This is a genomic window from Luteimicrobium subarcticum, assembly GCF_002798015.1.
In the GTDB taxonomy this organism is placed as follows: Bacteria; Actinomycetota; Actinomycetes; order Actinomycetales; family Cellulomonadaceae; genus Luteimicrobium; species Luteimicrobium subarcticum.
In genome coordinates, this window is record NZ_PGTZ01000007.1 from 731,019 (window position 1) to 788,689 (window position 57,671).

Sequence of the window (57,671 nt, forward strand, 5' to 3'; positions counted from 1 at the left end):
GTCGGGTCCGTCATCCCAGCTCCTTCGTTCGGTCGGTGGCGGGCACGGGGGCGACGAGCTCGCCGTCCCGCAGCACCGCCCGTCCCCGCACCAGCACGTCGTCGATGCCGTCGGCGAGGGTGCGCGGCGCCTCGTACGTCGCCCGGTCGCGCACCCGCGACGGGTCGACGAGCACCAGGTCGGCGCGTGCCCCCACGGACACGGTCCCACGTCCGGCGAGCGAGAACCGCCTCGCGGCCCGCGCCGACAGGTGGTCGACCGCGTCCGCCCACGTCCAGTCACCCGCCGCGACGACGTGCTCGGCGGCGAACCGGGCGAACGCGCCCCAGCCCCGCGGGTGGGGTCGGCCGCCCGCGTAGATCGCGTCCGACCCGGCGAGGTGCGCGCGGTGGTTCGCGAGCGTGCGCACCGACTCGGGGGAGTTCGTCGGCGGCTGCGCGAACACGCACCCCGCCTGCAGCCGGGTCGCGACGAGCAGCTCGACGGCCGTGTCCTGTGGTGCCAGCCCGAGCCGCGCCGCGACGTCGACGAGCGCCATGCCCTCCGTCCAGCGCAGGTCTCCCGGCACGTTCGCCATCGTGACGCGGCCCCACAGGTCCGCCAGCGACGGGAAGTGCTCGGTGCGCAGGCGCTCGCGGACGGCGGCGTCGCGCAGCAGCGCGACCGTGCGGTCGGGGTCGGCGATCGGCAGCCAGGTCGGCAGCGCGACCATCGACAGGATCGAGCTGCCGCGCAGGTACGGGTACGAGTCGAACGTCACGTCGACGCCCTCGGCGGCGGCGCCGTCGACCAGCCCGGTCAGGACGTCCGCCGGGCCGTGGAAGTGCGACACGTGCGTCGCGACGCCGGACGCCCGCGCGATCCGCACGAGCTCGCCGAACGCGCGCGGCGCCCTCTCCTCGTACCCGCGCATGTGGCTGACGTGCGGCACGTGTCGGGACGCGCACACGCGGGCGAGCGCCACGAGCTCGTCCTCGGTCGCGTAGGCCGCGGGCACGTACTCGAGGCCCGTCGACAGGCCGACCGCGCCGTCGTCGAGCGCCGTCTCGAGCAGCGCGACCATGCGGGCGGTCTCGTCGGGCGACGCGGGACGGTCCGCGGTGCCGAGGACGGCGTGGCGCAGCGTCCCGTGGGGCACCAGCGTCTCGACGGTGACCGGGAGCCCCGCCCACGTGGCCCGCAGCGCCGCGACGGAGCCGCCGCGGAACGTGGGGTGCTCGCCGTTGATCGCCCGGAAGTACTCGGTCGAGTACGCGAACGCGTCGTCGTGCGGCGTCGGGGCGAACCCGATGCCGTCCTGCCCGACGACGATCGTCGTGACGCCCTGGCGCAGCATCGCGCGCTGCACGTCCGGGTCGAACACCGCCGCCTCACCGTGCACGTGGGCGTCGACGAACCCGGGCAGCAGGAGTCGGCCGTCCCCCTCGAGCACGTCGTCGGCCCCGCCGGGCGCGGCGAGCGTGCCCGCCTGCTCGACCGCCGCGATCCGTCCGCCGCTCACGAGGACGTCGAGCAGCGCGCCGCCGTCCGGCTCGAGCGGCGTCGGGACGCGGACGCCGCGGACCAGGTGGCCGCTCATCCGGCCGCCGGGCTGTTCTCGTGGTCCTCGACCCAGCCGCCGACGCCGGCGAGCCCGCCCGCGGCGAGCTCGGCCGCCAGGTCGCGGGGCCAGCCGACGACGCCGGGCAGCGTCTGCCACGCGTGCGGGCCGTCGAGCGGCCGGTACTCGACGCCGTACGCGTCGAGGCGGGGCAGGTGGTGCCGGGCGAGCCGGTCGACGAACGCGGCGGTCTGCTCGGGGGTGGCCGTGGCCTCGGGGCGCCACACGGCCTCCGCGAACGCGGCGAGCCGCGGGAACGTCGCGTAGTCGACGCGGCGCGCGGAGTCGAGCTGCTCCGACCAGACCTCCGCCTGGGCACCGAGCAGACGTCCGGGAGCCGCGGCCGCTCCTGGCGTCCCCTCCGAGAGTCCCGCCGGCAGCGGGTCGAACGCGTGCACGTCCGCGACGGTGCGGAGGAACCCGACAGGGGCGGGCTCGTCGGGGCCGTCCCCGGCGCGGTGGTCCAGGTAGACGACCTGCTCGGGCGCCATGACGACGTCGTGCCCCGCTGCCATCGCCTGCGCGCCGACCGCCCAGCCGCGCCAGGACGTCACGACGGTCTCGCGCGGCAGCACGGAGCGGCCGTCCGGGCCGAGCCGGAACGCCTCGTCCCACACGACGGGTCGCCGGCCTGCGGCGATCACGTGCTCGCACAGCCGGGCGAGGAACCACGGGTGCAGGTCGGCGACGTCGTCGAGCCCGAGCTCCGCGGCGCGGGCCACGATCGTCGGCGACTGCTTCCAGAGCGTGGTGGGCACCTCGTCGCCGCCGAGCGCGACGAACGGGCTGTCGAAAACGTCCATGACCTCGTCGAGCACGTCGCGGAAGAACGCGAGCGACGCGTCGGACGGGTCGAGCACCTCGGTCGACACGCCCCACGTCGTGCGCACGGCGTGCGGCTGCTTGCGCGTGCCGAGCTCCGGGTAGGCGGCGACGGCCGCCTCGACGTGCCCGGGAGCGTCGACCTCGGGGACGACGGTGACGCCGCGGGCCCGCGCGTACGCGACGACCTCGCGCAGGTCGTCCTGCGTGTAGAAGCCGCCGTGGGGACGGCCGTCGAGGACGCCCGCGCGCCACGTGCCGACGCCCGACTCGGCGCGCCACGCGCCGACCTCGGTGAGCCGCGGGTACCGGTGGGACTCGAAGCGCCAGCCCTGGTCGTCCGTGAGGTGCAGCTGCACGACGTCGAGCCGGTGCGCCGCCGCGAGGTCGACGAACCGGAGCACGTCGTGCTTCGGCAGGAAGTGGCGTGCCACGTCGAGCAGGACGCCGCGCCACCCGAGCCGCGGACGGTCCTCGACCGTCACGTGGGGGAGCGCGAGCGGCTCCGCGCCGACGGGCGCGGCGCGGAACGCCGCGGGGCCGGCGAGCTGGCGCAGCACCTGTGCCGCCGAGTGCGCCCCGGCGAGGCCGCCGGCGCGAGCGACGACGCCCGTGTCGTCGACGCGCAGCGCGTAGGCGTCGTCGGCGAGGTCCGGGTCGAGGGCGAACCGCACGCCAGGGTCGTCGTCGTCGGCGGAGGAGCCCACGGCGACCTCGACGTCCCACGCGGCGCGCGTGACGCCCGCCCACCAGCGCGCGGCGGGTGCGAGGGCAGCCGGGGTGGCGACGCGGAACGCGGCTCCGGGACGGTACGTGCCGTCGGTCTGCCGGGCCCGGGCGGGCGCGGGGACCAGCCCGAGCGCGTCGCCCGGTGCGCCGTCCGGCACCTCGCGCGAGAGCTGGGGCGGGGGTGGTGTGGGCACGCCTCGAGCCTAACGGGGTCGACCGGACGGGGTCGGTGGCGCCCGCGGTCCGGGACGCACCCGCGACGGGCCGGGGCCGGCCGGACCACAGCAAGCGGGACGTCAGGGAGCGACGCGCGCTTGCAGCCTCACGAGGCGTGTCGCGGGCGATGGACGACGATCCGGCGCCCACGATGCTGCAAGCGCCTTGCGTCGTTGCGTACACTTCCGGACATGGCGAAGAGGCTCTCGGACGTGGCGAAGAAGGTCGGCGTGAGCGAGGCGACGGTGTCGCGCGTGCTCAACGACAAGCCGGGGGTGTCGCAGGCGACCCGGGACGCGGTGCTCACGGCGCTCGACGTGCTCGGGTACGAGCGCCCGACCAAGCTGCGCGGCGAGCGCGGCCGGCTGGTCGGGCTCGTGCTCCCCGAGCTCGTGAACCCGATCTTCCCGGCGCTCGCGGAGGTCATCGGCGGCGCGCTCGCGCAGCAGGGGTTCACGCCGATCCTCTGCACGCGCACCGCGGGCGGCGTGACCGAGGGCGAGTACGTCGACCTGCTGCTGGGGCAGCACGTGTCGGGGGTGATCTTCGCCGGCGGCCTGTACGCGGAGCGCGACGCGGACCACTCGCACTACGAGCGCCTCGAGGCCGTGAACCTGCCGGTGGTCGTGCTCAACGGCGCGATCGAGGCCCTCGCGGTGCCGAAGGTGTCGTGCGACGAGCTCGTCGCGATGCAGCAGGCCCTGAGTCACGTCTTCTCGCTGGGGCACCGCCGGATCGGCCTGCTGCTGGGCCCGTGGGACCACATCCCGTCCGAGCGCAAGCTCGCCGCGGCGCAGCAGATCGCGGCGCGGCACGGGGTGACCCTCGACCCCGACCTCGTCGTCCACTCGCAGTACTCGCTCGAGGCCGGCCAGGCGTCCGCGAACCGCCTGCTCGACGCGGGCGCGACGGCGATCGTGTGCGCGTCCGACCCGCTGGCGCTCGGCGCGGTGCGCGCGGTGCGCCGCGCCGGCCTGGACGTCCCGGGCGACGTGTCGGTCGTCGGGTACGACGACTCGGCGCTCATGAACTCGACCGACCCGGCGCTCACGACCGTCCGGCAGCCCATCGAGCCCATGGGGCGTGCGGCCGTCGACCTGCTGACCCGCATGATCGCGGGCCAGGACGTGCCCCCGGACGAGCTGCTGTTCGAGCCCGAGCTCGTGGTGCGGCGCTCGACGGCGTCCGCGCACGACCGGGTGGCTCCGGTCGCCCGCTGACGCTTTCTCGCAAGACCCCGTGGCCGTGTTCGGCCGCGGGGTCTCGTCGTTCCTGCAACAGGTTCGGGTCGCATTTGGATAACGACGATGTCAGGTTCTTGCGCGGCGGCTGTCGAGTAGTTACGGTCTGATGCATCGCCAAACCTGGCGAGCGAAGCGTCCGCACCGTCGCGGACGACGAAGGAGCCCGTCGTGAGCATGAGCCCGAGCACCGTGCCGGGACACCCCGCAGCCACCGCCGTCGCACCCCGCGCCCCTGAGGCGCAGGCGACGCAGGCATGGTGGCGCGGAGCAGTGATCTACCAGGTCTACCCGCGCAGCTTCGCGGACGGGAACGGCGACGGGACGGGCGACCTGGCCGGCGTCCGGGCGCACCTGCCCTACCTGCACGAGCTCGGTGTCGACGCGATCTGGTTCACCCCCTGGTACGTCTCGCCGCTCGCAGACGGCGGCTACGACGTCGCCGACTACCGGGCCATCGACCCGGCGTTCGGCACGCTCGAGGAGGCCGAGGCGCTCATCGCCGAGGCGGCCTCGCTCGGCATCCGCACGATCGTCGACGTGGTGCCCAACCACGTCTCCGACCAGCACGTCTGGTTCCAGGAGGCCCTCGCCGCCGGCCCGGGGTCGCCCGAGCGCGAGCGGTTCTGGTTCCACCCCGGCAAGGGCGCGGACGGCGCCGAGATCCCGACGCGCTGGGTCTCGAGCTTCCAGGGCTCGACCTGGACGCGCACGACGGACGCCGACGGCACGCCGGAGGAGTGGTACCTCCACCTGTTCACCCCCGAGCAGCCCGACGTGAACTGGACCCACCCGGACGTCCGCCGCGAGCACGAGGACATCCTGCGGTTCTGGTTCGACCGGGGCGTCGCGGGCATCCGCATCGACTCCGCGGCCCTGCTGGTCAAGGACGCCGAGCTGCCCGAGGTCCCCGCCGACCCGGCGGACATCGCGCCCGGAGAGCACCCGTTCATGGACCGTGACGAGCTGCACGAGGTGTACCGGTCGTGGCGCCGGGTCGCCGACTCGTACGACGAGCCGCGCGTGCTCGTGGGCGAGATCTGGCTCCCGGACGCCAAGCGGTTCGCCGACTACCTGCGCCCCGACGAGATGCACACGGCGTTCAACTTCCTGTTCATGTCGTGCCCCTGGGACGGCCCGGCGATGCGCGCGTCGATCGACACGACGCTCGAGGCGCACGCGCTGGTCGGCGCGCCGGCCACCTGGGTGCTGTCGAACCACGACGTCACGCGGCCGGTCACGCGCTACGGGCGCGACGACACGTCCTTCGCGTTCGAGGCCAAGCGCTTCGGGACGCCGACGGACCTCGCGCTCGGCACCCGCCGCGCCCGCGCAGCGGCCCTGCTCACGGCCGCCCTGCCCGGCTGCCTCTACCTGTACCAGGGCGACGAGCTCGGCCTGCCCGAGGTCGAGGACCTGCCGCGGCACGCGATCCAGGACCCCATGCACTTCCGGTCCGAGGGCGTCGACCCCGGCCGCGACGGCTGTCGCGTGCCGCTGCCGTGGACCGCGGACGCGGCCACGTCCTACGGCTTCTCCCTCGCGGGGCAGCCGGGCGCCGACTCGTCCGAGGACGGCGGGGCGCCCGCGGCGTCGTGGCTCCCGCAGCCGGCGTGGTGGGGCAGCTACGCCGCCGACGTCGAGGCGCAGGACCCGGCCTCGATGCTTCACCTGTACCGCCGGGCCATCGCGCTGCGCCGGGCCGAGGACGGCCTGCGCGAGGGCGGCTTCACGTGGCTCGGCCGGTCCGAGGTCCCCGGGCTCGACACGACGTCGGGCTCGGTGCTCGCCTTCGCACGCGGCGACGTCGCGTGCGTCGTGAACCTGGGTCGCGACGCCGTCGCGCTCCCCGAGGACGCCGAGGTGCTGCTCTCCAGTGGGGACGACCCCGCGGGCGCGCTCGCCCCGGACACCGCCGTCTGGCTCCGGCTGGCCCGCACCGACCAGCCCTGAGCCCGACCACCCGATCGCCCGTCGGCCGCGCCGGCTCGACGGAGAGAACCGCAGGAACCGGATGCCTGCACAACAAGGAGCGACGATGAAGTCACCACGGATCACCGCAGCGGTCACCCTCGTGGGTGCGCTGGCCCTGGGCGGCGCCCTCACGGGTTGCTCGTCCGACTCGAACGACGGCAGCGGCGACCAGCCGACCGCCACCTCGATCACCCTCGGCAAGGACACCAAGGTCACGCTGAACGTCGTGGGCCTGCTGCCGGGCTCGACGAAGGAGGCGCAGGCCGCCCTCGCCGACGAGGTCAAGGAGTTCCAGGCGAAGAACCCGAACATCACGGTCACGACGCACGACTACGAGTGGAAGGCCACGACGTTCGCGGCCGACCTCGCGGGCGGCACCCTGCCGACGGTCTTCGAGATCCCGTTCACGGACGCGAAGACCCTCATCGCGAACGAGCAGATCTCCGACATGCAGCAGTACCTCGCGGCGATGCCGTACGCGGGCGACTTCAACAAGAACCTGCTGCAGTACGGCCAGGGCTCGAACGGGGACGTCTACGCGATCCCGGCGAAGAGCGTCTACGGCGTCGGCCTGCACTACAACCGTGAGCTGTTCACGGCGGCCGGCCTCGACCCCGACAAGCCGCCGACGACGTGGGACGAGGTCCGCACCGACGCCAAGGCGATCTCGGACAAGACCGGGACCCCCGGGTTCGCGCAGATGGCCCAGTCCAACACGGGTGGCTGGCAGCTCACGGTCGACACGTACGCGCGCGGCGGCCGCATGGAGTCCGCGGACGGCAAGACGGCCACGCTGACCAACGACGCCACGAAGGCCTCGCTGCAGTTCCTGCACGACCTGCGGTGGACCGACAACTCGATGGGCACCTCCGCGAACTACGACTGGGGCACCATCAACCAGGCGTTCGCGGCCGGCAAGGTCGGCATGTACACGTCGGGTCAGGACGTCTACACCGCGATGGTGCAGGCCAACCACATCGACCCGAAGACGTACGGTCTGACGATGATCCCGCTCGAGGGTGACGGGTCGGGCGTCCTCGGTGGCGGCACCATGGCCGCGGTGTCGGCCAAGGCGTCGAACGACGAGAAGGCCGCGGCCATCCAGTGGATCAACTTCCACTACCTCAACAAGTACACGAGCGAGGACGCGGCGGTCACCAACGCGAAGACGCAGGTCGCCTCGAACCAGCCCGTCGGCACGCCTGAGCTCCCGATCTTCAGCCAGGAGCAGTACGACAAGTACCAGGGCTGGATCAAGCCGTACGTCAACGTCCCGCTCGACCAGATGACCGGCTTCACGTCGAAGATCTTCGACGCCCCGCTCGTCAACGAGCCGCAGACGGCCACGCAGGACGTCTACGCGGCGCTCGACCCGGTCGTCCAGGCGGTCCTCACCAAGCAGGACGCGGACATCGACAAGCTGCTCGAGGACGCGAACACCAAGGCGCAGCGCGCGATCGACTCGGCCAGCTGACCCTGCACCACAATGGCGTGGGGTCACCGGCGACCGCCGGTGGCCCCACGCACCCCCGCGAGACGAACGAGGGCCCTCGGGCTCTCCGAGGAGTGATGTGACGTGAGCGCAACGAGCGCAGTGCCGCGTTCGACCGCACCGGGAGACAGCCCGGGCGCCGGGCTGGTCGGCGGCCCGGCCGGCGACGGTGGCGGGTCGGTGCCCCGACGGTCGTCGGTCGCGCGCCGCCGCGGCCGCAACCCCGTGACCTGGGTCCGGCACGGCGGCCTGAGCGCTCTCGTGTTCGCGCTGCCGATGCTGCTGATCTTCGGGGTCTTCTCGTGGTGGCCGATCGTGCGGTCCGTCGTGATGAGCTTCCAGAAGACGAACCTCGTCAAGCCCGCGACGTGGGTCGGCTGGGACAACTTCCAGTACGTCCTGACGGACCCGGACCTGCCCACCGCGATCCGCAACACGTTCTACTTCGCGCTCCTCGCGCTGGTGATCGGGTTCCCGATCCCGCTCGTGTGCGCGGTGCTCATGAGCTCGGTGCGGCGCATGAAGGGCCTCTACTCGGTCCTCGCGTACCTGCCCGTCGTCGTCCCGCCCGTCGTGTCGGTGCTGCTCTGGAAGTTCTTCTACGACGGCTCCGCGACCGGGGTGTTCAACACGATCCTCGGCAAGGTGGGGCTCGGGCCGTACGCCTGGCTGTCGAGCCCGTCGATGGCGATGCCGTCGCTCGTCCTCGAGGCCACGTGGGCCGCCGCCGGCGGGACGGTCATCATCTACCTCGCCGCCCTCATCGGGGTGCCCGGCGAGCTGTACGACGCCGCCGAGGTCGACGGCGCGGGCCTGTGGCGCAAGATCTGGCACGTGACGATGCCGCAGCTGCGCGGGGTCCTGTTCATCACGTTCATCCTGCAGATCATCGGCACCGTGCAGGTGTTCCTCGAGCCGTACCTCTTCACCGGCGGCGGGCCGGCCAACGCCACCCTGACCGTCCTGCTGATGATCTACAACTACGCGTTCGGGCGGTCGCTGGGCGGCGACTACGGCGCCGCGACCGCCCTGTCCGTGATGCTCGCGCTCTTCCTCGCGATCCTCTCGCTCGTGTACTTCAAGCTGACGAGCGCGTGGAGCAAGTCGTGAGCGGCCGCAACGAACCCGGGATGACGACCATGCCTTTCGAGAAGTCCGCCGAGAAGCCCGCCGACACGGCCGTCGGCACCCCGTCCGGGACCGACACCGCCGCGTCCGGCGGCGTGCCCGAGACCGCCGCCGAGCTCGCCGTCGGCACCGCCCTGCGCGCCGGCGCCCCGCAGGGCGGCGCCGCCGACCCGCGCACGACGGCCGTCGTCGCCCGCGCCGAGACGAAGAAGCGCAAGACGTCGCCGTTCGACGGCGACCGCGGCTACGTGTCCGAGCAGGACTGGCGGCGCGGATCCGTCCGCACGTCCATGAGGACGCTCCACGTGCTGCTGCTCGTGGCGCTCGTCGTCGCGGGCGTCGGGCCCATGCTGCTGCTCGCGAAGTTCGCGATCACGCCCACGCAGGACATCATCCGCACACCGCTGGCGATCTTCCCGCACGGCGTGCGCTGGGCGAACGTCACCGAGGCGTGGAACGACGTCCAGATCAGCAAGTACTTCATGAACACGATCTGGATCGCGCTCGGGTCGTGGTTCGTGCAGCTCCTCGTCGCGACGACGGGCGGGTTCGTCCTGTCGGTCCTGCGTCCCAAGTGGTCCAAGGTCGTCAACGGGCTCGTCATCGGCACCCTGTTCGTGCCGGCCGTCGTGCTGCTCGTGCCGCTCTACCTGACGATCCTCAAGCCGCCGCTGCTCGGCACGTCGCTCATCAACAACTTCTTCGCGGTGTGGCTGCCCGCCGGGGCGAGCGCGTTCAACGTCGTCATCGTCGCCCGCTTCTTCGACAGCCTCCCGCGCGAGGTGTTCGAAGCGGCCCGCGTCGACGGCGCCGGACCGTTCCGGCTGTTCTGGTCGGTCGTCCTGCCGATGTCCAAGCCGATCATCGGGGTCGTCTCCGTGTTCGCGTTCATCGCCAGCTGGAAGGACTTCCTCTGGCCGATGCTCGTCCTCAAGAACCCCGACATCCAGCCGCTGTCTGTGCGGCTGCCCTCCATCCAGGCGCAGACCGACCTCGGCGTGTTCCTCGCGGCGCTCGCGATCTCCACCGTCATCCCGGTCGTGCTGTTCCTCGTCTTCCAGCGTCTGTTCCTCTCCGGGGCCGGCCTGGGAGGGGCCGTCAAGGGCTGATCTCCTCCACGGGTCCCTGACGGACGACGACCTCGACCGCGGCACCGCGCGGTCGGGGTCGTCGTGCGCGCGATGTTCCCGTTCGGGAACATCGCTCCGAGGGTGGGCTCATGGAGCGCAGGTTCATCGACACCACCGAGCGCCTGGCTGCCGTGGTCGCAGAGCAGCGCAGGACCAAGCACCTGACCCAGGTGGAGCTCGCAGCCAAGGCCAACGGAGGACGTCGCTTCATCGTGGACCTCGAAGCCGGCCGCCCCCGCGCCGAGCTGGCGGCAACAAGGACCACGTGACAGCAATGCAGGTCCTCGAGCTCTTGAGGCACCAGGTCCAGGACGAGGGCGAGGCCTACCGGTTCGTCGAGATGCTCGCGTTCAACGCGTTCGTCGGCAACGCCGGCGCGCACGGAAAGAACTCCTCGCTGCTGCTCACCCGCGACGGGGTGCGGCTGTCCCCGCTCTACGACGTCGTTCCCACCCAGGTCTGGGGGGATCGGTTCGACCAGCGCCTCGCCATGCAGATCTCGGGTGAGCCGCGGTCGCAAGCGGTCACGGTGTTCCACTGGCGCAAGCTGGCGAAGGCGGCCGGCCTCGACCCCGACCGTGTGGCGGACCGGGTCGCCGCTCTGGCGGCGGCAACCTTCGACCGGTCCGAGGAGGCCGACACGTCCGCGGGGATCGGTGGGCCGTCGCTCGGCGACGCCCTGGAGATCGTGACGCGCAACACCGCGAAGCTCCGTTCCCTGGCGTGACGCCGCCCGACCGACGTGCTGACGACGTGTCGTGTCAACGTCACGTCCCGGGGTCTGACGAATCGGCGGGCATCCCGCACGCCCGGTGCGAGGATGCTGTGGTGACTGCTGCGATCGCGCCGTACGACGCTCTCCTCCTGTTCTCCTTCGGTGGCCCCGACAAGCCGGAGGACGTCGTCCCGTTCCTCCGTAACGTGACCGCCGGCAAGGGCATCCCGGACGAGCGGCTCGAGGAGGTCGGCGAGCACTACTACGGCTTCGGCGGCAAGAGCCCGATCAACGAGCAGAACCTCGCGCTCAAGGCGGCGCTCGAGGCCGAGCTCGACCGCCGCGGCATCGACCTGCCCGTCGTGTGGGGCAACCGCAACTGGGCCCCGTACACGCGCGACGCGATCGCCGAGCTCGAGGAGCGCGGCGCGCAGCGGACCGTGGCGCTCGTGACGTCCGCGTACTCGTCCTACTCGGGCTGCCGCCAGTACCGCGAGGACCTCGCCGTGACGCTCGACGGGCTCGGCAAGCTCGGCCCTGACGGGTCGACGACGGTCCAGTTCGACAAGGTCCGCTCGTACTTCAACCACCCCGGCTTCGCGCAGGCCAACGCCGACGCCGTGGCCGAGGCGTTCGAGGCGCTCGCCACGCAGGGCGGCGACGCTCGCGCCGCACGCCTCGTGTTCGTCACGCACTCCATCCCCACCACGATGGAGGCCGCGTCCGCCGTCTCGCGCGCCACCTACTCGGAGCAGCACCTCGACCTCGCGGCCGTCGTCGCCGCCGACGTGTCCGCGCGGCTCGGCTTCGACGTCCCGTGGGACCTCGCCTACTGCTCGCGTTCCGGCCCGCCGAGCCAGCCGTGGCTCGAGCCCGACGTCAACGACCACCTCGGCAAGCTCGCCGCCGACGGTCTGCGTGACGTCGTCCTGTCGCCCATCGGGTTCGTGTCCGACCACATGGAGGTCGCCTACGACCTCGACACCGAGGCGCTCGCCACCGCGGCGGACCTCGGCATGAACGCCGTCCGTGCGGGCACCGTCGGCACCCGGTCCCCGTTCGTCGAGGGGCTCGTCGACCTGCTGCTCGAGCGCGCCGCGATCGCCCGTGACGAGGACGTCGCCGAGGCCACCGTCGGGACGCTCCCCGCGTTCCGGTCCGTGTGCGCGCCCGGCTGCTGCCTGCGCCGCGACGGCGAGCCGTCCGGCGTCCCGGCCCTGTGCAGCACCGACCTGCGCTCCTGACGGCCGACCACGCCGGTCCCGACCTCGACCTCGACACTGCAGCGGAGAAGCACACCATGAGCGACACCCCGGGCGCGCCCGAGACCCACCACGTCCACGGCGACACCGGTCACGCGGTCGACGCCACCGCGATCAACGCGTCGATCCGGTACACCATGTGGTCGGTCTTCTCGCTGACCACCGAGCTGCCCGCCGACGACGTCGAGCGCGGCGCCCTGGTCGAGGCCGCCGAGACCGCCGTCACCGGTGCCGAGCCGGCGGACGCCGCCGCGACCGAGGGCGACATCGTCGTCCGCGGCTGGTACGACGTGGGTGGCCTGCGGTCCGACGCCGACCTCATGGTGTGGTGGCACGGCCCGAGCATCGAAGCCGTCCAGGGCGCCTACCAGCGCCTGCGCGCGTCCGAGCTCGGACGCTCGCTCGAGCCCGTGTGGTCCGTCGCCGCCCTGCACCGGCAGGCCGAGTTCAACCGCGCCCACGTCCCTGCGTTCCTCGCCGGCGAGCGGCCGCGCGACTACCTGTGCGTCTACCCGTTCGTCCGGTCCTACGACTGGTACCTGCTGCCCGAGTCCGAGCGCCGCGTCATGCTGCGCGACCACGGTCTCGCCGCGAAGGACTACAAGGACGTGCGCGCCAACACCGTGTCCGCGTTCGCGCTCGGCGACTACGAGTGGATCCTCGCGTTCGAGGCCGACGAGCTGCACCGCATCGTCGACCTCATGCGCGACCTGCGGAACACCGAGGCGCGCCGCCACGTGCGCGAAGAGGTCCCGTTCTTCACCGGACCGCGCACCACGCTCGCGGACTGGGCGGCGCGGCAGCCGCTGGGCTGAGCCGGCCTCCCGCCAGACCCGCCACGGGCGCGCGCCGTCCTCCCGACCCGCGCCCAGGTGCCGCGTCAGCCGAGCGACGGCGCCGTGCGCGGCGACGACGCACGCCAGCGGCCGTCCTCGCGCGCGATGCGGATCGGGTGCTCGAACGTCGCCGAGACCTGGTCGCTCGTGAGGACGTCGTCGACGGGGCCGGCCGCGACGAGGTGTCCGCCGTTGAGCAGCGCGGCGTGCGTCGTCGTGACGGGCAGCTCCTCGAGGTGGTGCGTCACCAGCACGGAGGCCAGGTCGGGCCACAGCATGTGCAGGTGGTCGACGGTCTCCAGGAGCTGCTCGCGGGCGGCGACGTCGAGTCCGGTGGCCGGCTCGTCGAGCAGGAGCAGCCGCGGCTCGACGACGAGCGCACGGGCGATGAGCGCCCGCCCCCGCTCGCCCTGGGACAGCAGCGGCCACTCCCGGCTGGCCTTGCCCGCCAGCCCGAGCTGGTCGACCAGCTCGCGCACGTGCGTGCGCTGCGCGGCCGACGGCTCCCAGCGCATCATCGTCGCGCGCGACCCCGTGAGCCCCGTGAGGACGACCTCCTCGATCGTCATCGGGCCGGGCACCGGGTGGCGCGGGTCGACGTGACCGATCTCGCGGCGCAGCGACATGAGGTCGGTCCGCCCGATGCGGCGGCCCAGGACGTCGACCGTCCCGCGCGACGGGTGCGTCAGCGCGCCGGCAAGCCCGAGCATGGTCGACTTGCCCGCGCCGTTCGGGCCGAGCAGCGCCCAGTGCTCGCCCGCACGGACCGTGAGGTGGACGGCATCCAGCAGCACGTTCCCCGACCGCAGGACGCTGACCCCGGCGAGGTGCAGGACGGCGTCGGACGGTGCTCCGTCCGCGGTCGACGGTGCCGGGCTGGTGCTGGTGCCGGCGGGTGCGGGGTGCTGCAGGGTCACAGGGTCTCCTCGGTGGTGCGACGCAGGGCGTCGAGGACGGACGTCAGGTGCTCGTCGGCGGCGCGGGCCGCCGCGTCGGGGTCGCCCGCCACGACGGCGTCGACCAGTGCGACGTGCGCGTCCTGGTCGTGGTGGTGCGGCGAGTCCGGGCCCGACAGGGCGAGCAGGTCGAGCATGGCGACGCGCACGTGCGGCGCGAACGTCCCGAACAGGTCGACCAGGACGGGGTTGTGGCACGCCGTGACGACGGTCGCGTGGAGGTGGGCGTCCGCGTCGACGTACTCGGCGTCACGCAGGGGCTCGTGCTCCGCCCTCTCGAGGTCTGCCCTCGCGTGCTGTGCCCGTTCGCGCGCGTGACGGTCCTCGACGGCGGCACGCGCTGCGAGGGCGTCGCGCATCGTGTCGACGTCAGCGGGGGTGCGCCGCAGCGCGGCGAGCCGGGCGGCCTGGACCTCGACGCCGAGGCGCGCCTCGACGACGTCGGCCACGTGGCCGCTGCGCAGCGCGGCGTCCCAGTCGGTCGGTGGCACGGTCGCGGTCACGAGCACGCCGACGCCCTGTCGGGCACGGACGAGCCCGCGCGCCGCGAGGATCCGCACGGCCTCCCGCACCGTCGAGCGCCCGACGCCCAGCTCGGCGGTCAGGGCGTGCTCGCTCGGCAGGGTGGTCCCGACGGCCCACTCGCCGGCCGTGATGCGGGCTGCGAGCGCGTCGGCGGCCTGCTCGGGGAGCGGGGTGCGGACGAGGGGCACGGCGTCACCTTCCGTCAGTTGTCTGATGACCTGAGGTGTCCACCGTACCCGGGCGGGCCACCCGGTTGCGCCGTGCGGCCGCGCGTCGGGACGCGGCTCCTGGCAGCGTGAGGTGATGGACACCGCCCGCAGGACCGTCGTGGTCGTCGCCGCCGTCGTCGCGCTCGCCGTGTCGACCGTGGGCTCCGGGGCGTTCGGGGGGACGCCCATCGCGGACGCCGCCGGGGGAGCGCTGTCCGCCTCGGCCACCCGTGTCGCCCCGGGCACCGGGGCGTTCTCGATCTGGCCCGTCGTCTACCTCGGGCTACTCGCGCTCGCCGTCGTCCAGGCCCTCCCGTCGCGTGCCCGCTCCGCACGGCACCGGGCGACCGGCTGGTGGGTCGCCGCGTCCGCCGTGCTCAACGCCGTGTGGGTGCTCGTCGTGCAGGCCGGATGGCTGTGGGTGAGCGTCGCGGTCATCGCCGCGCTGGTCGCGGTGCTCTGCGTGGTCGCGGTCCGGCTCGCACGGACGCCGGCCGACGGTGCGGCCGAGGCCGTGCTCGTCGACGGGACTGTCGGCCTCTACCTCGGGTGGGTGTGCGTCGCCACGATCGCGAACGCGGCGGCGGCGCTCGCGGACGCCGACGTCGGCGGCCTGGGGCTCGGCGCGACGACGTGGTCCGTCGTCCTGCTGGTCGTCGCGGCGCTGTTGGCGCTCGCGCTCGTCTCCCGTCTGCGGACCGACCTCGGTCTGTGCGTGGGCGTCGCGCTCGCGGTGGCGTGGGGCATCGCGTGGATCGGCGTGGGCCGGACCGTCGACCCGGTCGACGACGTGGTGGCCGTGGTCGCATGGGTCGCCGCGGCCGTCGTCGTGGTGGGGACGTGCGTCCTGCTGGCACGGCCCGGGACGCGCGGCAGGACGCGGCCGGGGGTGGGCGGCGCACCCGCTCGGGCCTAGGGTCGGGGTGTGAACCCGTCACCGTCGCTGCCGAAGATCCCGCCCGTCGTCGACGCCGCCTGGCTGACCGCGCACGCTCCCGGCGGCGCCGGGGGACCGCACGTCGTCCTGGCCGACGTCCGCTGGTACCTGAACGGGGACGACGGCCGCGAGAAGTACGCCGAGGGTCACCTGCCGGGCGCGGTGTACGTCGACCTGGACGCCTGGCTCGCGGGCGCGTCGTCGCCCGAGCACGGCCGCCACCCGTTGCCGTCACCGGCGGTCTTCGCGCGGGGCATGGGGTCGCTCGGCATCGGTGACGCGACGACCGTCGTCGCCTACGACGACGCCGGCGGCGTCATCGCGGCCCGGCTCGTGTGGATGCTGCGCGCGCTGGGGCACGAGGCCGCGCTGCTCGACGGGGGCTACTTCGCCCCGGAGGTGCGTGCGTGGGCGGGCGGCGTGACGACGGACGTGGTGGAGCGGGCGCCCGCGACCTTCACGCCGGCCCCCTGGCCCGCGAACCTTCTCGCCGCGCTGGACGACGTCGCGCCGGACACCCGGTCCGCCGGCACCGCGGTGGTCGACGCCCGGCCGGGGGAGCGGTTCCGCGGCGAGGGTGCCGACGTCGACCCGCGCTCCGGGCACGTGCCGGGCGCGGCGAGCGTGCCGTGCCGGGAGAACGTGTCGCCGACCGGGCACCTGGCGTCCGCCGACGTGCTGCGCAAGCGCTTCGCGGCGGCAGGGGTCACGGCGGCGGCGGTGGAGGCGGGCGACGTCGTCGCGATGTGCGGCTCCGGGGTGACGGCCTGCCACGACCTGCTCGCGATCGAGCACGCCGGTCTCGGGCGCGCCCGCCTGTTCCCCGGGTCGTGGTCGCGGTACGCGGCGACCGACCTGCCGCTCGCGACGGGCGCCTGACGGTGCGCGACGAGCCCTTCGAGGCGGCCGCGGAGCTGTTCGTCGCGCTCGTCGCGCGCGTCCCGCCCGACGCCTGGGACCGGCCCGGCCTGGGGGACTGGGACGTGCGCGCGCTCGTCGGGCACACGAGCCGGTCGTTCACGACCGTGCTCACCTACCTCGACGACCGACCGGAAGCGTCCGACGTCGGGACCGCCGGCGACTACTACGCCGCCACGAGCCGGTTCCTCGCCGCGGCGGACCCGGAGGCGGTCGCCGAACGCGGCCGGGCCGCGGGCCGCGCGCTCGGCGACGACCCCCTGGCCGCGGTCAGCGACCTCTGGGACCGCACCGTCGCGCGTCTCGTCGACGCCCGGCCCGACGACCTGCTGCGCACGATCGTCGGCGGCATGCGCGTCCGCGACTACCTGCCCACGCGCGTCCTGGAGCTCGTCGTGCACTCACGCGACCTCGCGCGGGCGCTGGGTCTCGGCCTCGGGGTGCCGGACGAGCTCGTCCGGGCCGTCACGACGCTCGCCGTCGACGCCGCCGTCGCCCAGGGGGAGGGCGGGCGCGTGCTCGACGCGCTCGTCGGCCGCGGCACGCTGCCCGCGGGGTTCAGCGTCGTGTGAGGCCGGGGCCTGTCCGGCCGAGCCCGACGGGGCGCGTCAGTCCTCGACGTCGACGCCGTGCGTCACGAGGAAGTCGCCGAGGCCGATGCCCCACCCCTGCCCGATCGCACGGAACCGCCAGGAGTCGCCGCGGCGGTAGACGCTCGCGAGGGCGAGCGTGCGCTCCTTCTCGGCCGCGTCGAGCGTCGCCCGGACGACCGTCTCGCCCGTCGGGGTCCGCAGGACGAGCTCGACCGGACCGAGGTCCCCGAAGACCGCGGTGTCGCCCTCCATCGACGCGGCCACCAGGACGCGTGTCCGTCCCGGCGCGAGGAGTCCCGCGCGGACGTCGACGAGCGTCTCGCCTGCGGCGTCGAGGTCGAGCGTCACCGCCCCGGACGGGTGCTCGGGCTGGTTGAAGAAGCACAGGTCCTCGTCGCGCCCGACCTGCTCGTCGTCGTCGACGACGAGCGCCACGACGTCGACGGTGCAGCCGGGTCGTGGTGTCCACGACACGCCGAGTGTCCAGGCGTCGCCGTCGAGGTCGATCGCCCCGCCGCGCGGCAGCACGGGGGCGTTCTCGACGGGGGAGTCGTCCGCGGGCGTCGGCGATGCGTCCGGCGCCGGGCCGGCACCCGTCCCGAGCGGCTCGAGCGTCGCGGGGTCGAGCCGCGGGATCGCGAGCCGGACGACCCGCGCCCAGCGGGAGTCCTCCTCGGGCCACTCGAGCGCCACGACGTGCGTGACGGATGCCGTGAGCATCGCCGCGGCCTGGCCGCCCTGCTCGACGATCCGCGCCCGGGTCTCGCCCGCCGCGGCGTGCGGACCGCCGACGACGAGCACGCGCCGCCCGGCGAGCGGACCAGCCGGCTTGCGGACCGGCGGGCGCGTCGCCGGAGGCTTCGTCACGACCGCCGGACCCGGCGTCGGAGCGGGTTGCGGCGCGCGAGCCGGTCCGTCCAGCGCGACCGTCGCGTCGAGCGTCACGTCGACCACGACGTCGGCGACGACGGGCGGCCGGAGCGGGGCGCCGCCCGCCGCCTTGGGGTCGCCCGGCTGGACGTGCGCGAGGAGGGCGATGAACTCGTCCTCGGTGACGACGAGCGTGCCGTGCCGTCGTGCCGCAGCGGCCTTGCCCGTGCCGAGGTCGGCGGCGTTGCACACCACGAGCCCGGTGCGCGAGCTGACCGAGTTCATGACGTCGAGCCCGGCAGCGGTCGCTTCGCGCACCAGCACCTCGCGCGGCCGGACGGTCCCGCCCGTGAACACGACCTTCATGCCCTGCCGCAGCGGGCGCCCGGGCTCGGCGCGGCCCGGGTCGCGCCACGCGCACGGGGTCCGCGGCGCGGGGGCGGGACGCGTCGCGCCTCGGGGCGTCGCGCACGCCGCGAGGGGCAGGTCGAGCCCGAACCGGTGCGCCGCGACGAGCGAGTGCCGCAGGACGCCCGCGAGCACGCGCGTGTCGTCGACCGCGTCGTGCGCGCGCTGCTGCGGGACGCCCCAGTACCGGGCGAGCGCGGCGAGCGACAGGTTCTCGGTGGGCAGGTCGAGGCGCCGCGTCAGCGCGAGCGTGCAGAGGCGCTGCTCGACGGGGAGCGTCACGCCGGCACGCGCGGCCTCGTGCGCCAGGAAGTCCCAGTCGAACCGGGCGTTGTGCGCGACGAGGACGCGCCCGTCGAGCAGCTCCGTGAGCGGGCCGGCGACGTCCGGGAACGTCGGTGACCCGGCGAGACGCTCGCGGGTGAGCCCGTGGATGTCGGTGCGGCCGGGGTCGCAGCCCGGGTCGAGCAGCGTCGTCCACTCCCGATCGACCGCGCCGTCCGGCGACAGGAGGACGACGGCGACCTGCAGGACGCGGTCGTTGGCCGCGCTGAGGCCGCTCGTCTCGACGTCGAGCACGGCGTAGCGGTGCGGGTAGGTGCGGGCGACGTCGTCGGGCAGCAGGGGGAGGGGCGCCGGTGTCACGGGAACGAAGGATAGGTGCCCGCGGCTCCTGTGCACGGGCGGGTCCGGCGTGTCCGCGCGGGCCGGCGAACTTCACCCGCTGATCACCGGCGGGCGGACGTCACGGGTAGAGGCCGCGGAGCTTGTGCGCGTCGGCGACGCGCTCGACCCCGATGACGAGCGCGGCGTCACGGAGCGTGAGGTCCTCGTCGGCGGCGCGGCGGGCCACGTCGCCGTACGCGGACCGCATGCGGTGCGCCAGACGGTCCTCGATCTCGTCGTCCGTCCACCAGTACGTCTGGTTGGCCTGCACCCACTCGAAGTACGACACGATGACGCCGCCCGCGTTGGCGAGGATGTCGGGGACGACGGTGACGCCCTGCTTCGAGAGGATCTGGTCGGCCTCCTGCGTCGTCGGGCCGTTCGCACCCTCGACGACGTACCGGGCGCGGACGTCGCGGGCGTTGTCCGCCGTGATGACCCCGTCGACGGCCGCGGGGACGAGCACGTCGACGTCGAGCGTCAGCAGGTCGGGGCCGTCGAGCGGGTCGGCGCCCTCGAAACCGACGACGGACCCGGTCGCGTCGACGTGCGCGAGCAGCGCGGGGACGTCGAGCCCGCCGTCGGCGTGCACGGCACCGAACTGGTCGGACACGGCGACGACGGTCGCGCCCTCCTCGGCGAAGATCCGGGCGGCGTGGCCGCCGACCTTGCCGAAGCCCTGGACGGCGACGCGGGAGCGCCGCAGCTTCTCGTGCGCGGCGCCGAGGGCGGACGCGGTCACGTGGACGATCCCGCGTGCCGTCGCCGCGGGGCGGCCGAGCGACCCGCCGACGGCGAGCGGCTTGCCCGTGACGACGGCCGGGATGGTGTGGCCGACGTTGACGGAGTAGGTGTCCATGACCCACGCCATCTCGCGCTCCCCGGTGCCCATGTCGGGCGCCATGATGTCCTGCGTCGGGCCGATGAGCGGCATGATCTCGCTGGTGTAGCGGCGGGTGACGCGCTCGAGCTCCTCGGGCGTGTGCTCGGACGGGTCGATGTCGATGCCGCCCTTCGCGCCGCCGAACGGCAGGTCGACGATCGCGCACTTCCACGTCATGAGCATCGCGAGCGCCCGCACCTCGTCGATGTCGACGCTCGGGTGGAACCGCAGGCCGCCCTTGCCGGGCCCGCGGGACACGTTGTGCTGGACGCGGTGGCCGTGGAACACCTGGACGTGGCCGTCGTCGCGGCGCAGCGGGACGGCGACGTTGATCTCCCGGCGCGGGGTCGCGAGGGTCTCGTGGAGCCCTTCGTGGTACCCGAGGATCTCGACGGCGGTGGCGAGCTGGCCGAGCGCGTTGTCGAGGGCGGGGTTGTCGGAGCGGAAGGGGCGCGTGGACGTCGTCGTCATGTCCGCACCGTAAGCACGTCTGCGTCCCACATGCTGGACGGCGCGCGGGACCCAGGCGCCCGGAGCACAGTGGGGGAGTGACGCCGAGCACCGACCCGCACCCTGTCGACGACGCGGCGGCCCGCGCGCGGGCGTGGCTCGCGGAGGCGGACGCCGAGGGCGGTGGACGACAGCAGCGGACCGCTGCCCAGCTGGCCGCGCTGGTCGCCGACCCGGGTGGTCTCGACCTCGCGGTCCGGTTCGTCGACGAGGTCGCCCGGCCGCCGGACGTCGAGGTGGCGGCGCGCGCCCTGGCGAGGCTCGGCCGGGACGCGCAGCAGGCGTCGTTCCTCGGCGGGGTCGACCGCACCCTGTTCGCCGCGGGCGGTCGGGCCGCAACCCTTGCACCGCGGCTCGTCGTCCCGGCTGCCCGACGCCGCCTGCGCGCGCTCGTCGGACACCTCGTCGGCGACACCGGCCGCGGTCTCGACCGGAACCTCGCGGACGCCCGCGCCGATGGCGTCCGGCTCAACGTGAACCTGCTCGGTGAGGCCGTCCTCGGGCACGACGAGGCGTCCGCACGCCTCGCGCGGACCATCGACCTGGTCCGGCGCCCCGGCGTCGACTACGTCTCCGTCAAGGTCTCCGCGGTGGCGGCCCAGCTGGTGACCTGGGACCTCGACGGGTCGCGTGCGCGCGTCGTCGAGCACCTCCTGCCGCTGTTCCGCGCCGCGCGCGACCACGGCACCTTCGTCAACCTCGACATGGAGGAGTACCGCGACCTCGCCCTCACCGTCGCGGTGTTCACCGACCTGCTCGGCCGCGACGAGCTGGCGGGAGTGTCCGCCGGCATCGCGCTGCAGGCCTACCTGCCCGACGCCGTCGCCGCGCTCGACGAGGTCAGCGACTTCGCGCTCGCCCGGGTGGGGGACGGGGGAGCGCCCGTCAAGGTGCGGCTCGTCAAGGGCGCCAACCTCGCCATGGAGCAGGTGGAGTCCGAGCTGCACGGCTGGCCGCAGGCGCCGTACGGCGGCAAGCCCGACGTCGACGCCCAGTACGTGCGTCTGCTGCTGCGCGCGCTCGACCCCGAGCGGACGCGCGCGGTGCGTGTCGGGTGCGCGAGCCACAACCTGTTCCACGTCGCGTACGCGCTCGAGCTCGCGCGCGACCGCGGCGTCGGGGCCGCCCTCGACGTCGAGATGCTGCAGGGCATGGCGCCGGCGGAGGCCGCTGCCGTGCACGACGACCTCGCGGCCGTCGAGGGCGCTGACCACCTCGTCCTCTACACGCCCGTGGTCGACCCCGCCGACTTCGACGTCGCCGTCGCCTACCTCGTGCGCCGGCTCGAGGAGAACGCGGCGCCGCAGAACTTCCTCCACGCGACCCTCGCGGGCGGCGCCGGGGGGATCGACGCCCAGGAGGCCGCGTTCCGTGCCGCCGTCGTCCGCGCCGCCGCCACGACACCCGACGACCTCGCGCCGCGTCGTCGGCCACGCGCCGGCGTGCCTGACGACGAGCACGACGGCGCCGGCTCGCGCGGCGGCTTCTGGAACGCGCCCGACACCGACCCGGCGGTCGCCGCGTCCCGCAGCTGGGCCGCCGAGATCGTCGCCCGCGATCCCGCGAGCGTCCACCCGCGCACCGCGCCGCTCGCGTCCGCCGACGACGTGGACGCCGTCGTCGCCCGGGCCCTCGCCGCGGCCCCCGGCTGGGCGGCCGTCCCGCCCGGCGTGCGCGGTGACGTCCTACGGTCGTGCGCCGACCGGCTCGAGGACGCCCGCGCCGACCTCGTCGCCACCATGGTCCACGAGGCCGGAAAGACCGTCGCCGAGTCCGACCCGGAGGTCAGCGAGGCCGTCGACCTCGCCCGCTGGTACGCCGGCAGCGCCGACCGGCTCCATCCCGACCATCCCGACGCGTTCCCGGGTGTGCGGTTCACGCCCCGCGGCGTCACGCTCGTCACCCCGCCCTGGAACTTCCCCGTCGCGATCCCCGCCGGCGGCGTGCTCGCGGCGCTCGCAGCCGGGTCGCCCGTCGTCGCCAAGCCCGCGCACCCCGCACCCCGCTGCTTCGAGGTCGTCGTCGACGCGATCCACGCGGCCCTTGACGCCCACGGGATCGCGCGCGACGTGGTGCAGCTCGTCCGCGTCCCCGAGAGCGACCTCGGCCGACGGCTCGTCACCCACCCGGACATCGCCCGCGTGGTGCTGACGGGGTCGATCGACACCGCCCGGCTGTTCGCGCGCTGGCGGCCCGCGCTCGACGTCCTCGCCGAGACGTCCGGTAAGAACGCGATCGTCGTCACCGCGTCCGCCGACCCGGATCTCGCCGTCGCCGACGTCGTCCGGTCGGCGTTCGGCCACGCCGGGCAGAAGTGCTCCGCCGCGTCCCTCCTGATCCTCGTCGGGACGGCTGGCGACCCCCGCTCACCGATCGGGCGACGCCTGCGCCGCGGGCTCGTGTCGGCCGTCCGATCCCTCGCCGTCGGCCCGCCCACCGACCTCGGCACCGTCATGGGGCCCCTCACCGAACCTGCCGACGGCAAGCTGCTGCGCGCGCTGACCCGCCTCGACCCCGGCGAACGATGGCTCGTCGAGCCCCGACGCCTCGACGACGCCGGGCGGCTCTGGACCCCCGGCCTCAAGGACGGCGTCCAGCCGGGGTCGTGGTTCCACCTCACCGAGTGCTTCGGCCCGGTGCTCGGCATCATGACCGCCGAGCAGATCGACGACGCGGTCGAGATCCAGGACGACGTCGCCTTCGGCCTCACCGGTGGCATCCACTCCCTCGACGACGCCGAGATCGACGAGTGGCTCGCGACCGTCCACGTCGGCAACGCCTACGTCAACCGACACATCACCGGCGCGATCGTCCGACGGCAGCCGTTCGGCGGCTGGAAGGCCAGCTCCGTCGGACCCGGCGCCAAGGCCGGCGGACCGCACTACGTCGCCCAGCTCGGCGACTGGACCGACGCCTCGCCCACCGCCGGCGGCCCGCCGGACCGCGACGAGAGCCCGCTCGGCTGGCTCGCCTGGGCCGCGGCCGACGACGCCCGAGCGTGGACCGGGCGGTTCTCCCGCGAGCACGACCCGTCGGGCCTGCGTGCCGAGTCGAACGTGCTCCGGTACCGGCCCGTCGAGCACCTCACCGTCCGCGTCGGCGACGGCGCGCTGCCCGTCGAGGTCGACCGCGTCCGCCATGCCGCCCGGACTGCCGGCGTCACCGTCACCGTGAGCGACGTCGACCACGAACGGCACACGTCGTTCGCCGCGCGCGTCCGCGAAGGAAAGGTCACCGGCCGCATCCGCGTGATCGGGGCGGCGCCCGGGCTGCGGGACGCGGCGGCTGAGCGCGTCGGTGCGGTGACGGTGCTCGACCAGCGCGTCGTCGCGAGCGGCGAGCGGGAGCTGCTGACGGTCGTGCGGGAGCAGGCCGTGAGCCGGACGAGGCATCGATACGGGCATCTCGAACGGTGACGTGCTGGTGGGGGCGTGGGGTCGCTCCCACCAGACCCGCGCCGCGTTCAGGCCGCCAGGTGGAACGTGGACGCGAACCGGTCGAGCAGGGTGTCGGGGCCGTGCAGCACCTCGACGACACCCGAGGCGACAGCTTGCCGCGCGTCCAGCTCACCGGCGATGAGCCGCCGGATGCCCGGGCCGGCGGAGAACGCGAGGTCGACGGTCTCGTCACTGCCGGGAAGGTCGTCGGCGCGCGCGACGTCGAGCGTCGGTCCGTCGACCCGGACGAGCAGCCGGGCGTCGCCGAACCGGGTGCCGTACGCGGTGGCGGGCAGCCCGGCGGCGACGTGCGGGCGGAAGGCGGTCCGCAGCGCCATCGTCATGGAGTCGGGGGTGACGACCTGCTCGTCGCGCGGGTCGCCCATGGCCTTGAAGCCCCACGCGCCGAGCGCGAGGACGACGGGCTCGAGCTCGCGGCCGTAGTCGGTGAGCTCGTAGATGATGATGCGCGAGCGCGGCGCGCGCCGGATGATCCCGGCGGCCTGGAGCTCCTTGAGGCGGGTCGCCAGGACGTTCGTCGGGATGCGGGGGAGGCCCGCGGCGAGCTCGCCGTAGCGGCGCGGTCCGACGAGCAGGTCGCGGACGATGAGCAGCGCCCACCGTTCGCCGACCAGCTCGAGGGCGCGGGTCACCCCGCAGTACTGCCCGTACTCGCGCGCCGCCACGGATCCTGGCCCTTCCCGACGTTCAGGCCTGCTGCGCGGCGAACGCCTCGGGGCCCTCCGCCGCGGCGACGGGGTCCATCCAGCCGAGCTCGATGATGTTGCCGTCGGGGTCGGTGAGCTGACGCTGGTACATGAAGCCGTAGTCGGACGCGGCGCGGGCCTCGGACCCGCCGGCGGCGAGACCGGCCTCGGCGGTGGTGTCGACAGCCTCGCGGCTGTCGAGGAAGATCGCGGTCGCGACGGTCGGGTGGACGGCCGGGTCGCCCAGCGGGAGGTCCGTGAACGTCTGCAGGAACTCGCGGACCAGGATCATGAAGTAGGAGTGGCCGTCCTCGACGACGACGCACGCGGCGTTGTGGTCGGTGAACTGGTCGTTGATGGTGAAGCCGAGCGCGGTGTAGAAGCCCTTCGCGCGCTCGAGGTCGGTCACCGGCAGGTTGACGAACATCGCGGTCATGGTGCTCTTCCCCTCAGAAAGCCCGAACATGCTGACCCACGCCACACTTGCAAAAAACAAGCGCGCAGTCAAGGAATCTCATGGGCGACATCGGCCCGGGTGAATTTGTGCACGATCACAGGGTGACGGCCCGGCGCGATGTTAGCGTTCACGCGCTGAGAGCCCTCTCGGCCGCCCAACGTCGGGCCCCGGCACCGACGTGCCGACCTCTGCACCGTCTCCGACGGCGTCGTCGTCGACGTCCGACCAGGGCACGACAGGGCCGTTCGCCCCCCTGTGCCGATCCTGTGCCGGGTACCCCGCGGAGCAGATGTGACCGTTCGCCCCACCCCTCGTCCCGAGCCCGACGCGCTCACCGGCACCCTGCGACGGGTCCGCGTCGCCGCCGCCGCCGTCGTCGGCGCCGCTCGCGCCTCGCGTCACGGCACCCGGGTCATCGTCGCCGGGGCGACCGCCGGGGCCATCGCCCTGGGTGGCCTCGCTGTCACGCCCGCCTTCGCCGCGGACACGACCGCGCCGTCCAAGCCCAGCAGCGTCGGCGCGGCGTACTACGGCCACGTCGGCACCGTCGTCACCTGGGGGAAGGTCTCCGCGAGCGACCTCGCGGCCTACCGCGTGTACCGGTCCACGAGCTCCAGCCCCACGCTCGCCACGTCGACGCTCGTCGCGTCCACGACGTCCCTCATGGCGACCGACACCACCGTCGCCGTCGGGACGAAGGCCTACTACGCCGTGGTGGCCGTGGACAAGAGCGGCAACGCGTCCGGCTTCTCGAGCGTCAAGACGGTCACCGCCACCGACACGACGAAGCCGTCGTCCGTCTCGAGCCTCAAGGCCACCGCGTCGAGCAGCGGGATCGCCCTCGACTGGGCCGACAACGACGAGATCGACCTCGCCGGCTACCGCGTCGAGCGCGCCCTGAGGTCGAGCGGACCCTGGACGGTCCTCGCCGCGGCCGCCGGCTCGTCGTCGTACACGGACACCACAGCGCCCGCCGGCGTCACGTCGTACTACCACGTGACGGCGCTCGACCTCACCGGGAACGCCTCGTCGGCAGCCTCCGCGAGCGCCAAGCGCCCCGCGGGCGCCCCCGTCGTCCCCGTCGCGCCGTCCGCCCCGACGTCGCTCACGGCGACGGCGCCCGCGAGCGGCGGCGTCACCCTCAGCTGGACCGCGGCGAGCGGCGCCACGAGCTACACCGTGGCGCGCGCCACCTCGGCCGACGGACCCTACACGCAGGTCGCCACCACGACGAGCACCACCTACGCCGACGCCGCCGCGCCCGCGCGCACCACCGTCCGCTACCGGGTGTCGGCGGTCAACGCGGCCGGTTCGTCCGCCCCGGCGACGGCCTCCGTCGACGTGCCCGGTGACACGGTCCGGCCCGCGACGCCGCAGAGCGCCAAGGCCACGATCCTGCCGTCCGGCGGTGTGACGATCACCTGGAAGGCCAACGCCGACAAGGACCTCGCCGGGTACACGGTCCTCAAGCGCGACGAGGACACCCACGTCTACGCGCCGTACGTGCCCGGCCCCGGCGGTGACCTGCTCACGCTGCCGACCTTCACCGACCCGAGCGTGACCGAGGGCGTGACGGGGTACTACCGCCTGCGTGCCGTCGACACCTCGGGCAACGAGTCGAAGGCCTACCTCGCCGTCACCGCGGACAACAAGATGGTCGCCCCCGGCGCGCCGACGTCGTTCAAGGTCACCCAGGACCCGACGGCGGGCCTCGACCTCGCGTGGACGGCCCCGAAGGACCTCGACGTCGCCGGCTACGCCGTGTACCGCAACACGACGTCGTCCTCGACGGGCTTCGCGCTCGTCGCCAACGTCACCGCGGCCGACGCCGGGGCGGCCCCCCGGTTCGTGGACTCCAGCGCCCCGAAGGGCGTCACGGTGTACTACAAGGTCCTGACCGTCGACCAGGTCGGGAACACCTCGAGCTTCTCGAGCACCGTGTCCGGCACCTCGCTCACGACCCCCGTCCCGCTGCCGGTCGTCGAGAACGTGCTCACCGTCGGCGCCGGCAAGCAGTTCACGACGATCGGCGCCGCGCTCGACAGCGTGCCGCGCTTCACGCTGCAGCGGTACCGCATCGACATCGACCCCGGCACGTACGACGAGGTGCTCCGCATCCGGTCGCCGTACGTCACGCTCCACGGCACCGGCGGCTCGGCCGCGGCCACCGTCATCGAGGCCGACCAGGCGTCCGGCAGCCCGGACCCCGCCGAGCCCGGGGAGACCCTGGGCACGGCCGGCAGCGCCGTCGTCCGCGTCGACGGCTCGGACGTCACGCTGCGCAACCTCACGGTCGCCAACACGTTCGACGAGTCGGCCCACCCCGACATCACCTCGCAGCAGGCCGTCGCGCTCCGCGTCGAGGGCGACCGCTTCGTGGGCGACTCGATCCGCCTCGTCGGCAACCAGGACACCCTGCTCGCCGACACGCCCAAGCCCACGACCCGCATCCGTCAGTACTACGTCAACTCGTACATCGAGGGCGACGTCGACTTCGTCTTCGGTGCGGCCACCGCGGTGTTCGACCACGTGACCTTCCGGGCGCTCGACCGGGGCAAGTCGACCAACGGCTACCTCACCGCGGCGAGCACCGACACCGGCAGCAAGTACGGCTTCCTCATCACCGACTCCAAGCTCGTCAGCGACGCCGCGGACGGCACGATCAACCTGGGCCGGCCGTGGCACCCGAGCGCCGACCCCGACGCGCTGGGATCCGTCGTCGTCCGGGACACGTGGCTGCCCGCCGCGCTCGACACCGCGGCCCCGTGGGACGACATGGCCACCGCGAACTCGAGCGGCGTCAAGGTCAACTTCAGCTGGACCGGGGCACGGTTCGACGAGTACGCCAACGTCGGCCCCGGCGCGGGGACCGGTCCCGACCGTCCTCAGCTGACCGACAAGGACGCCGAGAACGCCACGCCCGAGAAGTACCTCGCCGGCAAGGACGGCTGGGACCCGGTCCTGCCGCCGTCCACGGTCGTGCCCGGTGCTCCCACGGGCGTCGTCGCGGCGAGCGACCTGCGCGTGGCCCACCTCACCTGGGACGACGACGAGTCCGCGGACGTCGTCGGCTGGACCGTGTACCGGGCGGACGACACCGGTGCGTTCACGAAGGTCGGCACGACCGACCAGCCCACCTACAGCGACACGAGCGTCGAGAACGGCGCGACCTACCGGTACGTCGTCACCGCCGACACCCGGGACGGCACGGCCTCCCCGACGAGCGACCCGGTGACGGTGACCGTCGAGGCCGCCCGGCTCGTGGTCGACTACACGGTCGACGCGTCCGCCCCGACGTCCGCGACGAGCTTCCGGACGCTCTCCGACGCCCTGGCGGCGGCACCCGCGGGGACCGCGACCGACCCGACCGTCATTCAGCTCGCGGCGGGCCGCTACGCCGAGTACGACACCGTGAGCAAGCCCTACACCGTCCTCGTCGGCGCCACCGGGACGGCCTCGGACGTCGTCATCACCGGGAACCACGCGGCCGGCACGCCGACCGGCACCACGACCGACGGCGTGGCCGACACCTACGGGACCGCGGGCAGCGCGACCCTCGTGATCACGGGCTCGAACGTGCAGCTGCGCGACCTCACGGTCGAGAACGCGTACGTCGAGGGCACCTACGCGAACGGCCAGGCGGTCGCGCTGCGCACCACGGGCGACCGGCTCGTCTACACGAACGTCCGGCTGCTCGGCAACCAGGACACCCTGTACGCGAACAGCCCTGCGGCGACCAGCGTCGCTCGCACGTACGTGTACGACAGCGTCATCGAGGGCGACGTCGACTTCGTGTTCGGGCGTGGGACCGTCGTGATCGACGACAGCACGCTGCACGTCCTCGACCACGGGACGTCGCCCAACGGCGCGGTCACGGCGGCCAGCACGGACGTGTCCAACCCGTTCGGCTTCCTCATCACGCACAGCCGCATCATCGGCACCGCGCCCGACGCGTCGCAGAACCTCGGCCGCCCCTGGCAGCCCGGTCAGAAGCTCGCCGACGGGACCTCCGTCGCCGACACGAACGCGCTCGGCCAGGTGACGGTCCGCGACAGCTGGCTCGGACCGGTCGTGTCCGCCACGGCGTGGACCGACATGGTGAACTCCGGCACCACCACCTCGTGGCGGTCGGCGCGGTTCTCCGAGTACCACAACGACGGCCCCGGCGCGGTCGCGTCGACGGACCGCGCGCAGCTGTCGGACGCCGCCGCCGCCGGCCGCACCGCCCAGTCCTATCTGGCGGGGACGGACGGCTGGGACCCGACGGTGCCCGCCGGCGAGGACACGGCCCCGGCGGCCGTGACCGGCCTCGCGGCGAACCCGGACGAGGGTCTCGTCGCCCTCGACTGGGACGACGCCCCCGCGGCGGACGTGACCACCTACCGGGTCTACCGCTCCACGACCGACGCCCACCCGGCGGCCACGGTGGCGAACCTCGTGGCGGAGGTCCAGAAGTCCGAGCTGACCGACCGTGACCTCGCGGACGGCACCCGGTACACCTACGAGGTCGTGGCGGTGGACCGTGCCGGCCAGACGGGCCCCGCGTCCGGCCCGGTGACCGCGACGCCCGCCGAGCGTCCCCTCGTGGCCGACGCGACGGTCGCTGCGGACGGCACGGGTGACTACACGTCGGTGCAGGCGGCGCTCGACGCCGTCGGCGCCGGCACCGCGGCCAAGCCCAAGGTGGTCGTCGTGGAGCCCGGGACGTACCGGGAGGTCGTGGTCGGACGGTCGAGCAACGTGCTCCTGGCCGGCGCGACCGGCGACCCGACGGACGTCGCGATCACGTTCGACAACGCGAACGGCACCACGCGCAGCGCCACCACGTGCCCCCAGGTCACCTCGGTGACGTGCGGCACCGGCGGCTCGGCGACCGTGACCCTGTCGGGCAGCGGCGTGCAGGTCCGCGACCTGACGATCTCCAACACGTTCGACCCGGCTCGCCACCCCGAGATCGGCCCGAACAACACCCAGGCCGTCGCGCTGCGCGCCATCGGTGACCGCCAGGTCTACCGTGACGTCCGGCTCGTCAGCACGCAGGACACCCTCGAGGCGGACGCGAGCGGCAACATCACCGCCGACGGCTCGGGGTACCCGCGCCAGTACTACGTCGACAGCTCCATCGAGGGCGACGTGGACTTCGTGTTCGGCCGCGCGTCCGCGGCGTTCGAGCGCGTCACGTTCCACGCGACCGTGCACAGCGGGGGAGCGGTCTTCGCGCCCAGCACCGCGTCGAAGGCCCGCGGGTACCTCGTCGTCGACAGTCGCATCGCGTCCGACAACGACCCCGGGACCTACAACCTCGGGCGCCCGTGGCCGGCGTGGAGCGACGGCACCCAGCCGGACACCTCCCGCGGTCAGGTCGTCATCCGCAACACGTGGCTCGGTGCCGGGCTCACCGTCGACAAGCCGTGGACGGACTTCGCGCCCAACGCGTGGACGGACGGGCGGTTCTTCGAGTACGCCAACACGGGTCCGGGTGCGCGCGTCACGGCGAACCGCCCGCAGCTCACGGCGGCGCAGGCCGGCTCGGCGAACGTCGCCGACTGGCTCGCCGGCACCGACGGGTGGCAGCCGCGCGTCGTCGCCGGTGCGGACACCGCGCCCGCGGCCCCGCGCGGGCTCGTGGCCTCGCCGGACAGCGGCAAGGTCACGCTGACGTGGGACGAGAGCAGCGAGCACGACGTCACCGGGTACGTGGTGCTGCGTGACGGGGCGGAGGTCGCGACGACCTTCGGTGCCTCCTACGCCGACTCCGACGTCGTGGACGGCACGGCGTACCGGTACACCGTCGAGGCGGTCGACGCCGCGGGCCAGCGGTCCAAGCCGTCCGGCGCCGTGACCGCCACGCCGGTGCTGCACGTCGACGCCACGGTCGCTGCCGACGGGTCGGGTGACTACACGACGCTCGGCGCCGCGCTCGCGGCCGCCCCCGCGTCGGGCGCCTGGGTGGTCGAGGTCGAGCCCGGCACGTATGCCGGGACGACGACCGTCAGCCGCAAGGACACGACCGTCATCGGCGGCGGGGACGACCGTGACGCGGTCGTCCTGACGAACGCGACCTCGACGGCGACCCTCGCGGTCACCGGCTCGGGCGTCACCGTCCGGGGCCTGACCGTCCAGAACACGACGGCGTCCGGGACGGCACCGGCTCTGTCGATGACCGCCGACAAGGTGCTCGTCGAAGACGCCGTGCTCTCCAGCAGCGGGAACCGCACCGTGTTCGCCGACACCTCGACGTACACCGCCTCGGCCCGTCAGATGATCACCGGGTCCACGGTCGTGGGCGGGAACGACGTCCTCCTCGGGCGCGCCACGCTCGTCGTGCACGACTCGACGGTCCGGGTCCGGACCAACGGCACCGTCCTGACGCCCAGCACGGCCGAGTCGTTCAAGGGCTTCCTGCTGGTCGGCTCGCGGGTCGAGACCCCGGGCGCCACGAACGTCCAGCTCGGACGTCCGTACCGGGCCTGGGCCGACACCTACACGCCGCGGTCCGTGGGTCAGGCCGTCGTGCGCGACACCGACCTCGGCGCCGGCGTCGCGTCCGCGGCCTGGGGGACGGGTCCCGCCGGCGAGCCGTGGACGCTCGGGCGGTTCGCCGAGTTCGGCAACACCGGGGCAGGGGCCGCGACCGGGGCCGTCCGGCCTCAGCTCAGCCCCGCGGAGTCTCTCGGCGTCACCGTCGAGGACTGGCTCGGCAGCCCCACCTGGTACCCCGCGGTCGCCGACCCGGCCGTGCCGGACGACGTCCGGGCACCGGCGGACGTCACGGGCCTCGCCGCGACGGCGGCCGACGGCTCTGCGCGCCTGACCTGGGTGCCGCCCACCGACGCCGACCTCGCGGGGTACCGGGTCTACCGGTCGACGGGCAGCGTGACCGCCACGCCGTCCGCGCTCGTCGCGACGCTCGGCGCCGTCGACTCCTGGAAGGACTCGGGCCTCGTCGACGGCACGACGTACCACTACCTGGTGGTGTCGCTCGACACCCTGGGCAACGCGTCGGCGGGCGCCGCCCTCGACGTCACGTCCGCCGACACCGTGGCGCCCGCGGCGCCGACCGGCGTCACGGCAGTCGGCGGCGAGGCGAAGGTCACCCTGTCGTGGCCCGCGAGCACGGAGAGCGACCTGGCCGGGTACCACGTGTACCGCGACGGCGAGCGCGCCGACGCCACGCTCGTGAGCACCCCGCGGTTCACCGACACGGGGCTCGTCGACGGCACGTCGTACCGCTACACGGTCACCGCGGTGGACGTCTTCGGCAACGAGTCCTCCCGGTCCGACGCGGTCGTCGCGGTGCCCACGCCAGGCGACGGCGAGGCTCCCGCGGCCCCGACGTCCGTGTCGACCGTCCTCGGCAAGGGCTCGGTCACGGTCGCGTGGGCCCCGGTCGACGCGGACGACCTGGCCACGTACGACGTGGTGCGCGACGGCACCGTGGTCGCGACCGTCGGCGCCACGACGCGGTCGTGGACCGACACCTCGGTCACGGTCGGCACCAGCTACCGGTACGCCGTGGTCGCGGTCGACGCCTCGGGGAACCGCTCCGCCGCGTCGGCGCCCGCGACCGTCGTCCCGGTGAAGGTCGACGTCCTCGTCGACCCGGCCGGGGGCGGCGACGCCACGACCGTCCAGGCCGGGATCGACTCGCTCCCGAACAACGCCGACTTCACGACCCAGGGGTACCGCACGGTGCTCGTGCTCCCCGGGACGTACAGCGGTGCGATCGCGTCGGGCAACCGCTACGGCGTCAAGGTCGTCGGCGCGACGGGCGACCCGAAGGACGTGGTCGTCACGGCGCCCGGCGGCGCCACCGCGACGGCGACCGTGTCGGGCGCGTCCTGGACCTTCCAGGACCTCACGCTGCAGAGCGTCGCGGCGACGTCCGGTGCCCAGGCGACGGCGCTGCAGGTGAAGTCCGGTGACAAGCAGGTGGTGGACCACGTCCGCCTGCTCGGTGACGCGAAGGCCGTGCAGGTCTCGACCGCCAACGTCACGACGTACAGCCGGGTCTATATCACCGACTCGTACCTCGAGGGTGGTGCCGACCTCCTGCTGGGCCGCGCCGTGACGGTCGTCGACCACAGCGAGATCCACGTCCTGGCCCGCTCGGGGGCGGCGATCACCGACTCGTCCGTCGCGTCGGCGTCGCCGTTCGGGTTCCTCGTCACCGACAGCTCGATCACGGCGGACGGCGCCGCCGGCTCGTTCTACCTGGGTCGCCCGTACCCGGAGAACGCGACCGCCCAGGCCCAGGTCGTGGTGCGGGGGACGAGCCTGCCGGCCGCCCTCGTGACGGGACAGCCGTGGAAGGACTACTCGTCCACCGCGCTGTGGACCTCGGGCCGGTTCTTCGAGTACGCGAACACCGGGCCCGGCGCGGGCACCGGCGCCAACCGGCCGCAGCTCGACGACGCGGCCGCGGCGGGCTTCACCGCGCGCACCTACCTCGCCGGCAGCGACGGGTGGGACCCGACCGGTCACTGACCGTCGTCCCGTCCCCGACCCCTCACCCGACCTCGGAGAACCATGGACCACCCCGCACCGCTGACCGTCAGCGCGCCCTGGGGCCGCCTCGTGCGCGGCGCCACCGTCGCCCTCCTGGGCTTCCTCGCTCTCCTGGGGGCGCAGGTCGCGCAGGCGTCCGACGCCCGGGCCGACGAGACGCCCGGTGTCGCTGCCACGTGCTCGGGGCTCGTGGTCAAGCCGCACGGGTACGTCGACAAGGGTGAGGTGCGCATCGTCGTGGACGGTGAGGGGCAGACCGACGGCGGAGACGACGGCTGGACCGAGTTCAAGGGCAGCTTCCCGGGCGTCTACCTGTTCGAGCCCGACGTGCCGCACGACTACACCGTGGAGGTCAACTCGTACGCGGCCGACAGCGGGGGACGGACGTTCACGCCCGGGATCGGCGGGGACGTCGAGGTGACCGGCCCGACGGTCCCGTGCTCGCCGGTCGACGTGGCCGCCACGACCACGGTGTGCGCCTACGACTGGCAGGCGGAGAAGCAGTCGATCGACCTGACGATGACGAACCTGCGCGCGCACGTCACCTACCTCGTGGAGGTGCTGCACGAGGGTGACGTGGTCACGCACTTCCAGTTCCGCAACGCGCCGACAGAGCTCAAGACCTTCAGCCTGCTCCACGCCGGGACGGACTACCAGGTGCGGGTCACGGACCAGACCAACGGCGTCCTCTCCCGCACCGTCGACGTGCCCGTCCCGGGCTGTGCGGCACGGGCGGCGGTGACCGCGGCGCCCACCGCCTGCACGCCGGACGGGCTCGCCGGCGTGTCCGTCGTGCTGGCCGACCTGGTGCCGGGACGTGACTACGTCGTCGGGCTCGCCCGGTCCGGCGGCTCCGACGACGGCGCCCGGTCCACGGCGCTGCACGCGACCGCGACGGCCACGAGCGTGGTCTTCCCCGGGGTCGCGGCCGGGACGTACGTGCCGAGCCTGGCCGACGCCGACGCGCCGCGCGTCGTCCGCGCGGAGCCCGTGGTGGTGGGGAGCTGCTCCCCGTCCGGTGCGGACCCCGCCCCGGGTGGAGGCGCCGGGGCGGCGGGGAGCGGCACCGGCTCGGGCGACGGCGCGGGTGACGCAGCCGGCTCGGGTGACGGTGGCGCGGCGGGTACCGCGCGTCCTTCGGGCCTGAACTCGTCGGCGGCCGCGGCGCCCGGTGCGGTCTCCGCCCCGGGCGGAGCCGACGGGAGCGGTACCGCCTCGGTCCGTCCCGACGCGGCGACCGCGGGCGACGGCGGTCCTGGCGACGACGCGGCCGCCGCAGGGGCGCCGCTGGCCGCCGCGGGCGGTTCGGCCGCCGACCCGCTCGCGGCACCTGTCACGGCCGACGCCGGCTCGTCCGCGCTCGGGATCGGGCTCTCCGCCCTCGCGGTCGTGGCGCTGGGCGCGGCAGCCGGCTGCTTCGTGGTGCGCCGTCGGACGAACGGCCCCTCCGAGGACTGACGTCCGGGAGCGCGTCGGCGACGGCGCGCTGCCCGTCGAGGTCGGCCGCGTCCGCCGCGCCGCGCGCACCGCCGGCGTCACCGTGACGGTCAGCGACGTAGCGCACGAACGTCACACGTCGTTCCCAGCAAGGGTGCGGGTGGGGAAGGTCACCGGGCGCGTCCGCGTCGTCGGCGCGGCCCCCGGGCTGAGGGAGGCAGCGGCAGAGCGTCGGAGGCGTCACCGTGCTCACCAGCGTGTCGTCGCGGGCGGCGAGCGGGAGCTGCTGGCGGTCGTGCGGGAGCAGGCGGTGAGCCGGACGCGACACCGGTACGGCGCATCCGGGCAGGTTACCGCGGGATCGTCGGCGTGGAGCGCGCGTCAGACCGACGCACGCTCCACGAGCTGCGCGCTGAACAGCACGGGCCGGGTGGCCCGGCCGCGGCCCTCGAGGTCGTCGAGCAGCACGTCGGCGGCGGTGCGGACCATCTCCTCGACGGGGTTGCGGATGGTCGTGAGGGCCGGTGCCGTGGACGCGGCGATCCCGAGGTCGTCGAACCCGACGACGGAGACGTCGCGCGGCACGGAGCGGCCTGCCGTCTGCAGCACGCGCATCGCGCCCTGCGCCATGAGGTCTGACGCCGCGAAGACGCCGTCGATCTCGGGGTCGCGCGCGAGCAGGTCCTGCATGGCGAGCGCGCCGCCGGTGAGCGTGAAGTCGCCGTCCGCGGACAGGTCGGCGTCGAGCCCGGCGGCGGTGAGAGCAGCACGCCAGCCCTCGACGCGGTCCTGGGCGACGCCCATGTCGGACGGCCCCGTGATCGTCGCGATGCGTCGGCGCCCGGCGGCGACGAGCCGCTCGGCGGCCATGCGCGACCCGGCCACGTTGTCGACGTCGACGTAGAGGATGCCCTCGGTCGCGACGTAGGGACGCCCGATGAACACGGCCGGCAGACCGCGGACCGCGACCTCGAGGTCGTCGCCCGCGTGGTGCGACGCGATGATCGCGCCGTCGACGTGGCCGCCGCGCAGGTACCGCACGATCCGGTCGGAGTGGTGCCCGGGTCGGTCGATGAGCAGCACGAGCTGCAGGTCGGTCGGCTCGAGCGCCTGGCTCATGCCGCGCAGCGTCCCTGCGAGGAACGGGTCGGCCAGCACGCGGCCGTCGGGCTCGGGGATGACGAGCGCGATCGATCCGGTACGCCGGGTCACGAGGGACCGGGCGGCGCGGTTCGGCGTGTAGCCGAGCCGCGCCACCGCGGCGTCGACGGCCGCCTGCGCCTCGGGCGACACCTTCTCGCCGCCGTTGATGGCGCGCGACGCGGTCGAGCGCGACACCCCGGCTGCGACGGCGACCTCGTCGAGCGTGGGTGCCGTCATCGGCTGCTGGGGGCTCACCGGTACATCATCCCGTCGTCCGCGCCCCCCACCAACCGCACGGCGTCAGCCCCGCGCAGGCAGCGCGTTGTCGCGGGCGACGTCCGCGTACCAGAGACCGCTCGACTTGATGGTGCGTTCCTGCGTCTCGTAGTCGACCCGGACCACACCGAACCGCTGCGAGTAGCCCCACGCCCACTCGAAGTTGTCCATGAGCGACCACGCGAAGTAGCCGCGCACGTCCACACCCGCGTCGGCCGCGTCCTTGATGGCGCGCAGGTGCGCGTCGACGAACGCGAGCCGGTCGGCGTCGTCGACGCTCCCGTCGGGCAGGACGACGTCGTCGTACGCGGACCCGTTCTCGGTGACGTAGAGCGCGATGCCGCGCTCGCCCGTGTACTCGTCGTGCACGCGACGCAGCAGGCGGGTCAGGCCCTCGGGCTGGACCTCCCAGTTCTGCGCGGTGACGGGCAGGCCCCGCGGGTGGATGTGGACGTCCGCGGCGCCGGGGTAGGGGTTCGACGTGGCCCGGCTGACGGGCGCGCTGCCGTCGAGGACGGTCTCCGGCGCGCGGAACGACGCGGCCTCGCCGTGGTAGTAGTTCACGCCGAGCGTGTCGATCGGGGTGGAGATCGTCGCGAGGTCGCCGTCGTGGACGAGCGCGTCGAGGTGCTCGCCGAGCCCGACCTGGCGCAGGTCGTCGACCAGGTCGACGGGATACTCGCCGCGCAGGATCGGGTCGAGGAAGACCCGGTTGAACCCGGCGTCGATGCGACGCGCCGCGTCGCGGTCGCCGGCGTCCTCGGGGTCGACCGGGTCGGCCACGGTGAGGTTGAGCGTGATGCCGAGGTTGGCGGCCGGCGCGAGCGAGCGCAGCTCGGAGATCGCGAGGCCGTGCCCGAGCATGAGGTGGTGCGCGGCCGCGAGCCCGTCGGCGGGCGACTGGCGTCCCGGGGCGTGCGCTCCGGCCGTGTACGACAGGAAGGACGAGCACCACGGCTCGTTGAGCGTCGTCCACACGCCCACGCGGTCGCCCAGAGCGGCGTGCACGTCCCGGGCGTAGTCGGCGAACCGGTACGCGGTGTCGCGGTTCGCCCAGCCGCCCTGCTCCTCGAGGGCCTGCGGCAGGTCCCAGTGGTACAGCGTGACCCACGGCATGATGTCGTGGTCGAGCAGCTCGTCCACGAGGCGCGAGTAGAAGTCGAGGCCCTTCGGGTTCACCGGCCCGCCGTCCGGCCGCACGCGCGCCCACGACGTTGAGAAGCGGTACGTCGCGAGGTTCATGGAGGCCATGAGCGCCACGTCGTCGCGGTAGCGGTGGTAGTGGTCGCACGCGACCGAGCCGTCGTCGCCGTCCAGGACTGCGCCCGGGACGCGGGCGAACGCGTCCCAGATGCTGTCGCGGCGGCCGTCCTCGGTGGTGGCGCCCTCGATCTGGAACGCCGCGGTGGCGGCGCCCCACAGGAAGCCCTCAGGCATCTGGACGCGGCCGTCACCGCAGGCGGGACCCGCGAACGGGTCGGGGATCCCTGCGGGGGTGCGGGGGCTGTGCGTGGGGGAGGTCATCCCTTCACGGCTCCTTGCATGATGCCCGCCACGAGCTGACGCCCGGCGACGAGGAAGACGAGGATCAGCGGGACGGTCGTGAGGAACACGCCGGCCATGACCAGGGAGTAGTCGGTGTGGTAGTTGCCCTGGAGCAGCTTCACCACGACGGGAAGTGTGGCGTTGTCCTGGCTCAGGACGATGGACGGCCAGAAGAAGTTCGTCCACTGCTGGATGAAGGTGAACAGAGCGAGCATCGCCGCTGCGGGGCGCGCCGCGGGCAGCGCGATCGACCAGAACGTGCGGATCATGGACGCGCCGTCGACGCGCGCCGCCTCGATGAGCTCGAACGGCAGGGCGGACTCGAGGTACTGGGTCATCCAGAACACGCCGAACGCGGAGACGAGCGCCGGCACGATGACGGCGATGATCTTGTCGTTCCAGCCGAGCTGCGTCGTGATGATGTACAGCGGGATGACGCCGAGCTGGGTCGGCACGGCCGTCGTCGCGATGACGAAGACGAGCAGGCCGCGGCGCCCCTTGAAGCGAAGCTTCGCGAAGGCGAAGCCCGCGAGCGTCGAGAACAGCACGACCGAGATCGATGTGACGACCGAGATGATGATCGAGTTCGTCAGCGCGCGCGGGAAGTTGAACGCGTCGCTCGAGATGATGTCGCCGAACTTGCCGAAGATGCTCGCGTCGGGCAGCCACTGCGGGATGACGCTGCGCGAGATCGACACCTGGTCGGACGAGCCGAGCAGCAGCGTGTAGTACAGCGGGAAGATCGAGATGACGAACACGACCGCGAGGATCGTGTAGGTCAGCCAGCGGGGGCGGCGCTCGGGGCCGAAGCCTCCGCCGCGCTTGCGGGCGGCGGCGCGGGCCGCACCCTTGCCGGCGGTCTGGGCGATGACGGGGACGGAGCTCACAGGAGGTCTCCCTTCATGTCGGCGGCGATCGGCGTGCGGCGGCGCCGCGAGCCGCGGCCCTTCTTCTGCCGGGTCTCACCGGACGAGATCCGGCTCGAGATGAGGTAGTTGACGATGCCGATGAGGACGATCACGACGAACAGGATCCAGGCCACCGCGGCGGCGCGGCCCATGTTCTGCTGCGGGCCCCAGCCGAGGTTCCACAGGTACATGGTCGTGGTCTCCCACTGGTGGCTCGGGCCGCCGGTGCCGGTCACGTCGAAGACTCGCGGCTCGTCGAAGATCTGCAGGCCGCCGATCGTCGACGTGATGATCACGAAGATGAGGGTGGCGCGGATCTGCGGGAGCGTGATCGAGAAGAACTGCCGCACCCGGCCGGCGCCGTCGAGCACCGCGGCCTCGTAGAGGTCCTGCGGGACGGCCTGCATCGCAGCCAGGAAGATCAGGGTGTTGTAGCCGGTCCAGCGGAAGTTCACCATGGTGGCGATCGCGGACCAGGCGGCGAACGTGTCCTTGTGCCACCCGACGGACGGCAGGCCGACCGCGTTGAGCAGCTCGTTGACGACGCCGTACTGGTCGGAGAAGAGCTGGCTGAAGATCATGCCGACCGCGACGGGCGCCACGATGTAGGGCACGAGGACGCCCATGCGCCAGAAGGTCTTGGCGCGGATGTTCTGGTGGAGCAGCGCCGCGAGGATGATCGCAACGACCATCTGCGGCACGCTCGACAGCAGGAAGATCATGAACGTGTTCCGCAGGGAGAGCCAGAACTCGTCCTGCTGGAACACGGCCGTGAAGTTGTCGAACCCGGCGGGTCCGGCGTCGCCACCGATGAGCGTCCAGTTCCGCAGCGAGATCCACCCGGTGTAGAGCAGGGGGAACAGGCCGGTGATCGCGAAGAGCACGAAGAACGGCGAGATGTAGAGGTACGGCGAGACCTTGACGTCCCAGCGGCTCAGCGTCTGGGAGAGGCCGACGCGGCGGGGGCTCTTCTCGCCGCGGCCGTGGCGCGGCGGGGTCGGGGGCGTCGCGGGCGACGCGGGCTCGGTGACGGTCACGTCGGCGGCCATGGGTTCCTCGCTGACAGGTGCGGTTCACGGGTGGGGCGGCCCGACGGGGCCCGTCCTTCGCAGGACGGGCCCCGCGGGCCCTGTGCCGACCGGGGTGCGTGCCGGTCGGTCAGGCGTCAGCCGAGGCCGAGAGCCTTGTACGCGTCGACGGCGGCGTTCCAGTTGCTGTCGACGGTGCCCTTGCCCTGGACGTCGTAGGCGACGAGGGCGTCGGTCACTGCCTTGTTGATCGTGAAGTAGTTCTGGCCCTTGAAGGGGGTCACGGTCACGGCCTTGGCGCGGTCGGCGAAGATCTTGCCGACGGGCGCGTTGTTGAAGAAGTCGTTCGTCGAGCTCGACACGGTGTCCGAGACCTCGGCGTCGACCTGGCTCGGGTAGTTGCCGGCCTCCTTGAACGCGCCGACCTGCTGGTCAGGAGCGGTCAGCCACGCGGCGAACTCCTTGGCCGCGGCCGTGTGCTTGCCCGCAGCCGGGACGACGAGGAACGAGCCGCCCCAGTTGCCGCCGCCGCCGGGGAAGACGTTCGCGACGTTCCAGCCCTTGACGCCACCGGCGTTGTCCTCGATCGAGCCGGTCATCCACGGCGGGCAGGCCATCGTGGCGAAGGCGTCGTTCTGGAAGGACTTGCTCCAGTCGTCGCTCCACTCCTGGTTGTGCGCCGACAGGCCCTTGTCCTTGGACTCGGTCGCGACCTTCGTGAAGAGGTCCTTGATGGTCTGGTTGGTCGCGAGGTCCTTGGGCGTGCCCGTCGACTCCTCGTACGGGTTGGCGATCTGACCGACCATGGCCTGGTAGGTGCCCTCGGAGCTGTCGTACCAGGCGACCTTGCCGCCGGACTTCTGCACGAAGTCCTCGCCGACGGAGAAGTACTTGTCCCAGGTGGAGTCCGCGCCGCCGAGCAGCTCGGCGACCTTGTCGGGATCGGACGGCAGGCCGTACTTCGCGAACAGGTCCTGGCGGTAGCAGATGGCCTCCGGGCCGATGTCCGTGCCGTAGCCGAGGAGCTTGCCGTCGGGCGCGGTGGCCTGCGCCGTCTTCCACTGGAGCCAGCGGTCCTTGAGGGAGTCGTCCGTCAGGTCAGTGAACTTGTTCTCGTACTGGAGCACGATCGGCATCCAGTCGACGTCGACGGCCTGGACGTCGGCGAGGCCGGCGCCGCCCGCGGCGAGCTTGGTCGTGAAGTTGTTCTTCGCGTCGTCCGAGGTCGCGGCGATCGTCTGCTTGATCGTGACGTTCGGGTGCGCCTTCGTGTACTCGTCCAGGAGGTCCTGGGTGTAGCCGAAGTTGTTGAAGGTCGCGACGGTGAGCGTGATCTTCTCGTTCGGGTCCTGCGTCTTGGCGTCGGACGAGCCGGACGAGCCGGACGAGCACGCGGTCAGGGCGAGCGCGAGGGTCGCCACGCCTGCGCCGACCGCGAGGGCGCGGCGGCGGGGGCGAGACGGGCGGAGATGCGTCAACACGGTGACTCCCTTGTCTGGGCCGTGACCGACCAGGAGCGGTCGGTCGCTGGTGCGCCCCGAGCGGGTCGGAGCGGGATCTGAGACGTGGCAGCGCTTCCACCCCGGTTGTGGGAGCGCTTCCAACGTGCGGGGATCACCGTGGCCCTTCGGCGGTGCCGATGTCAACCCTCTGCTGCGGTGGAAACGCTCCCATGACGCGTTAGCGCAGGTCAGGACGTTGCGCCCTCGATCGCCGTACCCAAATCGTTACGTCGCGGACCGTCGTCGTGACCGTCTTGCGACCTGGCCCGAGCCGCCCCCGACACGGCGGCCCCGACCCGGTGCGTACCCTGGGTGCGTGCCTGCGATGAGCGACCTGTTGACCGAGGACGTCGACCTCACCCCGGCGGACGCCGAGTGGCTGCACCTCCTGGTGGGGGACTGGCAGGTGGTGTCGGACCTCGCGTTCGCGGACCTCGTGCTGTGGGTCCCCACGCAGGACGGCAGCTTCGTCGCCATCGCCCAGTGCCGTCCGAGCACGGGGGCGACCGTCCACTACGACGACATCGTCGGCAGCCGTCCGCCCGAGGGCCAGCTCCCGCAGCTCGCCCGTGCCCTCGCCGAGAGCGAGATCAACCGCGCCCGCGAGCCCCGGTGGCTCGGTGCGTACGCGGTGCGGGAGGAGGCGATCCCGGTCGTGCACGAAGGGCACGCGATCGCCGTCCTCGCCCGGCAGACCAACCTCGGGTCGGGGCGCACGCCCAGCCGGCTCGAGCTCAACTACGTCGAGGCGGCCGACGACATCGTCGCCATGATCGCCCGCGGCGAGTACCCCTCGCGAGGCGCGGCCACCGGCCAGCGCCGCGGCGCACCCCGCGTCGGCGACGGGCTCCTGCGGCTCAACTCGGAGGGTGAGGTCCTCTACGCGAGCCCGAACGCCCTGAGCTGCTTCCACCGCCTCGGCATCATCGGCCCGCTCGTGGGCCGTGCGCTCGTCGAGATCACCACCGACCTCATCGAGCACCAGGACAACACGACCGTCGACGAGTCCATGCCGCTCGTCGTGACCGGCCGCGCCCCCTGGCGCACGGAGATCGAGGCGCGTGGCGTCACGCTGTCGCTGCGGGCGCTGCCCCTCACCGAGCACGGCCAGCGCATCGGTGCCGTGCTCCTGTGTCGCGACGTCACCGAGCTCCGGCGACGCGAGCGCGACCTCATCACGAAGGACGCGACGATCCGCGAGATCCACCACCGGGTCAAGAACAACCTCCAGACCGTCGCCGCGCTCCTGCGGCTCCAGGCGCGCCGCATGAACGTCCCCGAGGCCCGCGAGGCGCTCGAGGAGGCCATGCGCCGCGTGGCCACCATCGCGATGGTCCACGAGAGCCTCTCGCAGACGCTCGACGAGGAGGTCGAGTTCGACGACATGGTGAGCCGGGCGCTCCGGCTCGCCGCTGACGTCGCGTCCGCCGGCACCAGCGTGCGGACCGTGCGCGAGGGCGGGTTCGGGCTCATCCCCGCCCAGGACGCGACCCCGCTCGCGCTCGTCCTCACCGAGCTCGTCACGAACGCCGTCGAGCACGGGTTCGTCGGGCGGTCCGTCGGGACCGTCGAGATCATCGCGGAGCGCGCCGAGCGCAGCCTCGCGGTGACCGTGCGGGACGACGGCACCGGTCTCCCCGACGGCAAGGGGCCCATGACCGGGCTCGGGACCCAGATCGTCAACACCCTCGTCACGAACGAGATGGGCGGCACCATCGAGTGGACCCCGCGCCCCGAGGGCGGGACGTCCGTGCGCCTCGAGGTGCGCCTGCGCGTGGGCAAGAGCGTGCCGGGCGCCCTCTGAGGCACCCTGGAGCTCGCCGCCTGGACACGCCGAAGGCCGCCACCCTCGACGGGGCGGCGGCCTTCGGTGCGGCTCGGGTCAGCCGGCGCGGCGGGCGCGCGCGGTGCGACGCTTCAGCGCGCGGCGCTCGTCCTCGGACATGCCGCCCCAGACACCCGCGTCCTGGCCGGACTCGAGAGCCCACTTCAGGCACGTGTCGACGACGTCGCAACGACGGCAGACGGCCTTCGCCTCTTCGATCTGCTGCAGTGCGGGACCGGTGTTGCCGATCGGGAAGAAGAGCTCCGGGTCCTCGTCGAGGCACGCGGCACGGTGACGCCAGTCCATCTCAGCTCCTTGGAAGAACAGGGAACGACACGCTTCACGGGCGCGGACCATCGGGGACAGGTTGTGTCTTCGAGGTGTGTCCTCGCGGCCAGGCGGGCCGGCGGGACGGCGCGAGCGTCAGCGGAGTTCCAGCGGGTTTGTTTGCTCTGGTATCAAGTGTGCGCGGTCGACGGCCGTCTGCACAAGGGTTACGGAATGGTTTCTGTCGCGTTGCGCGGAGACCTTCCTCACAACAGCGCGTGTCTCCGCATCCCTGCGGCGCGTCTCCGAGGCTGTCGGACGGCCCCGGCACCCGGGCGCTGCCGTGACTGCGCGAGAATCAGTGGCGTGAGCACCCCACGACGTCCCCGCACCGACGCGTCCGGCCCGTCCTCCCGCCGGCGTGCGGACGGTTCGCCCGTGGACCGGGCACCCGCGGACCCGGTCGCCGCCGCGGCAGAGCCGGAGGCGCCAGGGCCGGACACCGCGGAGACCTCCGGGCGCCGCCCAGGCGTGGTGACGGTCGTCGTCGGCGCGGTGGCGCTCGAGGCGCTGGCGCTGGTCGTGGCGTGCGGCGTCCTGATCGGGGCGTGGGTGACGGGCGGCGTGGACTCCGTCGGCTCGGCCGTCGCGCTCGTCGTGCTCGGGCTGGGCTTCGCCGCGATCCTCGGGGGCTCGGCCCGCGCCCTGCTGCGCCGTCGCCGGTGGGCGCGGTCGCCGATCGTCACCTGGCAGCTCCTCCAGGGGCTCGCGGCGTTCACCGCCGCCGGGCAGTTCTCGGCGGCGGGAGCGCTGGCAGCGTGGTGCGTCGTCGGCCTGTCGGCCGTGGTGGTCGTGCTCCTCCTGACGCGTCCTGCGGTCCGCTGGACGACGGACGGGACCGAGAGCGCGGAGGGCGCGGGCAGCCGCGGACGATCCGGGATCGTCAGATGACCTGACCGCCGGGTGCGTCACGCGTGCCGTCGGGGCCGACCACCACGACCGGGACGGCGTCCCCGGCGCCCAGCAGCACCCCCGCCCCCGGAGCCGGGTCGGCGTCGAGGGTCCAACGGGTGTCGGCGCCCGCGGTCCGGCGTCCCACCGCCGCCCCGAGCACCAGCACGAGACGTCCGACCCGGTCCGGTGCCGCGAGGGCGCCCGTGGTGCGGTGGAGCGCGTCGACCCCCGCGGACAGCGCCAGGACCGCCGCACCGGCCTCGCCGCGGCTCGCCCACGCCGTGTCGACCAGGGTGCGCACCGCGGCGGGTGCCGTGTCCGCGTCGTCGATCACCACCGTGCCGCCGTCACCGGTGAGAGCGGCGGTGAGGGCCGCGACGCCCGCGTCGTCCCATCGCGTCACGACGGCTGCACCGTGCGCGCCGGCGCGGCGCGCGAGCAGGGCGTCGACGGTCGCGACGAGGCGGACCCGCCGACCCTGGACGAGCCTCCCCAGCGCGTGCGAGCGTCCGGACGAGGGCGGTCCGACGACCAGGAGCCCCTGGCCTGCAGGCACGGGGACGCCTGCGGGCGCCGCGGAGGTGTCGGGGTCGCGCCGGTGGGCGAGGAGCGGAGCGTCACCAGCGTCCGCACCGCCACCGGCGCCCGGACCACCACCGTGTCCCGTCCCGGGTCCCCTCCCGTGGACACCGCGGTCGCGCACCTCGCCGGCGGGCACGACGTCCGCCTGCGCGACCTGGCACGCGCTCGCACGCCCTGCGGTGAGGCAGGCTCCCCGGCCGGGCAGCGCCCGGCGGCCGGCGAGGTCGGCCGGCATCCCCAGCAGGAGGTCGTCGTGCCGGTCGCCCGTGCCCAGGACGACGACCGTGCCCGCGACGAGCCCGCGCGGCGTCGTGGCGGCGACGGCGAGCCGGCGCGGCCGCTCCAGGACCGCGTCGAGCGGCGCGCTGTCGCCGCCAGTGGGGCACGCGACGAGCGCGGCCCGCCAGCGTTCGACGCCGTCGACGACGACGAGCGGCGGGACCGTCCCGCCGGGTGCGGCGTCCCGGGGGTCGGCGGAACGCAGCAGGAGCCGGGCGCCGCGGGACGCCTCGCGCAGGTCGGCGACGACGACGTCGGGCCGTCCGGCGAGGTCCGCCCAGTCCGCGTGGTCCGTGGCGAGCACGACCGCGGTGGCCCCTGGTCGTGCGAGGTGGGCGGCGACGGTCGTCCGCAGCGTGGTGGTGCGCCCCGAGCGTGGCGGGCCGGCGACGACGAGCGGCCCGCTCGCGGGGTCCCACCGGAGGGCGTCGAGACGTTGCTCCGCCACGACGTCGACGAGCCCGAGCGCGAGCGCTGCGGTAGGTCCCGCAGTGAGCCCCGCAGCGGGACCGTTGCGAGCGGTCGTGGCCTCGTGGTCGTCGCGCGGGAGCGTCGCGGCGCGCAGCGGATGGGGGAGCGGCGGGGCCCACGGTCGTCGCGGGCGCGGCATCCCTGCGGCGGCCGCGCGGCACGCGGCGACGAGAGCCTCGGCCACCGGGACGGCGGCGTCGGGTCCCGACGCGGGTGCCGCGCCCCACGCGGGCGCGCGCCGCACACCGTCGTCACCGGGTGCGCTGCCCGCGTGCGCGGCCTGGAACGGTTCGGGGGCTGCGGCGCCCCGGCGCAGGATCGCGCGTCCCGGGACGGTCTCGAGGAGCGCGGCGTCCGGGACGCCGAGCGTGTCGTAGGAGTCGGCGGGGTCGGACGTGCGGAGCGCGACCCGCAGGGAGACGTTGGCGCGGACGTCGGCGGACACCGCGCCCGCGGGACGCTGTGTCGCGAGCACGAGGTGGATTCCGAGCGACCGTCCCTGCGCGGCGATGCGCAGCAGGCCGGGGAGCAGGTCGGGCAGGTCGTCGGCGAGCGCGCGGAACTCGTCGACGACGACCACGAGCCGCGTGAGACGGCCCTCGTCGGTGTCGAGGGCGGTGTCGAGGCGGGTCAGGCCGGCGGCGGCGAGCAGACGCTCGCGGCGGTGGACCTCGGTCCGCAGGCCGGCGAGCGCTCGGGCGGCCTCGTCGGCGTCGAGGTCGGTCACGCGCCCGACGACGTGCGGCAGGTCGGCGCACGCGCCGAAGCTCGCACCTCCCTTGAAGTCGACGAGGGCGACCGCGACGTCCTGCGGCGAGTGCCGCAGTGCGAGCCCGAGCACGAGCGTCTGCAGGAGCTCCGACTTGCCTGAGCCGGTCGTGCCGGCCACGAGCGCGTGCGGGCCGTCGGTGGTGAGGTCGACCTCGACGGGGCCACCCGGCCCCACGCCGAGCACCGTCCGCAGCCCGGCGGGGGGGCGTCGCCACGCGTCGGTGGCGGCCGCGAGCGCCCGTGCGGGATCGATGCCGAGCAGGTGGGTGAGCGACACGTGGTCGGGCAGCCCGGTCGGACCGCCCGGCCGGGGCCGGCCGCTGACGTGGCGGAGGGCGGCCTCGGCGACGTGCGGTGCGATCCCGGGTGCCGGTTCGACACGCTCGGGGGCGGCGCGGGGACGCCAGCGCACGACGGCGGCGTCGACCTCGGCGGTCGCGCACCATGCGGGGACCTGCGCGGACGACCGCAGCAGGAGCAGGACGGCCCGGTCTCCCCGCCGCGACCACGTGCGGGTGGTGGCTGCGAGGGTCGCCGGGCACGGGCGGCGGAGGTCGACGACGAGGAGCGTCCCGGCGGGCACGTCGTCGCGGCGCACGTCGAGGCGTGCCGCGGTGCCCGACCAGCGCAGCCACGCCCAGTCCGCGGACGCGGCGTCGGGGTGGTGCACGACGACGTCCCGGCCGGCGAGCACGGCGGCGAGGACGAGCGTGCGCGCGAGCGCAGCGACGGGACCGGAGGGACCGACGACCGCGAGGTGCGGGCCGAGCGGCCGTCCGGGGACGGCGGGCACGGTCGTGTGGTCCGGCGGCCCGCTCGTCGCCGAGGCGCCCGAGAAGGCGCCCGGCACGGTCCCGGTCCCGGTCCCGGACCCGGACCCGGACCCGGTGCCGGCGGCGGCGGTGTCGAGGAGGGCGCCTGCGACGAGCACCGCAGGGTCGACGAGCACGGCGGGGAGCGCGCCACGCTCGGCGCGGTCGGGGCGCCGCGGCGCGAGCAGGGCGACCGGGCCCAGCAGCCCGAGCAGGGCGAGCCACGGGCGCCCGCTCATCGCGGCGAGGCTCACGGCGCCCGCGGCCGGTGCGAGGGCGGTCGCCCACGTGGCCGGGGACGTGAGCCGGGCCCGGTGGTCGGGCGTCGCCTCCGGCACGCCCGGGCCGGGCGGGGTCGCGCGCTGCGCCGGCACGCCGGCGTGCACCGGCCCGCGGAGCACGACGACGTTCCCGTCGACGTCAACCGCACGGCCGGCGCGCCACCGGCGGGGACGACCGGTCCACCACGGTCCGCGTGCGCGCGCGCCCGCGCCGAGCCAGCGACTCGTCCGCGTGGCGCGCACGACGACGTGGTGTCGGCGCGGGTGCACGCGCAACCCGAGCGCGGCGGCGCTGCCCGGGCCCACCGGGTGGAGCGTGCCCGCGTCGGGGCCGGCGACGACGGCGAGGTGCGCGGGTGCGTGGAGCAGCGCGGTGTCGGGCGACGGCTCGTGCGGACCGTCTGCGGCGCGGCGCGGGCGCTGCCGGGGTGCGGTGTGCAGCGTCGCGCCGCCGACGAGGGGCGGGACGCCGACGGGGTGGGTGTCGGGCAGGGCGCGGCCGTCGACGTGGAACGTCGCGCGGGCGAGCTCGGGCCGCAGGAGCAGGTGTGCGAGCGCGGCACGGACCTCCGCGACGCTCGCCCCGACGGGTAGGAGGACGTCCTCGCCGGGCGTGACCTCGACACGGACGGTGCCGGCGGCCGCCCCCCGGTGGGGACGAGGGTCGGCGCGGGACGAGGGCGGGGACGGCGCGAGCACCCGCCGATCGTGCCGCGTGGTGGCGCCCGGGACGCCGACGACGCCGTCCGCGGGGAGGACCCCGTGGACGGCGTCGTCGGGCACCGGCCTGTGGACGAGCCCGTCATTCGACGGCGAGCGCCGCCACGGGAGGTGTGCGTGCCGCGCTGCGACCGGGCACGACGGAGGCGGCGAGCCCGGCGGCCACGGCGACCACGAGCACCGTGCCGAGCGTCACCCACGGGATGCCGACCCGGACGCCCCCCGTGGACGCCAGGGCGGCGCCGGCCCCCGCCCACCCGTACGCGGTGCCGAGGACGAGCCCGGTGACCGTCCCGACGACGGCGATCAGCATGCCCTCCTGCGCGAGCATCCACCTCAGCCGCCCGCGGGTGAGGCCGAGCGCGCGGAGGGTCGCCGACTCGCGGCGCCGCTCGATCACGGAGAGCGAGAGCGTGTTCGCGACGCCGATGATCGCGATGACGACGGCCACGGCGAGCAGCCCGAGGACGATCCGCAGGAGCGTGTCGATGACGTCCTGCGTGCCCTCGCGCTCGGCCGCGAGGCCGCTGACGCCTGCGTCGATCCCGGCGTCGGACAGGACCTGCTGCACGTCCGAGACGACGTGCGCGGCGCCGGCGTCGTCCCCGACGCGGATCCATGCGGTGGTGGTGACCGCGTCGGGAGCGATGCGGCGCAGTGTCGCCGCGGTGACGTAGACGCCGCCGGCGGGCGCGCGGTCGGCCGCACGGGCCGCGAGGTGGACGACGGGCCCGGTGGCGGTCCCGTCGGTGCCCACGGGGCGCAGGCCGACGCCGGCGGCATCCTCCCCGTCGGTGGGCGGCGACCACACCCACGGGGTGCGGCTCACGACGACCGTCCGGTCGTCGAGACCGTCGAGCAGCGCAGTGTCGCGCAGCGCCCGCTCCGCGGTCGCGCGGTCGACCCCGAGGACGAGCGTCTGCTCGGAGTCGGACGACGTCCTGCCGTCGGGCGCGGCCACGGCCATGGTGGCCGTCGTGACGGGGGCGACCGCCACCACCCCGTCGACGGCGGCGATCCGTCGGAGGACGTCCGCGGGGAGGCTCGGGGTCCCGGCGGTGCCGTCGCCGTAGGCGTCGACCTCGATGTCGTACGGGTAGACCCCGTCGAGCGACGTCGCGAGGGAGCGGCTCGCGGTGGCGGCGCCCACCGACATGGTGGCCACGAGGGTGACGCCGATGAGGAGCGCGGTCGCCGTGGCGGTGGTGCGCCGGGGGTTGCGCAGCGTGTTCGCGGCGGCGAGCCGCGACGCGGGCCCGAACCGGCCGAGCAGGTGCCCGGCGGCGTGGACCACGTGCGGCATCCAGAGGACGGCGCCGACGAGGACGCCGACGAACGACAGCGTGCCGCCGAGGAAGGCCGCCGCGAGGCCCGCCTGCGGTGCTCCGGCGTACCCGGCGACGACGCCGAGCGCCATGAGGCCACCGCCGCCGAGCACCAGGAGGAGCGACCCGGCGAGGCGGGATGCGCCGGCCTTCCGGTCGACGTGCGGGGCGTCGGCGGGACGCAGCGCCACGAGGGGCGCGACGCGGGTCGCGGCGCGCGCGGGGACGAGGCTCGCGACGACCGTCACGAGAGTCCCGACGACGACGGGCACGAGGACGGACGCGACGCTGGGCGTGACGGCGGCGGGCAGCGGCAGGTCGGTGTGCGCCTGCGCGACCACGAGGGCGAGCTGCCCGAGCAGGTAGCCGGCGGCGACGCCGGCACCGGAGGCGACGAGGCCGAGCAGCGCCGCCTCGCCGACGACGGCCGCGGCGACCTGCCCGCGGGTGGCGCCGACGCAGCGCAGCAGCGCGAGCATGCGGGTGCGCTGCGCCACGAGCACCTGGAACGTGTTGGCGATGACGAGGGCGGCGACGAGCAGCGAGATCGCGGCGAACGTGAGCACGACCCCGGTGAACGCGTCGGTGCCACCGGTGAGCCGTGACGCGTTGGACTGCGCGACCTCGGCACGCGTCCGGACCTCCGGGTCGGGCAGCACGGACGCGAGCGCGCGCGTGAGCTCCGCGGGGGTCGTGCCGGGCGCGGTGGCGACGGCGAGCGTGAAGACTGCGCCCTCGCCGTCGAGCGCGCGCCAGCGGTCGAGCAGGGCCGGGTCGACGACGGCTGCGCCGCCGGTGTCGCGGAACGCGCCGTGCGGGTCGTCGACGGTCCCGGTGACGGTGAGGTCGACCGGCGTTCTGCGCCCGGTGCCGTCGGAGGTCCCGTCCGAGGTGGTGTCCGCGGGCGGTGTCACGGTGACGGTGCCGCCCACGTCGACGCCGAGCTGCGCGGCGAGGTGCACGGGCAGCGCGACCTCGCCCGGAGCGGTGGGCAGGCGCCCGGACGCGACGGTCTGGGGGTCGAGGTCGGGGGACGTGGCGGTGCCGACCGTCGCCTGGGAGACGGTCCGGTCGCCGGCCTGGTACGCGATCGTGGTGTCGGCCACGGGGTCTGCGGCCCGCACCTGCGGGAGGGTGCGGACGCGCGTCAGCGTGGCGGGGTGCACGCCGGTGCCGCTCGTCCACTCGGCGACCATGTCGGCCTGCCCGTAGCGGGCGGCGGCGGCGTCCGTGAACGCCCGCTCGATGACGTTCCCGGTCAGCAGGGTCACGCACACGAAGGCGCTGCCGAGCAGGATCGCGACGCCCGCGGCGGCCAGCCTGCCGGCCGAGCGGCGCATCTCGGCGAGGGTGACGGCGAGCATCAGCGCACCACCTCGGGCGTCGCGTCGGCGAGCGAGCGCAGCGCGTCGAGCCCCGCGAGGGCGGCCTCGGGGGTGGGGTCGTCGATGTCGCCGGCGATGCGTCCGTCGGCGATGAGGAGCACGCGGTCGGCGTAGGCGGCGGCGGACGGGTCGTGGGTGACCATGACGACGGTCGTGCCGAGCTCGCGCACGGACCGGCGCAGGAAGCTCAGCACCTCGGCGCCCGCACGCGTGTCGAGGTTGCCGGTGGGCTCGTCGGCGAACACCACGTCCGGCTTGCCGACGAGCGCGCGGGCGATGGCGACGCGCTGCTGCTGCCCGCCGGACAGCTCGCCGGGACGGTGGGCGAGGCGCTGCCCGAGGCCGAGGGTCTGCACGAGGACGTCCAGCCACACGCCGTCGACGTCGCGGCCGGCGAGGTCGAGGGGGAGCAGGATGTTCTGCCGCGCGGTGAGCATCGGCAGCAGGTTGAACGACTGGAAGACGAAGCCGACGCGGTCGCGCCGCAGCAGCGTGAGGGCCTTGTCGTCGAGCGCGGTGAGGCGGGTCGACCCGAGGTCGACCGTGCCGGAGGTGGCGTCGTCCAGCCCGGCGAGCAGGTGCATCAGGGTCGACTTGCCCGAGCCGGACGGCCCCATGATCGCCGTGAAGGCTCCTGCGGCGATGGTGACGTCGACGCCGTCGAGCGCACGCACGGTCGCCTCGCCACGGCCGTAGGTCTTGGTGAGGCCCGTGGCGGTGACGGCGCTCGCGCTGCGCGTCGCGCCCGTGGCCACGGCGGTGCCGCCGGTGGCCGGGTGCCCGGGGGAGGGGGACTTCAGGGTGTCCACGGTGATGCTCCGTCCAGAAGGTGGGGAGTAGGTCGTGACCCCAACCTAGGGACGCGCTGTGCGGGGCCGCGTCGCCCGGTGGACCGGTCCTGCGGCGTCGCGTGTCCACCCCCGGTCGTACACGCGGTGCCCGCGGGTCGTACGTCGGGGGGTCAGGAGCCGGGGCGGACCAGGCCGGTCTCGTACGCCGTCACGACGGCCTGGACGCGGTCGCGGGCGCCGAGCTTGGCGAGCACGCGGCCGACGTGCGTCTTCACGGTCGCCTCCGCGACGAACAGGTCGGCCGCGATCTCCTGGTTGGAGCGTCCGCGGGCCATGAGCACCAGCACCTCGCGCTCGCGGTCGGTGAGGGCGGCGAGGAGGCCCGCGGCGCCGGCGTCGGGTGCGGCGGGGAGCGCGGTGGCGAGGTGCTCGAGGAGCCGCCGGGTGGACGACGGCGCGATGACGGCGTCGCCCGAGTGGACGGTCCGGATCGCGTCGAGCATCTCCTCCGGCGGCGCGTCCTTGAGCAGGAACCCGCTCGCGCCGGCCCGGACGGCCTCGACGACGTACTCGTCGAGGTCGAAGGTCGTGAGGACGACGACGCGCGGCCGGGGTCCGAGCGCGGTGAGCCGGGCGGTCGCGGTGAGGCCGTCGACGCGGGGCATGCGCACGTCCATGAGGACGACGTCGACGTCGCGGCCGGCCAGCACCTGGAGCGCCTCAGCGCCGTCGGACGCCTCGGCGACGACCTCGAGGTCGGGCTGGGAGTCGATCACCATGCGGAACCCGGCGCGCACGAGCTGCTGGTCGTCGACGAGCGCGACCCGCACCGGCGCCGGGGGTGCGGCGCCGGGGCTCGTCGGCGTGCTCGGGCTGGTCGGGCTGGTCATGGTGCCGCGGACTCTACCGTCGGCACCGTCGGCACCGTCGGCACCGTCGGCACCGTCGGCGTCGCTCCGGACGCGTCCGCGTACTGCAGCGGCAGGACGAGCCGGACGGCGAACCCGCCGCCGGGGCGCGGTCCGGTGGTGACGACCCCGCCGAACACGGCGGCGCGCTCGTGCATCCCGAGGATCCCGTAGCCGGGCTCGGCGCCGCCGTCGCTCGCGGCCCCCCGGCCGTCGTCCTGGACGTCGAGGACGAGCTCGGCGCCCCACCGGACGACGACGGTGACGCGGGGGTCCGGGCCGGCGTGCTTGAGCACGTTGGTGAGCGCCTCCTGCGCGACGCGGAACACGGTGAGCCCGGCTCCGGGCGGGAGCTGGCGCGGGGCGCCGACGCGCACGAGCGAGACGCGCGTCCCGGTCGAGCGGACCTGCTCGACGAGGGCGTCCAGGCCGCCGATCCCGGGCTGGGGGGTGCGGGGGGCGTCCGTGCCGGTCGTCGTCCCCGGACCGGGCGCGGGGGTCGCGCCGGCTGTCGTGGTGCCCGTTCCGGCGCCCGCCCCCCGGACCGTGCCGGCGCCCGCGGACGGGCCCCCGCCCGGCGGCCCGGTCCCCGTCGCGTTCGCGGGAGCCGCGTCGTCGGCTCGCAGGACGCCCAGCAGCCTGCGCATGTCGGCGAGCGCGTCGCGCCCGGTCGCGGACACGGTCTCGAGGGCGCGGACGGCGGCGGCGGGGTCGGCGGGGGCGGCGTACCGGCCGCCGTCGGCCTGCGCGATCATGACGGACAGCGAGTGGGCGACGATGTCGTGGAGCTCGCGGGCGATGCGGGCGCGCTCGGCGGCGGCGGCGAGCCGGTTCTGCTGGTCGCGCTCGACCTCGAGGCGTTCGGCGCGGTCCCGCAGCGCGGTGAGCCGTTCGCGGCGTGCCCGGCGCAGCAGGGCGAACGCCCACACGGCGGCGAGCACGACCCACCCGAAGAGCGTGAGCAGGACGGTGCCCGCGACGTCCTCGGGCGCCGCGTACATCGGGGTGACGAGAGCCTGGACCACGACCGGGACGGCGACGACCGACACGGCGAGCGCCGTGCGGTGCGCCCAGACGGGTCCGTGGACGGTGACGCCGTGCAGGGCGAACGGCACGACGAGCGCGGCCGCACCGGCGGCGGCCGGCATCGCGGCGACGGCGACCGCCGCGGCGACGCCGGTCACGGCGAACGACGCGACGGGGGCGGTCCGTCGCCAGGCGAGCGGCGCGCAGAGCAGCACGACGACGCCGAGGTACGTGAAGGGGTCGTGCTGGGAGGTGGTCCCGGCGACGACGGCGGCCACGACGGTCAGGCAGAGCGCGACGACCGCGATGCCGGTGGCGGCGAGCGCGTCGACGGCGACGACGTGGCGCTCGGACCATGCCGTGAGTCGCTCGTTCCAGCCCATGGTGCCCAGCCTAGGATCGGTGGCGGCGCCGGGTCGTCCACCGGTGGTCGGGTTCGTGGTGGTCCGGGGTCGTCCTGAGGGAGGATCACGAGGGGCCGATCGACCGGTGTCGGGGACGGTTCGATGCTCTAGCATGGGCGAATGACCAACGTATTGCTGGCTGAGGATGACACGGCGATTGCCGAGCCTTTGGCCCGCGCCCTGACCCGCGAGGGGTACGACGTCGTCGTGCAAGGCACCGGCCAAGGTGCGATCGACTCCGCTGCGACGGCCGACATCATCGTCCTGGACCTCGGTCTGCCCGACATGGACGGTCTCGACGTGGCGCGTGCGGTCCGCGCCCAGGGGCTCACCACGCCGGTGCTGGTCCTCACGGCTCGCGCGGACGAGGTCGACCTCGTCGTGGGGCTCGACGCCGGTGCGGACGACTACGTGACGAAGCCGTTCCGGCTCGCCGAGCTGCTGGCGCGCGTGCGGGCGCTGCTGCGCCGCACGCACGGCGAGACGTTCGACGAGGAGGAGCTCGTCGCCCAGGACGTGCGCGTGGACGTCGCCGCGCACCGCGCCTTCCAGGCGGACCGCGAGCTGCACCTGACCACCAAGGAGTTCGACCTGCTGCGCGTGCTCGTGCAGAGCGCGGGCACCGTCGTCGTGCGCGACACCCTCATGCGCGAGGTGTGGGGCGCCGAGCCGGTCGGGTCGACCAAGACGCTCGACATGCACGTGTCGTGGCTGCGCCGCAAGCTCGGTGACGACGCGAACTCGCCGCGCTACGTGTCGACGGTCCGTGGTCTGGGCTTCCGGTTCGAGACGGGCGCCGGCTGAGCCGTCGGTGGAGCACGGGCGAGCAAGCGACCTCACGGCACCGGGTGGGTGACACGTGCGTCAGCGCATGATCCAGGCCACCGTGGCGGCGATCACCGTCGCGGTGCTGCTCCTCGGCTTCCCCCTGGCGTTCTTCGGGGCGCAGTACGTCCACGACAACGAGCTGGACGCGTTGGCGCAGCGGACGCAGGCGCTCGCCCGCTCGGTCGACCGCGCGCAGGAGCGCGGCGAGGACGTGCCGGAGGCGAGCCTGCGGGTCGCTGCCGGTGACGGCGACAACGGGACGCCCGCGTTCGTCGTGGTGGTCGTCAACGGGGAGCGCATCACCTACGGCGACGAGGTCACGGGCAAGGCCGAGCGCAGCGCGGTGCACAGCGACGCCGGCGCCCTGGTGGTCCTCCGCGCGTCGTACTGGGCGGTCTACTGGCAGAGCATGCGGATCGTCCTGTTCGTCATCGCGGCGGCGGTGGTGGCGTTCGCGGCGGGGATCGCGATGGCGGTCGTGCAGGCGAACCGTCTGTCCGCGCCGCTCGTGTACCTGGCGGCGTCGGCCGAGCAGCTCGGGTCGGGGCAGGTGCGCCCGCAGGTCGCGGAGTCCGGCGTCGAGGAGATCGACCTCGTGGCGGCGGAGCTGGCCCGCACCTCGGAGCGGCTGGCGAGCCGGATGGCGACCGAGCGGCAGTTCGCCGCGGACGCGTCGCACCAGCTCCGCACGCCCCTCACGGCGCTGTCGATGCGCCTCGAGGAGATCTCGCTCGCCTCCGACGACCCCGACGTCCAGGAGGAGGCACGCATCTCGCTCGAGCAGGTGGAGCGCCTGGTCACGGTCGTCGACGACCTGCTCACCCGGTCCCGGCGGGCCCAGGGCGGCACGACGGAGGCGATCCGGCTGCGCGAGGTGACGCGGCAGCAGGACGAGGAGTGGGGGCCGGTCTTCGAGCGCGAAGGGCGCCGGCTCGTCGTCGACGTCCCGGCGGACACGTACGTGCTGGCGACCCCCGGCGGGCTGGCGCAGGCGCTCGCCACGCTCGTCGAGAACTCGTTGACGCACGGTGGCGGCACGACGACGGTCCGGTCCCGCGGGTCGCGGTCGGGGTCCGTCGTGATCGAGGTGGCCGACGAGGGCGACGGCGTGCCCGACGACCTCGCGGGCAGCATCTTCGAGCGGGAGGTCACGTCGGGCAAGGGCACCGGGCTGGGTCTGGCGCTGGCCCGCGACCTCGTCGCGGCGGACGGCGGTCGCCTGGAGCTCTCGCAGCGCCGCCCGGCGGTCTTCTCGATCTTCCTGTCGGGGGTCCCGCACACGCTCGACCCGAGCGTCGTGCTGCCCGCCGGTGCGACGGTGTCGAGCGCGCGGTTCAGGCCGCGGCGCTCGAAGCGCCGGTGAAGATGAACTTGCGGTACATGAGGTAGCGGAAGACCGTGCCGAGCCCGAGACCGATGACGTTGGCCCAGATGTTCTGCGCGAGCTGGCTGTCCTGGTCGAGCACGTGGATGCCGAACCAGAGGCACAGGACCGAGATGGCCATGCCGCCCACGTTGACGAGGACGAACCCCAGCAGCTCGCGGCCGCGCTCCTGCGTCTTGTGCTCGGAGAACGTCCAGTAGCGGTTGCCGATCCACGCGAAGATCGTCGCGAGCGTCACCGAGATCGCCTTGGCGGTGCCCTGCTTGGTCCCGAGCACCTCGCCCGGCCCGAAGACGAGGAGGTTGAAGAGCCCGGCGTCGATGACGAACGCGAGCCCGCCCACCATGCCGAAGCGCAGCAGCTCGGTGATCCGCGCGCCGATGCCGTGCCGGACGGTGGACTCGGCGGCGGCGAGCTCGGCGTCCGAGACCTCCCGCGCGGCGACGTCGGCGACACGGGCGCCGTCGGGCAGCTCGGTGGGCAGCTCGGCGGGCTCGATCATGGGACGGGAGAGTAGCGCACCGACCTGGACGAACCCGCGCCGGCCGCCGGGGTCCGGGCGGGCCGCCGGCACCTGGGCCGTCGTCGGATACCCTCGTGTCCCGTGGCAGCACCAGTGATAGCAGTGGTAGGTGGCGGGCAGCTCGCGCGCATGATGGCCCCCGCGGCGGGTGAGCTCGGGGTCCGTCTGCGCGTCCTCGTGGAGTCCCCGACGTCGTCGGCAGCGCAGGTCGTGGTGGAGTCCCGGACGGGCGCCGCGGCGGACGAGGACGCGGTGCGTGCCCTGGTGGTGGGGGACGGTGCCGACGGTGTCGATGCGGCGGACGTCCTGACGTTCGAGCACGAGCACGTGCCGAACGCGCTCCTCGAGGCGCTCGGCGCCGAGGGCGTCTCCGTGCAGCCGGGGCCGGCGGCCCTCGTGCACGCGCAGGACAAGATCGTGATGCGGACCCGGCTCACCGACCTGGGCCTGCCGTGCCCGCGGTGGGCCGCCCTCCCGTCGGACGTCGTCGCGGGGCCCGCCGCGCTGGGCGCCTTCCTCGCCGAGGTGGCGGAGCCGGGTGCCGAGGTCGTGGTCAAGACGAGCCGC

Annotated in this window: 41 protein-coding genes (2 of these 41 cut by a window edge); 20 read left to right on the forward strand and 21 right to left on the reverse strand. The window is 74.2% G+C overall.

All coding sequences use genetic code 11. From position 1 onward, the window contains the following. The 3 genes in view from CLV34_RS08330 to CLV34_RS08340 are tightly spaced (each overlapping or abutting the next) and all read right to left on the reverse strand, a layout consistent with a single transcriptional unit that may run on beyond the window. A protein-coding gene (locus CLV34_RS08330) for an alanine racemase (protein ID WP_100349764.1) crosses the window boundary here: on the reverse strand, nt 1-14 show its beginning. The gene continues 1,399 nt to the left of window position 1, outside the view; 14 of the gene's 1,413 nt are visible here — the first part of the coding sequence; the start codon lies at nt 12-14; the stop codon falls past the left edge of the window. Beyond that, entirely contained in the window at nt 11-1,579 is a 1,569-nt protein-coding gene (locus CLV34_RS08335; RefSeq protein WP_100349765.1) for an N-acyl-D-amino-acid deacylase family protein, read from the reverse strand. Before CLV34_RS08335 ends, CLV34_RS08330 begins: the two co-directional genes overlap by 4 nt. After that, a complete protein-coding gene (locus tag CLV34_RS08340) occupies nt 1,576-3,345 on the reverse strand; it encodes a beta-N-acetylhexosaminidase (RefSeq protein WP_245859100.1) in 1,770 nt (589 codons plus the stop codon). The genes CLV34_RS08335 and CLV34_RS08340 overlap by 4 nt, the downstream gene beginning before the upstream one ends. A gap of 213 nt (nt 3,346-3,558) precedes the next feature. Here CLV34_RS08340 and CLV34_RS08350 point away from each other — a divergent pair, with 213 nt between their 5' ends. The 9 genes from CLV34_RS08350 (at nt 3,559) to hemQ (ending at nt 13,124) form a co-directional block, all read left to right on the forward strand. Further along, complete coding sequence (locus CLV34_RS08350) at nt 3,559-4,587, forward strand: LacI family DNA-binding transcriptional regulator (RefSeq protein ID WP_100349766.1); 1,029 nt, start codon at nt 3,559-3,561, stop codon at nt 4,585-4,587. A gap of 198 nt (nt 4,588-4,785) precedes the next feature. Next, nucleotides 4,786-6,561, forward strand: coding sequence for a glycoside hydrolase family 13 protein (locus CLV34_RS08355; protein ID WP_100349927.1), 1,776 nt, complete (start codon nt 4,786-4,788; stop codon nt 6,559-6,561). Nucleotides 6,562-6,646: 85 nt separating this feature from the next. Beyond that, nucleotides 6,647-8,056 carry an extracellular solute-binding protein gene (locus tag CLV34_RS08360; RefSeq protein ID WP_100349767.1) on the forward strand — a complete coding sequence of 470 codons (1,410 nt, stop codon included), beginning with the start codon at nt 6,647-6,649 and terminating at the stop codon, nt 8,054-8,056. Between the two features lie 198 nt (nt 8,057-8,254). Then, entirely contained in the window at nt 8,255-9,184 is a 930-nt protein-coding gene (locus tag CLV34_RS08365; protein WP_245859123.1) for a carbohydrate ABC transporter permease, read from the forward strand. A 20-nt stretch (nt 9,185-9,204) separates the two neighbouring features. Continuing rightward, on the forward strand, nt 9,205-10,311 hold the full coding sequence (locus CLV34_RS08370; protein ID WP_245859101.1) for a carbohydrate ABC transporter permease: 1,107 nt from the start codon (nt 9,205-9,207) through the stop codon (nt 10,309-10,311). Between the two features lie 110 nt (nt 10,312-10,421). Then, complete coding sequence (locus tag CLV34_RS08375) at nt 10,422-10,601, forward strand: helix-turn-helix domain-containing protein (protein ID WP_100349768.1); 180 nt, start codon at nt 10,422-10,424, stop codon at nt 10,599-10,601. A 5-nt stretch (nt 10,602-10,606) separates the two neighbouring features. Further along, a complete protein-coding gene (locus CLV34_RS08380) occupies nt 10,607-11,059 on the forward strand; it encodes a HipA domain-containing protein (protein WP_100349769.1) in 453 nt (150 codons plus the stop codon). A 101-nt stretch (nt 11,060-11,160) separates the two neighbouring features. Next, nucleotides 11,161-12,291, forward strand: a complete 1,131-nt coding sequence (locus tag CLV34_RS08385; RefSeq protein WP_245859102.1) for a ferrochelatase — start codon at nt 11,161-11,163, stop codon at nt 12,289-12,291. A gap of 56 nt (nt 12,292-12,347) precedes the next feature. Then, nucleotides 12,348-13,124, forward strand: a complete 777-nt coding sequence (gene hemQ, locus CLV34_RS08390; RefSeq protein ID WP_100349930.1) for a hydrogen peroxide-dependent heme synthase — start codon at nt 12,348-12,350, stop codon at nt 13,122-13,124. Nucleotides 13,125-13,189: 65 nt separating this feature from the next. On the opposite strand, the gene CLV34_RS08395 is transcribed toward hemQ, so the two are convergent. Further along, the gene (locus tag CLV34_RS08395) at nt 13,190-14,062 is read right to left on the reverse strand and encodes an ABC transporter ATP-binding protein (protein ID WP_245859103.1); all 873 of its coding nucleotides are present in this window, start codon (nt 14,060-14,062) and stop codon (nt 13,190-13,192) included. Continuing rightward, nucleotides 14,059-14,814, reverse strand: a complete 756-nt coding sequence (locus CLV34_RS08400; protein WP_100349771.1) for a FadR/GntR family transcriptional regulator — start codon at nt 14,812-14,814, stop codon at nt 14,059-14,061. Before CLV34_RS08400 ends, CLV34_RS08395 begins: the two co-directional genes overlap by 4 nt. A 115-nt stretch (nt 14,815-14,929) precedes the next feature. Here CLV34_RS08400 and CLV34_RS08405 point away from each other — a divergent pair, with 115 nt between their 5' ends. From CLV34_RS08405 to CLV34_RS08415, 3 genes are read left to right on the forward strand one after another with little or no spacing between them, the layout of a single operon-like run. Continuing rightward, entirely contained in the window at nt 14,930-15,751 is an 822-nt protein-coding gene (locus tag CLV34_RS08405) for a tryptophan-rich sensory protein (protein WP_100349772.1), read from the forward strand. A gap of 9 nt (nt 15,752-15,760) precedes the next feature. Next, nucleotides 15,761-16,651, forward strand: coding sequence for a sulfurtransferase (locus CLV34_RS08410; protein ID WP_342747214.1), 891 nt, complete (start codon nt 15,761-15,763; stop codon nt 16,649-16,651). 2 nt (nt 16,652-16,653) lie between these two features. Then, nucleotides 16,654-17,262 (forward strand): maleylpyruvate isomerase family mycothiol-dependent enzyme, encoded by a 609-nt coding sequence (locus tag CLV34_RS08415; protein WP_100349933.1) that lies wholly within the window; start codon nt 16,654-16,656, stop codon nt 17,260-17,262. Between the two features lie 36 nt (nt 17,263-17,298). On the opposite strand, the gene CLV34_RS08420 is transcribed toward CLV34_RS08415, so the two are convergent. Both CLV34_RS08420 and CLV34_RS08425 read right to left on the reverse strand, forming a co-directional pair. Then, complete coding sequence (locus CLV34_RS08420; protein ID WP_211289379.1) at nt 17,299-19,206, reverse strand: exonuclease domain-containing protein; 1,908 nt, start codon at nt 19,204-19,206, stop codon at nt 17,299-17,301. Between the two features lie 100 nt (nt 19,207-19,306). After that, entirely contained in the window at nt 19,307-20,581 is a 1,275-nt protein-coding gene (locus tag CLV34_RS08425) for a Glu/Leu/Phe/Val family dehydrogenase (protein WP_100349773.1), read from the reverse strand. A gap of 77 nt (nt 20,582-20,658) precedes the next feature. Between CLV34_RS08425 and CLV34_RS08430 the strand changes: the two genes are divergently transcribed. Continuing rightward, nucleotides 20,659-24,036 carry a bifunctional proline dehydrogenase/L-glutamate gamma-semialdehyde dehydrogenase gene (locus CLV34_RS08430; RefSeq protein WP_100349774.1) on the forward strand — a complete coding sequence of 1,126 codons (3,378 nt, stop codon included), beginning with the start codon at nt 20,659-20,661 and terminating at the stop codon, nt 24,034-24,036. Between the two features lie 47 nt (nt 24,037-24,083). Here CLV34_RS08430 and CLV34_RS08435 read toward each other — a convergent pair whose 3' ends face one another. Both CLV34_RS08435 and CLV34_RS08440 read right to left on the reverse strand, forming a co-directional pair. Continuing rightward, the gene (locus tag CLV34_RS08435) at nt 24,084-24,743 is read right to left on the reverse strand and encodes a winged helix-turn-helix transcriptional regulator (protein WP_100349775.1); all 660 of its coding nucleotides are present in this window, start codon (nt 24,741-24,743) and stop codon (nt 24,084-24,086) included. A 22-nt stretch (nt 24,744-24,765) separates the two neighbouring features. Continuing rightward, the gene (locus tag CLV34_RS08440; RefSeq protein WP_100349776.1) at nt 24,766-25,200 is read right to left on the reverse strand and encodes a VOC family protein; all 435 of its coding nucleotides are present in this window, start codon (nt 25,198-25,200) and stop codon (nt 24,766-24,768) included. A gap of 312 nt (nt 25,201-25,512) precedes the next feature. Here CLV34_RS08440 and CLV34_RS08445 point away from each other — a divergent pair, with 312 nt between their 5' ends. Both CLV34_RS08445 and CLV34_RS08450 read left to right on the forward strand, forming a co-directional pair. Further along, complete coding sequence (locus tag CLV34_RS08445) at nt 25,513-33,708, forward strand: pectinesterase family protein (protein WP_100349777.1); 8,196 nt, start codon at nt 25,513-25,515, stop codon at nt 33,706-33,708. A gap of 42 nt (nt 33,709-33,750) precedes the next feature. Next, entirely contained in the window at nt 33,751-35,187 is a 1,437-nt protein-coding gene (locus CLV34_RS08450) for a hypothetical protein (protein ID WP_100349778.1), read from the forward strand. A gap of 360 nt (nt 35,188-35,547) precedes the next feature. Here CLV34_RS08450 and CLV34_RS08455 read toward each other — a convergent pair whose 3' ends face one another. The 5 genes from CLV34_RS08455 to CLV34_RS08475 form a co-directional block, all read right to left on the reverse strand. After that, nucleotides 35,548-36,546, reverse strand: coding sequence for a LacI family DNA-binding transcriptional regulator (locus tag CLV34_RS08455; RefSeq protein WP_100349779.1), 999 nt, complete (start codon nt 36,544-36,546; stop codon nt 35,548-35,550). A 63-nt stretch (nt 36,547-36,609) separates the two neighbouring features. Further along, nucleotides 36,610-38,109 carry a GH1 family beta-glucosidase gene (locus tag CLV34_RS08460; RefSeq protein ID WP_100349780.1) on the reverse strand — a complete coding sequence of 500 codons (1,500 nt, stop codon included), beginning with the start codon at nt 38,107-38,109 and terminating at the stop codon, nt 36,610-36,612. Beyond that, nucleotides 38,106-39,017: a carbohydrate ABC transporter permease gene (locus CLV34_RS08465; protein WP_100349781.1), complete on the reverse strand. Its 912-nt coding sequence runs from the start codon at nt 39,015-39,017 to the stop codon at nt 38,106-38,108. The genes CLV34_RS08460 and CLV34_RS08465 overlap by 4 nt, the downstream gene beginning before the upstream one ends. Next, nucleotides 39,014-40,087 (reverse strand): carbohydrate ABC transporter permease, encoded by a 1,074-nt coding sequence (locus CLV34_RS08470; RefSeq protein ID WP_100349782.1) that lies wholly within the window; start codon nt 40,085-40,087, stop codon nt 39,014-39,016. The genes CLV34_RS08465 and CLV34_RS08470 overlap by 4 nt, the downstream gene beginning before the upstream one ends. Before the next feature lie 116 nt (nt 40,088-40,203). Beyond that, nucleotides 40,204-41,547 carry an ABC transporter substrate-binding protein gene (locus tag CLV34_RS08475; RefSeq protein ID WP_100349783.1) on the reverse strand — a complete coding sequence of 448 codons (1,344 nt, stop codon included), beginning with the start codon at nt 41,545-41,547 and terminating at the stop codon, nt 40,204-40,206. A 346-nt stretch (nt 41,548-41,893) separates the two neighbouring features. On the opposite strand from CLV34_RS08475, the gene CLV34_RS08480 reads away from it, so the two are divergent. Then, a complete protein-coding gene (locus tag CLV34_RS08480; protein ID WP_100349784.1) occupies nt 41,894-43,372 on the forward strand; it encodes a sensor histidine kinase in 1,479 nt (492 codons plus the stop codon). A gap of 78 nt (nt 43,373-43,450) precedes the next feature. Here the strand turns inward: CLV34_RS08480 and CLV34_RS08485 are convergent, their stop codons facing one another. After that, on the reverse strand, nt 43,451-43,699 hold the full coding sequence (locus CLV34_RS08485) for a WhiB family transcriptional regulator (RefSeq protein ID WP_100349785.1): 249 nt from the start codon (nt 43,697-43,699) through the stop codon (nt 43,451-43,453). Nucleotides 43,700-44,026: 327 nt separating this feature from the next. Between CLV34_RS08485 and CLV34_RS08490 the strand changes: the two genes are divergently transcribed. Continuing rightward, nucleotides 44,027-44,611, forward strand: a complete 585-nt coding sequence (locus CLV34_RS08490; RefSeq protein ID WP_157803764.1) for a hypothetical protein — start codon at nt 44,027-44,029, stop codon at nt 44,609-44,611. Here CLV34_RS08490 and CLV34_RS08495 read toward each other — a convergent pair. The 5 genes from CLV34_RS08495 to CLV34_RS08515 form a co-directional block, all read right to left on the reverse strand. Next, entirely contained in the window at nt 44,604-48,509 is a 3,906-nt protein-coding gene (locus CLV34_RS08495) for an FtsK/SpoIIIE domain-containing protein (RefSeq protein ID WP_157803765.1), read from the reverse strand. The genes CLV34_RS08490 and CLV34_RS08495 overlap by 8 nt on opposite strands. Nucleotides 48,510-48,612: 103 nt before the next feature. Next, nucleotides 48,613-51,219: an FtsX-like permease family protein gene (locus tag CLV34_RS08500; RefSeq protein WP_100349788.1), complete on the reverse strand. Its 2,607-nt coding sequence runs from the start codon at nt 51,217-51,219 to the stop codon at nt 48,613-48,615. Then, complete coding sequence (locus tag CLV34_RS08505) at nt 51,219-51,995, reverse strand: ABC transporter ATP-binding protein (RefSeq protein ID WP_211289405.1); 777 nt, start codon at nt 51,993-51,995, stop codon at nt 51,219-51,221. The genes CLV34_RS08500 and CLV34_RS08505 overlap by 1 nt, the downstream gene beginning before the upstream one ends. A 206-nt stretch (nt 51,996-52,201) precedes the next feature. Beyond that, the gene (locus tag CLV34_RS08510; RefSeq protein ID WP_100349790.1) at nt 52,202-52,921 is read right to left on the reverse strand and encodes a response regulator transcription factor; all 720 of its coding nucleotides are present in this window, start codon (nt 52,919-52,921) and stop codon (nt 52,202-52,204) included. Beyond that, a complete protein-coding gene (locus CLV34_RS08515; RefSeq protein WP_100349791.1) occupies nt 52,918-54,348 on the reverse strand; it encodes a sensor histidine kinase in 1,431 nt (476 codons plus the stop codon). Before CLV34_RS08515 ends, CLV34_RS08510 begins: the two co-directional genes overlap by 4 nt. Before the next feature lie 141 nt (nt 54,349-54,489). On the opposite strand from CLV34_RS08515, the gene CLV34_RS08520 reads away from it, so the two are divergent. Next, the gene (locus CLV34_RS08520) at nt 54,490-55,173 is read left to right on the forward strand and encodes a response regulator transcription factor (RefSeq protein ID WP_100349792.1); all 684 of its coding nucleotides are present in this window, start codon (nt 54,490-54,492) and stop codon (nt 55,171-55,173) included. Nucleotides 55,174-55,228: 55 nt separating this feature from the next. Next, nucleotides 55,229-56,560 carry an ATP-binding protein gene (locus CLV34_RS08525; protein ID WP_100349793.1) on the forward strand — a complete coding sequence of 444 codons (1,332 nt, stop codon included), beginning with the start codon at nt 55,229-55,231 and terminating at the stop codon, nt 56,558-56,560. Here CLV34_RS08525 and CLV34_RS08530 read toward each other — a convergent pair. Continuing rightward, nucleotides 56,532-57,083: a GtrA family protein gene (locus tag CLV34_RS08530; RefSeq protein WP_100349935.1), complete on the reverse strand. Its 552-nt coding sequence runs from the start codon at nt 57,081-57,083 to the stop codon at nt 56,532-56,534. The two genes, CLV34_RS08525 and CLV34_RS08530, sit on opposite strands and share 29 nt — an antisense overlap. Nucleotides 57,084-57,185: 102 nt before the next feature. Here CLV34_RS08530 and CLV34_RS08535 point away from each other — a divergent pair, with 102 nt between their 5' ends. Next, nucleotides 57,186-57,671, forward strand: partial view of a 5-(carboxyamino)imidazole ribonucleotide synthase gene (locus CLV34_RS08535; RefSeq protein WP_100349794.1) — the 5' portion only. The gene runs 717 nt beyond the window's last position; only the first 486 of its 1,203 coding nucleotides appear in the window; its start codon is at nt 57,186-57,188; the stop codon falls past the right edge of the window.

What these genes read in the sequence shown, in the direction of transcription:
- CLV34_RS08510 (WP_100349790.1), bottom strand. Translation starts at nt 52,921, where the DNA reads ATGACCAGCCCGACCAGCCCGAGCACGCCGACGAGCCCCGGCGCCGCA.
- CLV34_RS08350 (WP_100349766.1), top strand. Translation starts at nt 3,559, where the DNA reads ATGGCGAAGAGGCTCTCGGACGTGGCGAAGAAGGTCGGCGTGAGCGAG.
- CLV34_RS08530 (WP_100349935.1), bottom strand. Translation starts at nt 57,083, where the DNA reads ATGATCGAGCCCGCCGAGCTGCCCACCGAGCTGCCCGACGGCGCCCGT.
- hemQ (WP_100349930.1), top strand. Translation starts at nt 12,348, where the DNA reads ATGAGCGACACCCCGGGCGCGCCCGAGACCCACCACGTCCACGGCGAC.
- CLV34_RS08520 (WP_100349792.1), top strand. Translation starts at nt 54,490, where the DNA reads ATGACCAACGTATTGCTGGCTGAGGATGACACGGCGATTGCCGAGCCT.
- CLV34_RS08450 (WP_100349778.1), top strand. Translation starts at nt 33,751, where the DNA reads ATGGACCACCCCGCACCGCTGACCGTCAGCGCGCCCTGGGGCCGCCTC.
- CLV34_RS08515 (WP_100349791.1), bottom strand. Translation starts at nt 54,348, where the DNA reads ATGGGCTGGAACGAGCGACTCACGGCATGGTCCGAGCGCCACGTCGTC.
- CLV34_RS08500 (WP_100349788.1), bottom strand. Translation starts at nt 51,219, where the DNA reads ATGCTCGCCGTCACCCTCGCCGAGATGCGCCGCTCGGCCGGCAGGCTG.
- CLV34_RS08355 (WP_100349927.1), top strand. Translation starts at nt 4,786, where the DNA reads ATGAGCCCGAGCACCGTGCCGGGACACCCCGCAGCCACCGCCGTCGCA.
- CLV34_RS08425 (WP_100349773.1), bottom strand. Translation starts at nt 20,581, where the DNA reads ATGACGACGACGTCCACGCGCCCCTTCCGCTCCGACAACCCCGCCCTC.
- CLV34_RS08470 (WP_100349782.1), bottom strand. Translation starts at nt 40,087, where the DNA reads ATGGCCGCCGACGTGACCGTCACCGAGCCCGCGTCGCCCGCGACGCCC.
- CLV34_RS08480 (WP_100349784.1), top strand. Translation starts at nt 41,894, where the DNA reads ATGAGCGACCTGTTGACCGAGGACGTCGACCTCACCCCGGCGGACGCC.
- CLV34_RS08380 (WP_100349769.1), top strand. Translation starts at nt 10,607, where the DNA reads ATGCAGGTCCTCGAGCTCTTGAGGCACCAGGTCCAGGACGAGGGCGAG.
- CLV34_RS08485 (WP_100349785.1), bottom strand. Translation starts at nt 43,699, where the DNA reads ATGGACTGGCGTCACCGTGCCGCGTGCCTCGACGAGGACCCGGAGCTC.
- CLV34_RS08335 (WP_100349765.1), bottom strand. Translation starts at nt 1,579, where the DNA reads ATGAGCGGCCACCTGGTCCGCGGCGTCCGCGTCCCGACGCCGCTCGAG.
- CLV34_RS08360 (WP_100349767.1), top strand. Translation starts at nt 6,647, where the DNA reads ATGAAGTCACCACGGATCACCGCAGCGGTCACCCTCGTGGGTGCGCTG.
- CLV34_RS08375 (WP_100349768.1), top strand. Translation starts at nt 10,422, where the DNA reads ATGGAGCGCAGGTTCATCGACACCACCGAGCGCCTGGCTGCCGTGGTC.
- CLV34_RS08370 (WP_245859101.1), top strand. Translation starts at nt 9,205, where the DNA reads ATGACGACCATGCCTTTCGAGAAGTCCGCCGAGAAGCCCGCCGACACG.
- CLV34_RS08455 (WP_100349779.1), bottom strand. Translation starts at nt 36,546, where the DNA reads ATGACGGCACCCACGCTCGACGAGGTCGCCGTCGCAGCCGGGGTGTCG.
- CLV34_RS08460 (WP_100349780.1), bottom strand. Translation starts at nt 38,109, where the DNA reads ATGACCTCCCCCACGCACAGCCCCCGCACCCCCGCAGGGATCCCCGAC.
- CLV34_RS08405 (WP_100349772.1), top strand. Translation starts at nt 14,930, where the DNA reads ATGGACACCGCCCGCAGGACCGTCGTGGTCGTCGCCGCCGTCGTCGCG.
- CLV34_RS08440 (WP_100349776.1), bottom strand. Translation starts at nt 25,200, where the DNA reads ATGACCGCGATGTTCGTCAACCTGCCGGTGACCGACCTCGAGCGCGCG.